This window comes from Pseudomonas sp. GW460-12-10-14-TSB1 (assembly GCF_017349775.1).
Lineage (GTDB): Bacteria > Pseudomonadota > Gammaproteobacteria > Pseudomonadales > Pseudomonadaceae > Aquipseudomonas > Aquipseudomonas piscium.
In genome coordinates, this window is sequence record NZ_JACNAC010000014.1 from 1 (window position 1) to 54,605 (window position 54,605).

General features: G+C 62.6%; 57 protein-coding genes and 2 tRNA genes. 16 read left to right on the forward strand and 43 right to left on the reverse strand.

Annotation, left to right across the window (positions count from 1 at the left end; all coding sequences use genetic code 11):
* Positions 1-243: 243 nt before the first annotated feature.
* The 8 genes from asnB to J4D52_RS11220 all read right to left on the reverse strand — a co-directional run bounded on the left by asnB (position 244) and on the right by J4D52_RS11220 (position 8,477).
* On the reverse strand, positions 244-2,076 hold the full coding sequence (gene asnB / locus J4D52_RS11185) for an asparagine synthase (glutamine-hydrolyzing) (RefSeq protein WP_063432984.1): 1,833 nt from the start codon (positions 2,074-2,076) through the stop codon (positions 244-246).
* A 111-nt stretch (positions 2,077-2,187) separates the two neighbouring features.
* Entirely contained in the window at positions 2,188-2,856 is a 669-nt protein-coding gene (gene phzG, locus J4D52_RS11190) for a phenazine biosynthesis FMN-dependent oxidase PhzG (RefSeq protein ID WP_036997989.1), read from the reverse strand.
* On the reverse strand, positions 2,853-3,689 hold the full coding sequence (locus J4D52_RS11195) for a PhzF family phenazine biosynthesis protein (RefSeq protein WP_025806284.1): 837 nt from the start codon (positions 3,687-3,689) through the stop codon (positions 2,853-2,855). Before J4D52_RS11195 ends, phzG begins: the two co-directional genes overlap by 4 nt.
* Positions 3,690-3,691: 2 nt before the next feature.
* Entirely contained in the window at positions 3,692-5,581 is a 1,890-nt protein-coding gene (locus J4D52_RS11200) for an anthranilate synthase family protein (RefSeq protein WP_371860270.1), read from the reverse strand.
* A gap of 20 nt (positions 5,582-5,601) precedes the next feature.
* Positions 5,602-6,225, reverse strand: coding sequence for an isochorismatase family protein (locus J4D52_RS11205; RefSeq protein WP_063432982.1), 624 nt, complete (start codon positions 6,223-6,225; stop codon positions 5,602-5,604).
* Between the two features lie 15 nt (positions 6,226-6,240).
* Positions 6,241-7,443 (reverse strand): 3-deoxy-7-phosphoheptulonate synthase, encoded by a 1,203-nt coding sequence (locus J4D52_RS11210; RefSeq protein WP_063432981.1) that lies wholly within the window; start codon positions 7,441-7,443, stop codon positions 6,241-6,243.
* A gap of 24 nt (positions 7,444-7,467) precedes the next feature.
* A complete protein-coding gene (locus J4D52_RS11215; RefSeq protein ID WP_025806279.1) occupies positions 7,468-7,959 on the reverse strand; it encodes a phenazine biosynthesis protein in 492 nt (163 codons plus the stop codon).
* 26 nt (positions 7,960-7,985) lie between these two features.
* Complete coding sequence (locus tag J4D52_RS11220; RefSeq protein ID WP_063432980.1) at positions 7,986-8,477, reverse strand: PhzA/PhzB family protein; 492 nt, start codon at positions 8,475-8,477, stop codon at positions 7,986-7,988.
* 433 nt (positions 8,478-8,910) lie between these two features.
* Between J4D52_RS11220 and J4D52_RS11225 the strand changes: the two genes are divergently transcribed.
* On the forward strand, positions 8,911-9,636 hold the full coding sequence (locus J4D52_RS11225) for an autoinducer binding domain-containing protein (RefSeq protein WP_025806277.1): 726 nt from the start codon (positions 8,911-8,913) through the stop codon (positions 9,634-9,636).
* Between the two features lie 48 nt (positions 9,637-9,684).
* Here the strand turns inward: J4D52_RS11225 and J4D52_RS11230 are convergent, their stop codons facing one another.
* On the reverse strand, positions 9,685-10,275 hold the full coding sequence (locus tag J4D52_RS11230) for an acyl-homoserine-lactone synthase (protein WP_102676011.1): 591 nt from the start codon (positions 10,273-10,275) through the stop codon (positions 9,685-9,687).
* A 355-nt stretch (positions 10,276-10,630) separates the two neighbouring features.
* Positions 10,631-10,707, reverse strand: a tRNA-Met gene (locus J4D52_RS11235).
* 346 nt (positions 10,708-11,053) lie between these two features.
* Between J4D52_RS11235 and J4D52_RS11240 the strand changes: the two genes are divergently transcribed.
* Positions 11,054-12,271, forward strand: coding sequence for an MFS transporter (locus J4D52_RS11240; RefSeq protein WP_025806275.1), 1,218 nt, complete (start codon positions 11,054-11,056; stop codon positions 12,269-12,271).
* 77 nt (positions 12,272-12,348) lie between these two features.
* Here the strand turns inward: J4D52_RS11240 and J4D52_RS11245 are convergent, their stop codons facing one another.
* The 3 genes from J4D52_RS11245 to J4D52_RS11255 form a co-directional block, all read right to left on the reverse strand.
* Complete coding sequence (locus tag J4D52_RS11245; protein WP_063432978.1) at positions 12,349-12,627, reverse strand: Rho-binding antiterminator; 279 nt, start codon at positions 12,625-12,627, stop codon at positions 12,349-12,351.
* The gene (locus tag J4D52_RS11250; RefSeq protein ID WP_063432977.1) at positions 12,624-12,920 is read right to left on the reverse strand and encodes a DUF2024 family protein; all 297 of its coding nucleotides are present in this window, start codon (positions 12,918-12,920) and stop codon (positions 12,624-12,626) included. Before J4D52_RS11250 ends, J4D52_RS11245 begins: the two co-directional genes overlap by 4 nt.
* Before the next feature lie 65 nt (positions 12,921-12,985).
* The gene (locus J4D52_RS11255) at positions 12,986-13,216 is read right to left on the reverse strand and encodes a hypothetical protein (protein WP_063432976.1); all 231 of its coding nucleotides are present in this window, start codon (positions 13,214-13,216) and stop codon (positions 12,986-12,988) included.
* 125 nt (positions 13,217-13,341) lie between these two features.
* Here J4D52_RS11255 and J4D52_RS11260 point away from each other — a divergent pair, with 125 nt between their 5' ends.
* The gene (locus J4D52_RS11260) at positions 13,342-13,902 is read left to right on the forward strand and encodes a MarR family winged helix-turn-helix transcriptional regulator (protein ID WP_025806270.1); all 561 of its coding nucleotides are present in this window, start codon (positions 13,342-13,344) and stop codon (positions 13,900-13,902) included.
* A gap of 4 nt (positions 13,903-13,906) precedes the next feature.
* Positions 13,907-14,623, forward strand: coding sequence for an MOSC domain-containing protein (locus tag J4D52_RS11265; RefSeq protein WP_025806269.1), 717 nt, complete (start codon positions 13,907-13,909; stop codon positions 14,621-14,623).
* 13 nt (positions 14,624-14,636) lie between these two features.
* Here the strand turns inward: J4D52_RS11265 and gspM are convergent, their stop codons facing one another.
* From gspM to J4D52_RS11380, 23 genes are all read right to left on the reverse strand, one after another.
* Entirely contained in the window at positions 14,637-15,107 is a 471-nt protein-coding gene (gene gspM / locus J4D52_RS11270; protein ID WP_063432974.1) for a type II secretion system protein GspM, read from the reverse strand.
* A gap of 3 nt (positions 15,108-15,110) precedes the next feature.
* On the reverse strand, positions 15,111-16,193 hold the full coding sequence (gspL, locus tag J4D52_RS11275; RefSeq protein WP_102676012.1) for a type II secretion system protein GspL: 1,083 nt from the start codon (positions 16,191-16,193) through the stop codon (positions 15,111-15,113).
* Between the two features lie 4 nt (positions 16,194-16,197).
* The gene (locus J4D52_RS11280) at positions 16,198-17,070 is read right to left on the reverse strand and encodes a type II secretion system protein GspK (RefSeq protein WP_102676013.1); all 873 of its coding nucleotides are present in this window, start codon (positions 17,068-17,070) and stop codon (positions 16,198-16,200) included.
* Complete coding sequence (gspJ, locus tag J4D52_RS11285; protein ID WP_102676014.1) at positions 17,063-17,665, reverse strand: type II secretion system minor pseudopilin GspJ; 603 nt, start codon at positions 17,663-17,665, stop codon at positions 17,063-17,065. The genes J4D52_RS11280 and gspJ overlap by 8 nt, the downstream gene beginning before the upstream one ends.
* On the reverse strand, positions 17,662-18,036 hold the full coding sequence (gspI, locus tag J4D52_RS11290; RefSeq protein ID WP_025806262.1) for a type II secretion system minor pseudopilin GspI: 375 nt from the start codon (positions 18,034-18,036) through the stop codon (positions 17,662-17,664). The genes gspJ and gspI overlap by 4 nt, the downstream gene beginning before the upstream one ends.
* On the reverse strand, positions 18,020-18,484 hold the full coding sequence (gspH, locus tag J4D52_RS11295; protein WP_102676015.1) for a type II secretion system minor pseudopilin GspH: 465 nt from the start codon (positions 18,482-18,484) through the stop codon (positions 18,020-18,022). The genes gspI and gspH overlap by 17 nt, the downstream gene beginning before the upstream one ends.
* A gap of 1 nt (position 18,485) precedes the next feature.
* The gene (gene gspG / locus J4D52_RS11300) at positions 18,486-18,920 is read right to left on the reverse strand and encodes a type II secretion system major pseudopilin GspG (RefSeq protein WP_009045575.1); all 435 of its coding nucleotides are present in this window, start codon (positions 18,918-18,920) and stop codon (positions 18,486-18,488) included.
* 12 nt (positions 18,921-18,932) lie between these two features.
* Positions 18,933-20,147 carry a type II secretion system inner membrane protein GspF gene (gspF, locus tag J4D52_RS11305; RefSeq protein ID WP_102676016.1) on the reverse strand — a complete coding sequence of 405 codons (1,215 nt, stop codon included), beginning with the start codon at positions 20,145-20,147 and terminating at the stop codon, positions 18,933-18,935.
* 2 nt (positions 20,148-20,149) lie between these two features.
* Complete coding sequence (gene gspE, locus J4D52_RS11310) at positions 20,150-21,634, reverse strand: type II secretion system ATPase GspE (RefSeq protein ID WP_063432967.1); 1,485 nt, start codon at positions 21,632-21,634, stop codon at positions 20,150-20,152.
* Positions 21,631-23,538 (reverse strand): type II secretion system secretin GspD, encoded by a 1,908-nt coding sequence (gene gspD, locus J4D52_RS11315; RefSeq protein ID WP_063432966.1) that lies wholly within the window; start codon positions 23,536-23,538, stop codon positions 21,631-21,633. Before gspD ends, gspE begins: the two co-directional genes overlap by 4 nt.
* Entirely contained in the window at positions 23,535-24,086 is a 552-nt protein-coding gene (locus J4D52_RS11320; RefSeq protein WP_063432965.1) for a type II secretion system protein N, read from the reverse strand. Before J4D52_RS11320 ends, gspD begins: the two co-directional genes overlap by 4 nt.
* Positions 24,083-24,604: a cytochrome b gene (locus tag J4D52_RS11325; protein WP_102676017.1), complete on the reverse strand. Its 522-nt coding sequence runs from the start codon at positions 24,602-24,604 to the stop codon at positions 24,083-24,085. The genes J4D52_RS11320 and J4D52_RS11325 overlap by 4 nt, the downstream gene beginning before the upstream one ends.
* Positions 24,605-24,667: 63 nt before the next feature.
* Positions 24,668-26,158 carry an N-acetylglucosamine-binding protein GbpA gene (gbpA, locus tag J4D52_RS11330; protein ID WP_063432963.1) on the reverse strand — a complete coding sequence of 497 codons (1,491 nt, stop codon included), beginning with the start codon at positions 26,156-26,158 and terminating at the stop codon, positions 24,668-24,670.
* A gap of 255 nt (positions 26,159-26,413) precedes the next feature.
* Complete coding sequence (locus J4D52_RS11335; RefSeq protein WP_063432962.1) at positions 26,414-30,010, reverse strand: ATP-binding protein; 3,597 nt, start codon at positions 30,008-30,010, stop codon at positions 26,414-26,416.
* A 4-nt stretch (positions 30,011-30,014) separates the two neighbouring features.
* Positions 30,015-30,641 (reverse strand): response regulator, encoded by a 627-nt coding sequence (locus tag J4D52_RS11340; RefSeq protein WP_025806250.1) that lies wholly within the window; start codon positions 30,639-30,641, stop codon positions 30,015-30,017.
* A gap of 311 nt (positions 30,642-30,952) precedes the next feature.
* The gene (gene ychF / locus J4D52_RS11345) at positions 30,953-32,053 is read right to left on the reverse strand and encodes a redox-regulated ATPase YchF (RefSeq protein WP_025806248.1); all 1,101 of its coding nucleotides are present in this window, start codon (positions 32,051-32,053) and stop codon (positions 30,953-30,955) included.
* A 22-nt stretch (positions 32,054-32,075) separates the two neighbouring features.
* Positions 32,076-32,660, reverse strand: coding sequence for an aminoacyl-tRNA hydrolase (gene pth / locus J4D52_RS11350; protein ID WP_009050793.1), 585 nt, complete (start codon positions 32,658-32,660; stop codon positions 32,076-32,078).
* 168 nt (positions 32,661-32,828) lie between these two features.
* The gene (locus J4D52_RS11355; RefSeq protein ID WP_053280849.1) at positions 32,829-33,428 is read right to left on the reverse strand and encodes a 50S ribosomal protein L25/general stress protein Ctc; all 600 of its coding nucleotides are present in this window, start codon (positions 33,426-33,428) and stop codon (positions 32,829-32,831) included.
* A 140-nt stretch (positions 33,429-33,568) separates the two neighbouring features.
* Positions 33,569-34,510 (reverse strand): ribose-phosphate pyrophosphokinase, encoded by a 942-nt coding sequence (locus tag J4D52_RS11360; RefSeq protein WP_003171603.1) that lies wholly within the window; start codon positions 34,508-34,510, stop codon positions 33,569-33,571.
* Positions 34,511-34,558: 48 nt separating this feature from the next.
* A tRNA-Gln gene (locus J4D52_RS11365) sits at positions 34,559-34,633 on the reverse strand.
* Positions 34,634-34,670: 37 nt separating this feature from the next.
* Positions 34,671-35,522 (reverse strand): 4-(cytidine 5'-diphospho)-2-C-methyl-D-erythritol kinase, encoded by an 852-nt coding sequence (gene ispE / locus J4D52_RS11370; protein ID WP_009050791.1) that lies wholly within the window; start codon positions 35,520-35,522, stop codon positions 34,671-34,673.
* Between the two features lie 2 nt (positions 35,523-35,524).
* Entirely contained in the window at positions 35,525-36,142 is a 618-nt protein-coding gene (gene lolB, locus J4D52_RS11375) for a lipoprotein insertase outer membrane protein LolB (protein WP_063432952.1), read from the reverse strand.
* A 4-nt stretch (positions 36,143-36,146) separates the two neighbouring features.
* Positions 36,147-37,871 (reverse strand): tetratricopeptide repeat protein, encoded by a 1,725-nt coding sequence (locus tag J4D52_RS11380; RefSeq protein ID WP_063432951.1) that lies wholly within the window; start codon positions 37,869-37,871, stop codon positions 36,147-36,149.
* A 181-nt stretch (positions 37,872-38,052) separates the two neighbouring features.
* On the opposite strand from J4D52_RS11380, the gene hemA reads away from it, so the two are divergent.
* From hemA to J4D52_RS11410, 6 genes are all read left to right on the forward strand, one after another.
* A complete protein-coding gene (gene hemA, locus J4D52_RS11385; RefSeq protein ID WP_009050788.1) occupies positions 38,053-39,339 on the forward strand; it encodes a glutamyl-tRNA reductase in 1,287 nt (428 codons plus the stop codon).
* Positions 39,336-40,418: a peptide chain release factor 1 gene (gene prfA, locus J4D52_RS11390; RefSeq protein ID WP_007928353.1), complete on the forward strand. Its 1,083-nt coding sequence runs from the start codon at positions 39,336-39,338 to the stop codon at positions 40,416-40,418. The genes hemA and prfA overlap by 4 nt, the downstream gene beginning before the upstream one ends.
* 6 nt (positions 40,419-40,424) lie before the next feature.
* The gene (gene prmC, locus J4D52_RS11395) at positions 40,425-41,255 is read left to right on the forward strand and encodes a peptide chain release factor N(5)-glutamine methyltransferase (RefSeq protein ID WP_063432950.1); all 831 of its coding nucleotides are present in this window, start codon (positions 40,425-40,427) and stop codon (positions 41,253-41,255) included.
* The gene (locus J4D52_RS11400; protein WP_063432949.1) at positions 41,249-42,004 is read left to right on the forward strand and encodes a molybdopterin-synthase adenylyltransferase MoeB; all 756 of its coding nucleotides are present in this window, start codon (positions 41,249-41,251) and stop codon (positions 42,002-42,004) included. Before prmC ends, J4D52_RS11400 begins: the two co-directional genes overlap by 7 nt.
* Positions 41,997-42,788 (forward strand): glutamate racemase, encoded by a 792-nt coding sequence (gene murI, locus J4D52_RS11405; RefSeq protein WP_025806240.1) that lies wholly within the window; start codon positions 41,997-41,999, stop codon positions 42,786-42,788. Before J4D52_RS11400 ends, murI begins: the two co-directional genes overlap by 8 nt.
* A 116-nt stretch (positions 42,789-42,904) precedes the next feature.
* A complete protein-coding gene (locus J4D52_RS11410) occupies positions 42,905-43,423 on the forward strand; it encodes an acyloxyacyl hydrolase (RefSeq protein ID WP_063432948.1) in 519 nt (172 codons plus the stop codon).
* Positions 43,424-43,430: 7 nt separating this feature from the next.
* On the opposite strand, the gene J4D52_RS11415 is transcribed toward J4D52_RS11410, so the two are convergent.
* The 4 genes from J4D52_RS11415 to J4D52_RS11430 all read right to left on the reverse strand — a co-directional run bounded on the left by J4D52_RS11415 (position 43,431) and on the right by J4D52_RS11430 (position 46,669).
* Positions 43,431-43,736 carry a YkgJ family cysteine cluster protein gene (locus tag J4D52_RS11415; RefSeq protein WP_023967381.1) on the reverse strand — a complete coding sequence of 102 codons (306 nt, stop codon included), beginning with the start codon at positions 43,734-43,736 and terminating at the stop codon, positions 43,431-43,433.
* 64 nt (positions 43,737-43,800) lie between these two features.
* The gene (phrB, locus tag J4D52_RS11420; protein WP_063432947.1) at positions 43,801-45,246 is read right to left on the reverse strand and encodes a deoxyribodipyrimidine photo-lyase; all 1,446 of its coding nucleotides are present in this window, start codon (positions 45,244-45,246) and stop codon (positions 43,801-43,803) included.
* The gene (locus J4D52_RS11425) at positions 45,237-45,386 is read right to left on the reverse strand and encodes a hypothetical protein (protein ID WP_155738302.1); all 150 of its coding nucleotides are present in this window, start codon (positions 45,384-45,386) and stop codon (positions 45,237-45,239) included. The genes phrB and J4D52_RS11425 overlap by 10 nt, the downstream gene beginning before the upstream one ends.
* A gap of 299 nt (positions 45,387-45,685) precedes the next feature.
* Positions 45,686-46,669 carry an NAD(P)/FAD-dependent oxidoreductase gene (locus J4D52_RS11430; RefSeq protein WP_063432946.1) on the reverse strand — a complete coding sequence of 328 codons (984 nt, stop codon included), beginning with the start codon at positions 46,667-46,669 and terminating at the stop codon, positions 45,686-45,688.
* Positions 46,670-46,861: 192 nt separating this feature from the next.
* Here J4D52_RS11430 and J4D52_RS11435 point away from each other — a divergent pair, with 192 nt between their 5' ends.
* On the forward strand, positions 46,862-47,764 hold the full coding sequence (locus J4D52_RS11435; protein WP_102676018.1) for a TIGR01777 family oxidoreductase: 903 nt from the start codon (positions 46,862-46,864) through the stop codon (positions 47,762-47,764).
* 13 nt (positions 47,765-47,777) lie between these two features.
* On the forward strand, positions 47,778-48,794 hold the full coding sequence (gene hemH, locus J4D52_RS11440) for a ferrochelatase (RefSeq protein WP_102676019.1): 1,017 nt from the start codon (positions 47,778-47,780) through the stop codon (positions 48,792-48,794).
* 89 nt (positions 48,795-48,883) lie between these two features.
* Here hemH and J4D52_RS11445 read toward each other — a convergent pair whose 3' ends face one another.
* A complete protein-coding gene (locus J4D52_RS11445; RefSeq protein WP_097305022.1) occupies positions 48,884-50,158 on the reverse strand; it encodes a uracil-xanthine permease family protein in 1,275 nt (424 codons plus the stop codon).
* A gap of 2 nt (positions 50,159-50,160) precedes the next feature.
* On the reverse strand, positions 50,161-50,799 hold the full coding sequence (gene upp / locus J4D52_RS11450) for a uracil phosphoribosyltransferase (protein WP_007928379.1): 639 nt from the start codon (positions 50,797-50,799) through the stop codon (positions 50,161-50,163).
* Between the two features lie 165 nt (positions 50,800-50,964).
* On the opposite strand from upp, the gene J4D52_RS11455 reads away from it, so the two are divergent.
* The 4 genes from J4D52_RS11455 to J4D52_RS11470 all read left to right on the forward strand — a co-directional run bounded on the left by J4D52_RS11455 (position 50,965) and on the right by J4D52_RS11470 (position 52,926).
* Positions 50,965-51,522, forward strand: coding sequence for a hypoxanthine-guanine phosphoribosyltransferase (locus tag J4D52_RS11455; RefSeq protein ID WP_102676020.1), 558 nt, complete (start codon positions 50,965-50,967; stop codon positions 51,520-51,522).
* Positions 51,523-51,525: 3 nt separating this feature from the next.
* Positions 51,526-51,999, forward strand: a complete 474-nt coding sequence (locus J4D52_RS11460; protein WP_025806231.1) for a WbuC family cupin fold metalloprotein — start codon at positions 51,526-51,528, stop codon at positions 51,997-51,999.
* A gap of 90 nt (positions 52,000-52,089) precedes the next feature.
* Positions 52,090-52,575: a hypothetical protein gene (locus tag J4D52_RS11465; protein ID WP_025806230.1), complete on the forward strand. Its 486-nt coding sequence runs from the start codon at positions 52,090-52,092 to the stop codon at positions 52,573-52,575.
* Between the two features lie 63 nt (positions 52,576-52,638).
* The gene (locus J4D52_RS11470) at positions 52,639-52,926 is read left to right on the forward strand and encodes a PA4642 family protein (protein ID WP_025806228.1); all 288 of its coding nucleotides are present in this window, start codon (positions 52,639-52,641) and stop codon (positions 52,924-52,926) included.
* 91 nt (positions 52,927-53,017) lie between these two features.
* Here J4D52_RS11470 and mqo read toward each other — a convergent pair whose 3' ends face one another.
* Complete coding sequence (gene mqo / locus J4D52_RS11475) at positions 53,018-54,529, reverse strand: malate dehydrogenase (quinone) (protein ID WP_025806227.1); 1,512 nt, start codon at positions 54,527-54,529, stop codon at positions 53,018-53,020.
* Positions 54,530-54,605: the final 76 nt, after the last annotated feature.

Here is a 54,605-nt window from a genome sequence, read left to right on the forward strand (position 1 = left end):
GACCGCTACAACTGAACGAGCCCGCCAAGGTGGCAGGACTCGAACAATAGGTTCTGCGACAAACCTGGCTCGATTCAGCCGAACCGAGAAAGGCGCGGCTGAATGAGCTTGAACAGTAAAAACCTGAAAAGCGGCAGATGATCCAACGCGTGGCGAATCAAGCTGGAAACACCCTGCCGGCCGTGGAAGCCACAGGCATGCCAGGTACCTGGCCGGGCCTGCCGTGGCTCCCTCAGGCTCGTATCAGAGCGAGATCTTGTGCAAGCGTAGCCAGGCATCCAGCGCCAGTGCTGTTTCCAGGCTGTGCCGGCTTATTTGCGTATTGAAGTAGCCCTCGGGCTGGCGCAGTTCCTCGGCCATATAGGCGTGGGAGACGATGCCGAACACCGGGTTCCCCGTGTCCTGCAGAAGCTGCCGGGCACTCTGGCGAAGGAAGCGTTCGTAGCCCAGGTCGGCCGAGGTCGGATAGGGACTTTTCCGGCGCTTGAGCACCGCCTCCGGTACGAAGTCGGCACAGGCCTGCTTGAGCAGCCACTTCTCCTCGCCATCCTTGCTCTTGATCGACCAAGGCACGTTATAGATGTACTCGACCAGTTCGTGATCGGTGAACGGCACACGTACCTCAAGGCTGTTGCACATGCTCAGGCGGTCCTTGCGATCCAGCAGCATCACCATCCAGCGTTTCAGGTGCATGTGGCAAAGCTCGCGCATCCGGCGCTCGTGCGGGCTGTCTTGTGCCAGGTGTTCGACCTGCAGCAGCGCATCGTCGTAGCTCGCCTGTTGGTACTGGGCGAGATCGCATTGGCGGTTGAAGTCGGCATTGATAAAACCGGCCGGCAACTTCACCCGCGACGACCATGGAAAGGACGCGGAGGCTATGACCTTGGGGTCACGGAACCAGCCATAGCCACCGAAGACCTCATCGGCGCCTTCCCCCGAGATGGCCACCGTGGAGTGCTTGCGAATTTCCCTGAACAACAGGTTCAGCGAGGTATCCATGTCGCCGAAGGTGAAAGGCAGTTCCCTGGCGCGGAACACCTCCTCGCGCGCCAGGTCGGAGACCAGTTCCTCGTTGTCGATGAGGACGGTCTGGTGCCGGCTACCGATGAACTCCGCGGCCAACAGGGCAAAGGGCTGGTCCTGGTCGGGACGCAGGTCGTCGCTCTTGAACTGCTCGGCCTGGCCAGTGAAGTCCACCGAAAAGGAATTGATATTCCCGCCGGTCTTCGCCTTCACAATACGTTGCGCGATAGCCGTGAGGGTGGTGGAGTCGAGTCCGCCGGACAGCAGCGAGCACACGGGAACGTCGGCATGCAACTGCGAACCCAACGCGTGGGTGACCAGCTCGCGGGTCTGTTGCACGGTCGTCTGCAGGTCGTGCTGGTGCTCCTGACGGCGTACCTTCCAGTAGCTCTGGATCTTCATCTGCCCATTGGGGCGCCAGGACAGGAAGTGGCCGGGAAGCAGCTCCATCAGGTTCCTGAAAGGCGTCTGGGCGGTTCCCTTCGACAGCGTGAGCACGTCGACCAACCCCGTCACCTCCAGCCCCGTAGTGAACTCCGGGTGAGCCAGGATGGCCTTGGTCTCCGAGCCGAAGAGCAGCCCTTCACGATGGCGGGCATAGAACAGCGGCTTGATCCCAAGGCGGTCGCGTACCAGGAGCAGGTGGCCGTCGCGTCCGTCGAACAGGGCGAAGGCGAACATGCCTGTCAGGTGATCACAGCAACGCTCGCCCCATTCCAGGTAGGCATGCAGCACCACCTCGGTATCGCTGCGAGTCTGAAACACATGCCCCGCCTGCCGTAGCTGGTCGCGCAATGCGTCGTGGTTGTAGACCTCCCCTGTGTAGACCAGCGAGACCTCCTGGCCGTCCGCAAAGCGATAGACCATCGGCTGGGTACCGCCGCTCAGGTCGATGACCGCCAGCCGCCGATGCCCCAGAAGGGCGTGGCGATGTTTCCATATGCCTTCGGCATCAGGCCCGCGAAGTGCGAGGGTATTGGTCATCGCGCGAATCGCGGGGTCTTCCCCTTCGAGCCTGCGCGTATAGTCTACCCATCCTGTGAGACCGCACATTTAGTAACTCCTGTAATTAGTCATTGAGCCGCGCCAGGTTTGTCTTTGGTGAGTCATGTCACCTTGGCTGACTCGTCAGCGCGGCAGATCTCGTGCAAAAACCTGCGTTATTCAGGGTTGCAGACGCCGCACCTTCCAGCCCGTATCGCTGCGGTCATAGCGCAAGCGTTCATGCAGGCGCTCCTGGCCGTTACCCCAGAATTCCAACGATTCAAGCCGCAGCTCAAACACGCAATAACCCTCGGGACGCGGCAGCGGGCCTTGAACCTCGGTCAGTTCCCTGGCGGCGTCGCGCATGGCCTGAACATCCTTGAGCTCTTCACTCTGGCGAGACACCGATGACATCGGATGTGTGGCATAAGGGCGCTTCAACCAGGCCTCATCAGCCTTGGCATCCGACAAGCGCACGGCCTGGCCATTGAGGATGATTTGCTGACTGGTTTCGCGCCAATACAGCACACCCGAGGCCCATGGGTTTTGCAGCAGTTCGCGGCCTTTCTGGCTTCCGGCATGGGTGGCAAACACCACGCCACGCTCGCTGATCTCACTGATCACCACGATGCGCGTCGAAGGCCGGCCCTGGCTGTCAGCCGTGGCCAGCGCCAGCGCGCGAGGTTCGCGGATGCCCACGCGGCGTGCGCGTTCGAGCCAGTTGTGCAGCACGCTCATGGGGTCGGCAGGCAGCGTCTGGTACTCGGGGAACGGCGCATCCAGGGTGCCGGTCAGGGATTCCGACATGCCTTTACCCAACAGCGGTTTGCCTTGTACTGAACTGTTCATAGAACGATGGTCCCCCGTCCGAAGGTGACGCCATTGCCTGATACTTCGACCCGCGTCAGTTGATCGGCGCGGCCCTCGGCCCTGGCGAACATCAATGAAGGGCGGCCGATTTCCACGCCCTGAAGAATCTCGATCTGCTGGCCGAACTCGATCTGGCCATGACGCGCCAGATGAATCGCCAAGGGCCCGGCAGCGGAGCCCGTGGCCGCATCCTCGACCACCCCATAGGCCGGTGAGAACATCCGGCTGCGCCAACGCCGTCCCGCGCCGGCAAAACAGTTGATGGCCATGTCGTGGAAGCTGGACAGGGCACGATGGTCGGGATGCAGGGCCGACAACGCGGCGATGCTCGGCAGGCCGACAAACACATGACGTGGGCCGTTGTGATAGATCTCGATGGGAAAGGTCGAGTCGCTGATGCCCAGGGCCTTGAGCAATTCGACGTCGCGCCCCAGGGCCGTCCAGGTCGGTATCGGCTGGTCCATGCTGGCGGCGACGACGCTGCCGTTCTGGCGCTCCAGCTCAAAGGCGATGGTGCCCATCTGGGTTTCCAGGAACAGCCGGTGATTGTCGGTGTGCGCGCCCAGGGCAATGGCCGTGCCCAGCAACGGGTGCCCGGCGAAGGGCAGTTCGTTGACCGGGGTGAAGATCCGGATCAGCGCATCGCCGCAGTTACGTGGCTTGAGCACGAAGGTGGTTTCCGACAGGTTCATCTCCCGGGCGATGCGTTGCATTTGCGTGGCCGACAAGTCATCGGCGTCAAAGAACACCGCGACCGGATTGCCTTCCAGCGGGGCGCTGGCAAAGGCGTCGATAATGACGTAATGGTGCATGGTTATCTCCCGGCGGCCGAAGCGTTGCTCTCGACAGCTGTGTGGATGAGGGCGTGCCGCATCAGGTCGGCGATGATGCGCGGACCTTCCTGGGTCAGCAGCGACTCTGCATGGAACTGCATGGAGGCAAACGACGGTCCGCGCAGGGCATGCACTTCGCCGGTCTCGCTGTCGCGGCTGATTTCGACGGTGCCGATGCCGTCGATGTCCAGGCGGTCACTCGCACTCCGGGCGGCGAAGGTGTTGTAGAAACCCACCCGTTCGGCGTTGCCGAACAGGTCGATCTGTTTTTGCACGCCCTGGTTGGGAATGTCTCTGCGCTGCAGTTCCAGGCCCAGGCACAAGCTCAGTACCTGATGGCTCAGGCACACCGCAAGGAACGGCCGCTGCTGGCTGAGCAAGGAACGGATGGCCACGTGCAGATGGTTGATTTTCGGCAGTTGGACTTCGCTCGGGTTGCCGGGGCCGGGGCCCATGATGACCAGGTCGTAGCCGTCAAAGCTGTATTCGTCGCTGAAGCTGCACACCGTCACCACCAGGCCCAGGGCCCGCAGTTGCTTGGCGATCATCGAGGTGAAGGTGTCTTCGGCGTCGACGATCAGCACCTGGCGCCCACTGAAGTCGTCCTGGGTCTGCTGCCGCTGCTGGCTGTCCATCAACCAGAAGTCCGAGACATAGGCATTGCGGCTGGCCAATGCGGCACGCACTTGCAGGTGGTTGCCGAAGCGCGAGGGCATCTGGTTTTTCAGGGCGCTGATCAGGCCTGTGGCCTTGGCCCGGCTTTCGGCAGCCTCGGTCATGGGGTCGGAATGGCGCACGATGGTCGAGCCCACGCTGATCCGCACCTCGCCGCTGTTATCGATGTCGGCGGTGCGAATCAGGATCGCCGAGTCCAAGGAACGCCCGCCCTTGCCATCGCTGCCGATCAGCGCGGCCATGCCGCTGTAGTAGGCGCGGCCTTGCGGCTCATAGCGCTGGATGACCCGGCAGGCGCTTTCCAGCGGGCTGCCGGTGACGGTAGGAGCGAACAGGGTTTCGCGCAGGATTTCCCGTACATCGCGACGGGTCTTGCCTTCGATGAAGTACTCGGTGTGGGCCAGGTGCGCCATTTCCTTGAGGTAAGGGCCGAGGACGTGGCCGCCGTCGTCACAAATGCGCGCCATCATTTTCAGCTCTTCATCCACCACCATGTAGAGCTCGTCGGCCTCCTTGCGATCGGCCAAAAAGTCCATGACTTCGGTCAGGTTCGGGCCGGCGGGCGGATAGCGGTAAGTGCCGCTGATGGGGTTCATCACCGCGAGCCCATCCTTGACGCTGATGTGGCGCTCGGGGGACGCACCCACGAAGGTACGGCTGCCGGTGTGGATGATGAACGTCCAGTAGGCGCCTTTCTCCCGTTCCAGCAGATGGCGAAAGAACGACAGCGCACTGGCCGGGCCGTACTCGCTGATCTCGGCCAGGAAGGTGCGCTTGATGACGAAGTTGGCGCCTTCCCCGGAGCCGATTTCGTTGGCGATCACCTGGCTGACGATCTCGGCGTAGCTCGCGTCGCTGAGGTCGAAGCGTTCGCTGTTCAACTCGATCGGCACGTTGGGCAGCAACCCCAGCACCCGTTCGATGCTGATGGATTGCTGCTCGGTGATGTTCATCGCCAGCAGCGGCGACTGATCGTCCACCGCCTCGAAACCGCGTTCGGCAATCTGGCGGTAGGGGATCAGCGCCAGTACATCCAGGCGAGGCGCGCCGATCGAGGTGGCAGGCAAGTCGATATCGGCCAGGACCTGGGGTTCCGACATTTCGCCGATCAGCACATCCAGCAGGCCGGGCCCGCTGGATTCCGGGCGGTACAACAGGGCAAACGGCTCGGGAACCGGTTGCAGGATGCGTTCCATGAGACGGGCTGCGGCTTGGTTCATAGCACCACCTCGTCGGTGGTGATGACCATGGCGCAACGGCTGGCGGCGTATTCGATGGCCATCCAGTGGTGCTCCTTGCTGAAGTCGGCGATAGCGTCGGCAACGAGGAAGGGCTGGATATCGTTGGAGTAGGCATCCACGGTGGAAATCAGTACCCCGACATGGGCGTACACCCCGCACAGGATCAACTGATCGCGGTCGTTGGCGCGCATGCGTTCCAGCAGGTCGGAGTTGAAGAACGCGCTGTAGCGCCACTTGGTCAGCAGCCAGTCACTGGGCTTGGGCGTCAGGGCGTCGACCACCTCGCGGTCGGTGGCGCTAGCCTTCATGCCTGGGCCCCAGAAGTCCTTGAGCAGCCCGCGTTGCTCCTCGCTCATGCTGCCAGGCTGGGCGGTGTAGGCCACCGGAACGCCGTTGTCGGCAGCCCACTGGCGAATGCGCGCGGCATTGCTCACCACTTGTTCACGCAAAGCGTCGGGCAAGGGCCGCAGGAAGTAGCGCTGCATATCATGCACCAGCAGCACGGCACGCTCGGGGTCGATGCTCCATTGCGCGAGGTTGATGGGCAGGTCGCGGGAAGTAGGCAGGGCGTAAGGGACTATCGATGGAATGCCGGTCATGGCGACAAACTCCAGTCAAAAGGAGGCAAGGGTTGAGGAGGGCTGGTTTTTCCAGGCCATCACCGCAGTAATGGCTTGCCAGGGGTTCAGGCGCGGGTCGCACAGGCTTTTGTAGCGGCTGGCGACCTGATTCAGGCCGGCGGCATCGGAAGCGCACTCGCTGACGTCGTCAGGGGTGGTTTCCAGGTGCAGGCCGGCGGCCACGCCACCGGCTGAGGTCACGGCATGCCTGAAGGCGGTGATTTCCTCGGTGATGGCCTGCACCATGCGGGTCTTGTTGCCGCAGGGCGCAACGATGGTGTTGCCGTGCATCGGGTCGCTCAGCCAGATGATCTTGTGGCCGGCCTGGCGCACCGCTTCAACCAGCGGAGGCAGGCGATCGGCGACCTTGTGGGCGCCCATGCGGGCAATCAGGGTCAGCCGGCCGGGTTCGCGCTTGGAGTCCAGGCGTTCACACAGGCTCAGCAACTGGTCCCGGGTGATGTCCGGGCCGACCTTGCACGCCACCGGATTGAGCACTTCGCTGAGCAGCGCCACGTGAGCGCCCGTTAACTGACGGGTACGCTCGCCGATCCACGGCCAGTGGGTAGAACCGAGAAATACCCGGCCCTGTTCGTCCTGGCGCAGTTGTGGCAGTTCGTAGTCGAGTACCAGCATTTCGTGGCTGGTCCAGGCCGGTGAACCTATGAGTTGCTCCTGGCCTGCCGACGCTTTCCAGCCCAGGTGCTGCATGATGTCCCGCGCGGCGCTATAGCCTCGAACCAGGCGTTGCGCATCGTGCTGGCGATGGCCGCAGACGGCCTCGCGGCCGTTGACCATGTCGCCGCGATACACCGGCAATTCAACATCGCCAATGCGTTCGTTGTTGTTGGAACGGGGCTTGGCAAACTGCCCGGCAATCCGTCCCACCCGTACCACCGGTTGCTGGGTCACGAGTCGGAACGCACCGGCCAGGATGTCCAGCACCGCCGCTTTGCGGGCCACATGGTCGGGCGTGCTTTCATCCATGTCCTCGGCGCAGTCACCGGACTGGATGATCATCGCTTCGCCGGCCGCTACACGAGCCAAGGTGGCGCGCAGCACCAGGATGTCCTCTACCCGAATCAATGAGGCGCTGTCCCTGAGGTAGGCCTGCGCGTCATGCAATTGTGAGGGCTCGCTCCATTGAGGCTGCTGGAACGCTTCACAACTTAATACCCGTTTCAGTAAGTCTTCCATGATGCGATCACTCTCACGAGAGAATTAAGTTGGGATGCCTTCGCGTTTGATTTGCGGTACTGGAATACCCAGGGCGCGCAGTTGTTGAAAGACGTTCATAAACTCGCGATTGCGTTTTACTTTGCCGTCTTCCAGCTCGAAGGAGTGCAGGAAATGGTTCTCGTAATAGCCTTCCGGATAGCCGGGAAAGAGAATCTTGCCGTGGCCATCGCACTCGACCCAGAAATGGTTAGGATCATCGGTTTCAAATACTTTGACGTTGTACCACTCCCAGTCCGGGAAGCACTTGAGTGACCAAACAGCATGTTCGGCCAACTTGGCTTTGCCACTGATTACAATCGGCGCGCCGGTGTCGGTGGTCCATAAGCCGCCTGTACCATCTTCGGTAAATAGTTCATGACGGCGCAGGCGGTCCTGGCCTTTGGTACGCATATATTGCTCGACCGTGGCGCGGTTCTTGCGGCGAAGTTCAGTTGTGTCGCTAGCGGTTAGTTGTTGCGCTGCGCTATTAGGCATGCTCAATCTCCAATGAATAAGGGGGCTTATGAGGCGGGGATACCTTCACGCTTGATTTTTGGAACAGGGATGCCCAAGGCGCGAAGTTGTTGGAAGGGGTTCATGAATTCACGGTTCTGCGTGATCTTGCCGTCGTCCAGTTCGAAAGAATGGATGTAATGATTTTCGCAATAACCTTCGGGGTAACCGGGAACCAGAGTCTTGCCGCGACCGTCGCTTTCCACCCAGAAGTGGTTGGGATTATCGGTTTCAAATACCCGGACGTTGTGCCATTGCCAGTCTGGAAAGCATTTCTCCAGCCATTCGCCGAGGGCGGCCAGTTTCGAGTGGCCTTTGAACACAAGGGGTTCACCGGTTTCGGTGTTCCAGGAGCCGCCACTGCCATCCTGAGTGAACAATTCATGACGACGCAGGCGATCTTTGCCGTTAGTGCGCATGTACTGTTCGACGGTGGCCCGATTTTTTTGGCGAAGTTCAAGATGATCATTAAAGCTGCTAGGGGAAAGCGAAGCAGGCATGGCGGCATCCTCCTTAGTTGGGCTGGTATTTTTTGAAAGTAAATGGTTAGTTAATTTGGTGCGGGTAGATAATTTACAGTTTTTAACTATTGTTCCTTCGTGGCGGTGCTGAACGGGTGTTGTTTATACACCTGCATTTCTTGGGGCTGGAACTACCAGATCTTGTAGTGATTAGGGCGTGAACGAGCTGGCTGCAGTCACACCGGGTGAACTGTTGCATTATTGTGAAGAGGCAGGTTCATTCGTCGGCTGGGAGGCACTAATGGCTTACTAACATCGTCAGGATGCAATGTCCTATGGCTAGTTAGTTGGGGCGGATGCAGGAAATCTAGTGCGAGTACGAAGCGGTCTATGACTCTGTGGTTTTGCTTGTTGACAGGGGTTCAGGTTGGTCTAGTCTAACGGCCTGTTTTCAACTTTAGTGGTGCTCAAAATGGAGTTAGGGCAGCAGTTGGGATGGGATTCGTACTTTTATAATATCTTTGCGCGAACCATGGACATGCAGGAGTTTACGGCTGTCACATTGAGGGTCTTGCGCGAACTACGGTTTGATTTCTTTGCCTACGGCATGTGCAGCGTGACCCCGTTCATGCGGCCCAGGACTTGTATGTACGGCAATTATCCCGAGGACTGGGTGCAGCGATATCAGGCGGCTAACTACGCGGTGATCGACCCCACGGTGAAGCACAGCAAAGTCTCGTCGGCCCCCATTTTGTGGAGCAATGAGTTGTTCCGGGGTTGCCCGGACCTGTGGTCTGAAGCCAACGACTCGAACTTATGCCATGGCCTGGCACAACCCTCGTTCAACGCCCAGGGGCGAGTCGGGATGTTAAGCCTGGCACGCAAGGACAACCCCATCAGTCTTCAGGAGTTTGAAGCCTTGAAGCTGATGACCAAGGCGTTTGCGGCAGCGATCCACGAGAAAATTTCCGAGCTGGAGAGCGACGTGCGTGTCTTCAATACGGATGTGGAGTTCAGTGGGAGGGAATGTGATGTGCTGCGCTGGACGGCCGACGGCAAGACCTCGGAGGAAATCGGCGTGATCATGGGGGTGTGCACCGATACTGTGAATTACCATCACCGCAACATCCAACGCAAAATCGGCGCCAGTAACCGCGTGCAGGCAGTGTCTTACGCAGTTGCGATGGGCTATATCTGAGGGGCATTTACTATCTCCGAGTCGACCAGAAGGACGACTCGGCCTGTATCAAGCTATCTCTTTCAATAATGTGTCGGACATGAAGGCTGACGGTGCGGCTGCGCCGCGGTGATGTTCACGGTGAGCCGAGAGCTTGATGGCGAGGATCTTCTCATTCTGGTGCACCGTGACCGGGCCCAGTCGTTCGTAGTGGACGCCGTTGATTTTGTAATAGCGCTCCATGGTGCTGTTGACGATCCCGACGATGGCATCTGCGCCCGCCAGGCTGGCCGTCTTCAGGCTTCTCCAGAACAACGGCATCGCCAATTGCGGTTCGCGGGTGGTGAAACGAGTCATTTCCCAGATGGCTGGATGCTTGGGCGGCGCCCCGGCGCAGGTATGGCCGAACACCCCTTCAAGCAGGTTGGGGAAGGTGGTGGGAATCAGGCGGGCGCAGCCAACGATGGCGCAGTCTTCATTGAACGCCAGGAGGTAGCGGGCGTGTTCGGTGTCGTATTGATCCCATTCACAACCTGGCTGGCTCGGATGGGCTGGTAGCCGCCATCCGAGTTTCTCGACGAATTGTTCGTGCCGAAAACGGCCGAGCATGAGTTTCAACTCGTCGCTCATTCCGCTCAGTGTGTGCTCTTCCATGTGCATCGCTGGGGTTTCCTTAGGGAGGGAGTGCAGTTTTATAGAGGACTTGTACAGGCTTGGCACCTGCAAGATCTGGTAGGTGCATCGGTGGAATCGAGGTGAAGCCATTCGTTGGGGGCTTTGCCGAAGCTAGCGGTGGCGACAGTGACATCGATCCAGCCGTCGGCTTTGAAGGCGACAGTTTGGTCCAGGCAGTCGTAGAGAATGGCGGGTGCACTCATGGGGCAGGGGGGCGGCGTTTTGGGCTTGCATCCCCTCGGTTCAATTATTTGGCGAGGATAGGGAGATACAGGGAGGGAAGGTGGAGAGATAGCCAGAAACAACAAAGCCCGCACAAGGCGGGCTTTGTTGAGGTACTTGGTGGCTACACAGGGACTTGAACCCCGGACCCCAGCATTATGAATGCTATGCTCTAACCAACTGAGCTATGTAGCCAAGTGGCGCGCATTATTCGCGTAGAACGGTAAGGCGTCAAGCGCTTTTTATAAAAAAATTATCTACGCTATCAACCGTTTATCAAAATCCCTCCTGTAGCCGCCAGTGCATCCTGCGATTGCGCGTGCAGCGGCCGTGACCCCTGACCTGTGTTTTAGTCGCTACGCCGTATTGGCCGGTTTGTATCGGCCGTGCCGCTGAACGCAGGCTTCGATGTTTTGTTGTGCTACGCATCAAGCGAAATATTCAAGTCGTTAGCAAGCTAAGGGGATAGCCGCGGCGCACCGAAAAATGGCACATTGGCCAACCCTGCAACTGCGCATCCATCTGCTGTACGGAAACTCTCATGGCTCTCAGCAACCTTCAGTCCGCCTCTGTAGCGACTCCCGCGGCCTCTCAAAGCAGCCCCCTGGTGCTGCGCATCATTGGCGCGGTGGCGCTGGCGCATTTGATCAACGACCTGATCCAGGCGGTGCTGCCGGCGATCTACCCGATGCTCAAGGCCAGCTACGGCCTGACCTTCACCCAGGTCGGCCTGATTACCCTGACCTTCCAGCTCACGGCCTCGCTGCTGCAGCCGTGGGTCGGTTATTACACCGACCGCCATCCCAAGCCGTATTTGCTGCCGGTGGGCATGATCTGCACCCTGATCGGCATCCTGATGATGTCCCAGGTCGGCAGCTTTGCCTTGATCCTGCTGGCGGCGGGGCTGATCGGCGTCGGTTCCTCGACCTTCCACCCGGAAGCCTCGCGGGTGGCGCGGCTGGCCTCCGGCGGACGTTTCGGCCTGGCGCAATCGACCTTCCAGGTCGGCGGCAACGCCGGCACGGCCTTCGGCCCGCTGCTGGCGGCGGCGATCATCATTCCTTTCGGCCAGGGCAATGTGGCCTGGATGGGCCTGTTCGCGGTGTTCGCCCTGGGGCTGCTCTACGCCATCAGCCGCTGGTATGCCAGTCACCTCAAGCTGTTCAAGCTCAAGCAGGGCCAGGCGGCGACCCACGGGCTGTCCAAGGGGCGGGTGCTCAGCGCCCTGGTGGTGCTGGGGCTGCTGGTGTTCTCCAAGTATTTCTACATGGCCAGTCTCACCAGCTACTTCACCTTCTACCTGATCGAGAAGTTCGACCTGTCGGTGGCCAGCTCGCAGCTGCACCTGTTCCTCTTCCTCGGCGCGGTGGCGGCCGGGACCTTCTTCGGCGGGCCGATCGGCGACAAGATCGGGCGCAAGGCGGTGATCTGGTTCTCGATCCTCGGCGTGGCGCCGTTCACCTTGCTGCTGCCCCATGTCGACCTGTTCTGGACCAGCGTGCTCAGCGTGGTGATCGGCTTCATCCTGGCGTCGGCGTTCTCGGCCATCGTGGTCTACGCCCAGGAGCTGGTGCCGGGCAACGTCGGCATGATCGCCGGGGTGTTCTTCGGCCTGATGTTCGGTTTCGGCGGGATCGGCGCGGCGCTGCTGGGTCACCTGGCGGACATCCACGGCATCGAGTACGTGTACTTCCTGTGCTCGTTCCTGCCGCTGTTCGGCCTGCTGGCGATCTTCCTGCCGCGGACCAAAAAAGCCTGAGGATATGCCTTGAACGAAAGGGCGCCGACAGTGATGTCGGCGCTTTTTTTTTGCCCTTGACCAAGGCCCTTGCTGCGTCAGATCGAGCAGTGTTGCCCGGCCAGGACGATGCGGCCGAAACTGCGCTTGGCGTCCAGCGGGGTGATTGCCAGCAACTGGTCGAGGCGTATTTCGAGCGGACCTTCGGCACCCTCCAGGCAGAAGAATTCTTCGCCGCTGGCACTGGTGCGGGTGGTCTTGCCGAGCGCCTCGAACTGGCTGCCATCGACCCGTTCCACCAGCAGCCGGTAGCCATGCATGCAGGCGATTTCCAGGTAGTCGTGCAGGTCGCAGTCCAGCGGTTTATAGGCGTTCATCCGCTCACCTCCAGGCCGGTCGCCTCGAAGCCTGCGGTCGCGAAACCTTGCAGCGGGATGATGAAATAACCTTGGCGAGCGATGCCTTGCCGCACCCGTGGATCGCCGATCTGGTTGTGGCAGAAGCGGCATTCGTTCTGCGAGATATCGCTTTCCCGCACGCCCAGGCTGTCCAGCCAGGCAAAAGCGTATTGCCGGGCCAGGGCGGCGTCATGGGTTTCGGTCAGCACGTCGAAGTGCAGGTAGTGGCCTGCGCGGGTGCGCACATGGGTGTCGAAGACTTTCACGTTCATGGCGGTTTCATCCGTCGAGAAAAGAGGGCGCCAGCGCCTCGTCGGGAGTGCGCTGGCGAGCGGATCTACTTGAGGTCGGCCAGGGACGCGCCGAAGTTCAGGTGCAGGACCTTGTCCGCGACCACCAGGGCCGGCACCGACTTGACGCCGGCGGCTTCGGCCTCGGCGATCCGCGCGGGTGCCTGGCCGAGGTGGACGATTTCCACTTTGATTTGCGGGTCCAGCAGTTCCAGCAGGGTCTGTTCCGTCTCGACGCAAACCGGGCAGCCAGCGTGGTAGTAACGAGCGTGTGTCATGGGGTGAGCCTCCAATAAAGGTATCGGATCGATACTGTATTTAGATTTTCACTGCCTTTGCCCTTTGTCAATATAGTTTTTATTCGATACTATTTATCGCAAGTATTGATCCGGGAAATGCCCCTGTGCTGTTCGATTTGCTTGAGAGGCTTACCAGCCTGACCCGCGTCTGGTTTCGCGAGCACCCGCTGCTGGCGGATATCCAGCCGATCCAGTTGAGCGCGCTGCTGTACCTGGCGCGCTGCAACGGCTACTCCAATACACCGCTGGCGGTGGCCGATTACCTGGGCCTGACCAAGGGCACGGTGTCGCAGTCGCTCAAGGCGCTGGAAGCCAAGGGCCTGATCAGCAAAAGCCAGGACGCCCGGGACAAACGCAGCGTGCACCTGCTGCTGACCGAGCAGGCCAAGACCCTGCTGGCGGCGGTGATGCCGCCGGCGTTCCTCGATAGCGCCGCGCAGCGCATGGGCGGGCAGGCCAAGGAGCTGGAGCACTTGCTCGGCGAATTGCTGCGCAATGTGCAGCGCACCCAGGACGTGCCGAGCTTCGGCCTGTGCAAGACCTGCCGCTTTCACCAACAGGTCGCGGGCGGACCTTTCTGTGGCCTGACCGAAGAGCCGCTGGCGCCTGCCGACATTGAGTTGATCTGCCGGGAACATCAGTTCGCCGATGAAACCATGGAGTAAGGTAATGACCCCTGAGCGTATAACCCTCGATGCCTTGTTGACCGGCCGCGCCGTGGCCTACAGCCGCCCGGGGTCCATGAGCGCGATCGCCAAGACCCCGCGCACCGGCAGTCTGCAGGTGGGCCCGGTCGGCCTGCTGGAAGACGAGCAGGGCGACCTGCGGGTGCATGGCGGCACGGAAAAAGCCATTCATCACTACCCCCGCGAGCATTACGCCGCCTGGGCCGCCGAGTTGGGGCCGCACGCGTTGCTGGAACAGCCGGGCGCCTTTGGCGAGAACTTCAGCAGCCACGGCTGGACCGAGCAGAACGTCTGCCTGGGCGATCGTGTCCGGGTCGGCAGCGTGTTGCTGGAGGTGTCCCAGGGCCGCATGCCGTGCTGGAAACTCAATGACCGCTTTGCCGTGAAAGACATGTCGCTGCGGGTCCAGCAGAGTGGGCGCACCGGCTGGTATTACCGGGTACTGGAAGCGGGCAGCCTGAGCGCCGGGGATGTGTTGCAGCAGGTCGAGCGCCCCTTCGAGCAGTGGCCGCTGTCGCGCTTGAGCGCGGTGCTGTTTTCCCGCGAGGTGGCGCTGGAGGAGATTCGTCTGTGCCTGGAGCTGCCGCTGGTGCCGTCGTGGCGGCGGACCCTGGAGCGCCGGGTCGAGCAGGTGGCGGTCGAGGATTGGGCCCCGCGCCTGCAGGGCACTGTGCCTGCCGATGAGGAGCCCGCTCGCTGAGCGGCGGGCGCGATCAGTTCGACTCCAAGGTCAGGCGCGCCTGGACCAGGGCCTGAGGGTCGACTTCCAACTGCAGCGACACCAGGTTGACGCCCTGGTTTTCCACGTCGTCCAGCCAGGTCAGCAGGTCTTGCAGCGCGCCGCCCAGGTTGAGATTGAGGCGTCCGGCCTCTTCGCTGTCCATGCGTTCGATGCTCAGGTTGGCCGCGGCCGTGCTGGCGGTGATCAGGCCGGCCAGGGTGCGGCTGTTGGCCTGCGGGCCGCGAGCGTTGCTGGACGAAGGCAGCTTGAGCAGATCGGTTTGCAACTGCAGGGCCTCCTGGTACTGCTGTTCAGCCTGCTGCAGGGCCTGGCGCTGAGGGCTCCAGAGCAAGGTCCAGAACAGCGTCACGGCCAGGAACAGGCTGAGCAGCTTCAGGGCCAGGCGATCGCGGGCCGGTAGCTGCTGCCAGCGGTTCGAGTAACGATTGAAAAGGGTGGTCATGGCTTAGTCCGTGATTTTCAGGCGGGCGCTGACCCCGTCGGGAGCGAGCACGGCCGAGTCGGCCTGGACGTTCGCGCCCTGCTGCGCGAGGGCTTCGCGCAGGCGTTCGAGGGTGGAGAAATCCGGCGCGTTGACTTGCAGGGTCCAGCCTTGCGCCTGTTGGTAGTCCAGCCGGCGGATCCGCGTATCGCCGCCGTCGCTGTTGCTCCATTGGCTGGCCAGGCTGTCGAGCCGGCGCGCCAGGCTTTGTTGTGGCTGGCCGGCCTGCTGGGCACGGGCCTGGACCTGACGGGCGAGGTCGATCACCCGCGGCTCGTCGGGGAAACGCTGGCGCCAGAGTTCCAGGCTGGCCTCGGTCACCTCGGCGGTCTTGTGTTGCAGCAGCCAGCGATGGCCCAGGTCCTGTGCCACTTGAGCGTCGCAGGCAATGACCAGGATCGCCAGCAGCGCCCGCCATGGTGTGCGCGACGGGCTGCGCAGGGCGAAGGCGCCCTGGCGCAGATCGATGGCCTGCGTGCTGCCCCGGGCCAATAGCGGCCAGGGCGTTTCCTCGCTGCGTTGCAGGTTGTCGGGCAGCAGTGGGGCCAGCTCTTCGAGGGCCTGGTCGTCGAGCGCCAGGCGTTGCTGGCAGGCCCCGCCGATCAGCCAGCGCTCGTGGCAACGCAGGGCCAGTGCCTGGCTGTCTGGTAGGCAGTCGGCATCGACATGAATGCGCTCGGCCGTCAGGCCATGGCGGGCCAGCCGTTCCAATAGTTGCTCCAGCCACTGCCGTTGCAGGACGAACAGGCGGCAGTGCCGACGCGCCTGCAATGGCCCGCGGGCCAGGTGCAACTGCTCGGGGTCGTCCAGCAGCCGTTCTTCCAGCACCGAATGGATGGCTTGCTGCAGCCAGCGGCCACTGCGCGGCGGTACGTCGAAGCGGTGATGGCTGGCGATTTCGGCTGGCAGCAGCAGGGTCAGGCGCCGGCCGGCCAGCACTGCCGCCTGCTGCAGCGTACCGTGCACCGGCTCGCCGTCGGTTTGCCACCAGGTGACGGGCGCGTCGTCGTCCGCATTCACTGTGGTGAGGTAAAGCCAGGCTTGCATGGGATTACTCCGGAAAACGGGAAGGGGCGGCGAGGGTGCGTTGCAGTACGCTGACCTGGCCGTCCGGCTCGATGCGCAGGCGGCTGATCAGGCGCAATTGACGGTCGCCCAGTTCGACATCCAGCACCGCCTGGAAATACCGGCTGCTGACATCGAGCCCCTGGCTGTTGATCTCGTGCTGTTTCAGCGCGGGGGCGTCGAGAAACTCCTGCACCGTCTTGTAGCCATCGGCGGGGCGCGCCTGCACCAGGGCGACGGCCTGGGCCAGGTCGAGCTTGCCCAGGCTGGCCAATTGTTCGGCCGGGGCGGTGTTGAGGTTCAGGGCCCCCGGCGTGGTTCTGACCCAGGGGCGCAGGCGCTCCATGACCGCTGTGTCGACGCCTTCCAGGCGCATCAGCTCGCTGCTGTCGTTCCAGGCCAGCGGCTTGCCGTCGAAACCACGGACCGGCGGCAGGTGCGTGGGATCGTGGGGCGGCAGGCCGAGCACCTGCAACAGGCGTTGATAACGCAGGCGACTGATCCGGTCGTTGGGCGTGCGCAGGGTGCCGAGGTTGAAGCGCGCACTGAGGTCCTGCAGCTGGATGCGGATACGCCCGCCGTCGATGTCGAACAGCGGTGTGTTTTGCGCCCAGCGCTGGCCCAGGTGCACGCGCTTGGGCTCCGGTTCATCGCGCCAGTCATCGCGCAGTTGGCCGCGGGCCCAGGCTTCGCCACTGAGCGCCAGTTGCCACAGTTGCTGCTGCAGCAGCTGGTTGGAACTGCCGATCAGGCTCAGGCGCTGGCGAGCCAGCATGTCACTGACGATCAGGGTCGCCAGGGAGGTGATCAACAGCACGCTGATCAGCGCGATGCCCCGTTGTCTACAGGCCTTAACCATGGTCCAGCCCCTTGAAGCCCGGCAGCAGGATCACCCGCCGCAGGCCGGGATAACCGGGGGCGTCGAGCTCCAGTTCAATGGCCTGGGGCAGGCTCAATGGCGCCTGGCCGACGGGCCAGTTGGAGTGGGCCTTGCCCTGGTCGTCGATGTAGCGCAGGCGTTCGAGCCGGACGCCATCGAGCAGCAGCTGTTGCACGGCAGTGCCGGACAGGTCGGGGCCGTCCACCGGGCTGCGGTATTCGCGCAGCCATTGGTCGTCGTTCCAGCGATAGGTGACCAGCAGCAGGTCGTTGCGCGCCTGCTGCAAGGGATTGCTCCAGCCGCCTCGTACCAGCTGGATGCGCCCGGGCTCGCCGATCAGTGCCTGGCGCGCCGAACTGCCGTTGACCGGGTAGGCGATGGCCTGGGTCAGGTCACGCTCGAAGATACCCACCGCACGCTGCAGGCGCCGCAGTTGCAGTTCGTGCTGATGAATCCGCTGGTCGGTATGGATCATGCGTTCGAGCAACTGATAGCAGGCCAGGCCGAGCAGGCTGAACAGGGCCATGGCGATCAGCACTTCGAGCAGGGTGAAGCCCTGCTGCCGGCGTTTCATGGGCGGGCCTCCAGGTAGCCCGCCAGGCGCGCGCGTTGCCGCGGCATAGGCGCGTCGGTGGAGACTTCGAGCAGGATCTTGAGCAAGCGCGGGTCGGGCGCCGCGGCGGTTTCGCTGGTCAGCAGCCAATCGCGCCCGGCGAAGCGGATCGGTTCCTGGCGCTGGCTCTGGGGCTGGCGCATGCCGGCGCGCAGCTCGTTCAGGCGGTTGTCCGCCAGCCATTGCGCGAGAGTGCGTTCGCTGAGGCCACCGTTGTTGCCGATCAGGTGTTCGGTGGCGCTGTAGAGCGACAGCGACAGCACGGCGAAAATGGCCAGGGCGACCATCACTTCCAGCAGGGTGAAGCCCGCCTGTTCATTGCACCGGGGCAAGGCGCACCTCCTCGACTCCATCGCTGGACAGCGACAGCAGCGGCTGCTGGCGGTATTCCAGCAGCAGGCTGAAGGGCGAGATCTGGTCGTTGGCCAGTACCCAGAGTTGCGGCTCCTTGCCCTGAGGTCGTGGATCCTTCAGGTTCAGGCGCAACTCGCCTGGCAGCCGGTGCTCCTTGAAGCGCTTGTCCGCCTGCCACTGGCCGCCGCGGTCGAGGCTCAGCACTGTGTAGTGGTCCGGCGCCAGGCGCAGGCCGTGGTTGAGGTTGTTCAGCACCGCGTCTTCACGCAGCAAGCCAATGAGGTTCTGCAGGCGCTCGGCCTCGCGCCGGGCCTTCTGCCCGCCCGAGTCGCTCTGGACCAGCCCGACCATGCCGGCCAGCAAGCCGATGATCACCATGACCACCAGCAGCTCCAGCAGGGTGAAACCCGCCATTGGCTTGCGCACTTCAAGGCTCCCAGTTGCCGATGTCGGCATTGGTCCCGTCGCCGCCGTTGCGGCCGTCGGCACCGAAGGAATACAGGTCGTAGGCCGAGCCTTCGCGACCCGGGGCGAGGAACTGATATGGGTTGCCCCAGGGGTCCTTGGGCAGGCGCTTGAGGTAGCCGTCGGGGTTCCAGTTGAGTGCTGCCGGCATGCCCGCCGGTTTTTTCACCAGGGCTTCCAGGCCCTGCTGGGTCGAGGGGTAGTGGTGGTTGTCGAGCTTGTAGATTTCCAGGGCCGTGGCCACGGCCTTGATGTCGCTGCGGGCGGCGGTGACCTTGGCCTGGTCCGGACGGCTCATGATCTGCGGGACCACCAGGGCGGCCAGGACACCGAGAATCACCACGACCACCATGATCTCGATCAGGGTGAAGCCGCGTTGGCGGGAAGGGTTGCGCATGTTGTGTGCTCTTCAGGTGATGAGTTGGTTGAGGTTGAGAATGGGCATCAGGATCGCCAGGACGATGACCAGCACGCTGGCGCCCATGAACACCAGCATTGCCGGCTCGAACAGCCCGACCAGCATGGCGATACCGTTGGACAGCTGGGTCTGCTGCTGGTGGGCGGCGCGTTCGAGCATGCTGTCCAGTTCCCCCGAGCGTTCGCCGCTGGCGATCATGTACAGCATCATCGGCGGGAAATCGCCGCTCTGTTCCAGGGCCCGGGTCAGTCCGCTACCTTCGCGCACGGCACGCGCCACGTCTTTCATACGAGTACGAATCTGCTGGTTGGCGACCACCTCGGCGGAAATCTCCAGGGCATCCACCAGCGGCACGCCGCTGCGTCCGAGAATCGCCAGGGTGCTGACAAAACGGGTGCTGTTGCTGGCCTGGATCACCCGCCCGATCACCGGCAAGCGCAGTTGGACCTGGTGCCAACGCATGGCCAGGGCGGGCTTGCGCAGGGCTACGCGCAGGCCGGCGGCGAGGCTGCCGAGTATCAGCAACAGGACCAGGCCGTAGTCCCGGGCGAAGTCGCTGGTGGCGATCAGGCCGCGGGTCAGCACCGGCAGTTGCTGGCCACTGTCGATGAACACCTTGACCACATCCGGCACCACGAAACTGAGCAGAAAACCGACGATGCCGAAGGCCGCCAACAGTAGGATGCTCGGGTACAGCATGGCCAGTTGCAGCTGCTGGCGGGCGGCATGCCGGGCCTCGGTGTAGTCGGCCAGCTGCATCAGGACCTGGGCCAGGTGGCCGGCGCGTTCGCCGGCGGCCACCGTGGCCCGGTACATCGAGGCGAAGGCGCGCGGGTATTCGCCCATGGCCCGCGCCAGGTCATGGCCTTCCAGCACTCGCGCACGGATCGCCAGCATCATGCTCTGCTGCGCGCGCTTGCTGCATTGCGCGGCGACGGCGGCCAGCACTTCTTCCAGCGGCAGCGAGGCCTGGACCAGGGTCGCCAGCTGGCGGGTCAGCAAGGCCAGTTGCGCCGGACTGAGGCGTTGGTTGCTGGTCAGCGCGGCGCCGGAGCGGTCCTTTTGCCCGCGGGCCGGCTTGACCTGCAGGGCGATCAGATTGCGTTCGCGCAGCAGCTGGCGGACCTGCCGCGCGCTGTCGGCTTCCTGCACGCCGCGGGTCTTGCGCCCGGCGTTGCACATCGCGAGGTATTCGTAGGCGGCCACGGTCAGTGCTCCCGAGTTACGCGTAGCAGTTCTTCGACGCTGGTGACGCCTTGCAGCACCTTGTCCCGGCCGTCGGCGAACAGGCTGTGGGCATGCTGGCGCGCGTAGTGGGTCAAGGCGGCCTCGCCAGCCCCTTCGTGGATCAGCTGGCGCAGCGGTTCGTCGAACAGCACCAGTTCGTAGATGCCCTGGCGGCCGCGATAGCCGCTGTTCTGGCAGGCTGGGCAGCCGACCGGGTGATAGAGCACCGGCGCCTGTTGCGGGTCGAGGTTCAGCTGGTGGCAGGCCGCGGCATCGGCGGGCGCAGCGTTTTTGCAATCGTTGCAGAGCACCCGCACCAGGCGCTGGGCGACCACGCCGAGCAGCGAGGTGCAGAGCAGGAAGGGTTCGATGCCCATGTCCAGCAGGCGGGTGACGGCGCCGATGGCGCTGTTGGTGTGCAGGGTGGACAGCACCAGGTGGCCGGTGAGGGAGGCTTGCACGGCGATGTCGGCGGTTTCCCGGTCGCGGATCTCGCCGACCATGACCACGTCCGGGTCCTGGCGCAGGATGGCGCGCAGGCCGCGGGCGAAGGTCATGTCGACCTTGGTGTTGACCTGGGTCTGGCCGATGCCGGCCAGGTGGTATTCCACCGGATCTTCGATGGTCAGGATGTTGCGGGTCTGGTTGTTCAGGCTGCTGAGCCCGGCATAGAGCGTGGTGGTCTTGCCGGAGCCGGTGGGGCCGGTGACCAGCAGGATGCCGTGGGGGCGCAGCAGGGCGTCTTCGAGCTTGCCGCGGATCGCCTCGGCCATGCCCAGTCGGCCCAGGTTCAGGCGCCCGGCCTGCTTGTCGAGCAGGCGCATCACCACCCGCTCGCCGTAGGCCGAAGGCAGGGTGGAGACCCGCACATCCACTTCATGGCCGCCGATGCGCAGGGCGATGCGACCGTCCTGGGGGATGCGCTTTTCGGCAATATCGAGCTTGGACATGACCTTGATCCGCGACACCAGCAGGCCCGCCAATTCCCGGCGCGGGCGCAGCACTTCGCGCAGCAGGCCGTCGACCCGCAGGCGCACGGACAGGTGCTGCTCGAAGGTTTCCAGGTGGATATCCGACGCTTTGACCTTGACCGCCTCGCCGAGGATCGCGTTGATCAGGCGAATGATCGGCGCATCGTCTTCCTGCTCCAGCAGGTCGGTGATCTGCGGCAGTTGTTCGGCCAGGCTGGCCAGGTCGTCCTGGCCGGCGATCTGGTCGCCCAGGCCCTCGGCCATCTGCATGGCGTCGTCGCGGCCGTCGCGATACTGCTCGGCCAACCGCTCGGCGAAACCCTCGGTGTCGAGTATCCGGTGGCCCAGCAGCGGGCCATGGCAGCGGCGGATCTCGGCGAGGATTTCCACCGGCGTGTCGGCCCGGCAGTAAAGCTGCAGGCCGCTGTCCCGGGGCTCCAGCAGGACGCCATGGCGCTTGGCGAAGCCAAAGGGCAGGCGCGCGACCGGGCTCATCGGCGTGGCTCTCTGGCGCGCATGTCGATGGTCCCATCCTGCGGCGCGGCATCGAACAGTTGGCGCGAGTCGGCGGGCAGGGCCAGGCCGCTACGGCTGTCACCGTTGGCGCGCAGCTTGCGCAGGTCGTTGTACTTGCGCTCGCTGACGTTGACGGCATCGGCGCTGCCCCGCACCAGGGTCGGCCGCAGGAAGACCATCAGGTTGGTCTTTTCGGTGACGTCCTTGGTGCTGCTGAACAGCCGGCCGAGCCAGGGAATGCTGCCCAGCACCGGGACCTTGCTGACCTGGGTCTTGACGTTGTCCTTGATCAGGCCGCCGAGCACGATGATCTGGCCGTCGTCGGCGAGGATGGTGCTTTTCACCGAGCGCTTGTTGGTGATCACGTCGCTGGTGGTGATGCCCGGCGGGGCGCTGGCCAGCTCCGAGCTTTCCTGTTCGACCTTCAGGCGCAGGGTGTTGCCCTCGTTGATGTGCGGCGTCACCTTGAGGGTCACGCCGACGTCCTGGCGTTCCACGGTGGTGAAGGGGTTGCTGGCGCCGGCAGTGTCGGTGGTGTACGAGCCGGTCTGGAACGGCACGTTCTGGCCGACGAGGATTTCCGCCGCTTCGTTGTCCAGGGTCAGCAGGCTCGGGGTGGACAGCAGGTTGTTCTTCGAGTCGCTGGACAGGGCAGTGACCAACGCGCCGAAATTGCTGGTGCCGATGCCGATGATGGCGCCGTCCGGCAGGGTGATGCTCTTGTCCTTGTCTTTGCCCTGGCTCAGCAGGGTGCCGATCGACAGGCCGGTGCCGCTGAAATTGGTGCCGCCGGCGACATTGCCGGCGCGCGCCGCCCATTGCACGCCAAGGGCTTCGTTGATGTCGCCGCTGACCTCGACAATGGCCGCTTCCACCAGGACCTGGGCCCGTGGCTGGTCCAGCTGGGTGATGACTTTATTGAGCATGCTCAGTTGCGCCGGGTCGGCCATCAGCACCAGGGCGTTCTGGCTTTCGTCGGCGCTCACCAGTATCGAGCTGCCGCCGCCCTTGCCTTCGCCGCCACCGCGATTGCTGTCTTCCAGGCGCTTGCCGATGCCGTTGAGCAGTTTCGACAGCTGCTTGGCATCGCTGTGGTGCAGGCGCACCACCCGCGCGCTGTCGTTGGCATTGCTCGGCACGTCGATGGCCCTGACCAGTTCGGCCATGCGCTGGCGGGCCTGGGCGGAGCCGGCGAGGATCACCCGGTTGCTGCGGGCGTCGCCCACGGCCTTGGCGTCGCTAGGGCCGTTGCCGGTCTGGCTGATGCTTTCGTTCAGGGTGCGGGCCACATCGCTGGCCCAGGCGTGCTTGAGGGCCACGGTGCTGAACGAGCGGTTGCCGGCCTGGTCCAGTTCGCTGACCACCTGGCGGATGCGCTCGACGTTGCTGGCGCTGTCGGACACCACCAGGGCATTGGAGCTGGCCGAGGGCGCGACATAGGCGTCGTCGCTCACCAGCGGGCGCACCACCCCGGAGATTTCCGCGGCGTTGGCGTTGCGCAGGTCCAGGACCCGGGTCACGAACTCATCGCCGGATTGCTCGCTGGATTTGGTCTTGGCTTCCACCGCCGGCATGATCAGCACCCGGTCGCCCTGGTCCAGGGCGACGAAACCCTGGCTGCGCAGCACGCTGAGGAACAGCGAATAGATACCGTCCTTGTCCAGGGCATTGGACGATTGCACGCTGACCTTGCCTTGCAGCCGGGCATCGACCACCAGGGTCTTGCCGGTGATTTCCCCGACCTCGCTGGCCAGGTCGCGCAGTTCGGCGTCCTTCATGTTCAGCGTCCACAGGCGCTGGGTGGTGAGGGCCGCGCTACCGGGCAGGGCATTCAGCAGGAGGCCGAGGCTGAGCACGGCGCCTGCAATCTTGGACAGTTTCATGGTGTGTTCTCTATCGCTTGCAGAAGGGCCGTGGCTTTTTGCTCGGCGACCGCCGGCGGGGTTGTCTGGGGGCTGAGCAGGCGCATCTGGCGCCCGGGCAACAGCAGGTTCTGTTCACGGCCGTTACGCACTACCACCACCTGATCGGCGCTGACGCTCTTGAGCAGCGTGCCGTCGGGCAGGCGTTCGCCCGGGGAGTAGAAGGCCCGGCTGTCGGCGTACTGGATCAGGGCCCTGGATTGCTCGGGCTGGTTGCCCAGCAGGCTGGCGAGCAGGACCAGCGGCAGGCTGGCTTGCGCGCTGTCGAATTCGACCGGCACGGCACCGAAGACCCGGGCGATATTGCGGTCGTCCAGGGGCGCGGGCAGCAGCTTTTCGGCGCTGGCGCTCGGCACCGCGGCCGGCACCGGCTGGCCCGCCAGCACTTGCCGGTAGGTCCAGCTGTCGAGGCCGAGCCAGGTCAGCCACAGGCCGAGGGCGACCAGGCTGGCGGGGAGCAGGTAGCGTTGGCCGGAGCCGCGCGGGCGCCATGAGAGCAGCGTTTTCATGGGCGTTTGGGCAGCATGCGTCTGAGCACGCCATGCCCGCGCAATTGATGGAGGATCACCGCGGCGATATGGCCGGTCACCAGCAGGGCCAGGACCATGCAGCTGTAGTGGTGAAGCTCTTCGAAAAAGGTGATGGCCGCCGGGGCCTGCAAGGGTTGCGGGAGCTGCAGGCCGAACAGGTCGATCGGGCGCGACATCATCAGCACGCCGCTGAGCAGCACGGTGCCGAGGGTGACCAGCAATGCGCTGTGCCCGGCATGCACCAGGCGGCGTTCACCCGCGCTCTGATGGGCGGGAGCCGGTGGAGCGGGATGGCGCACAAGGTAGAACAGCCGCAGGACAAACAGCGGCACCAGCAGGGTGGTCAGCGAGACGTTGATAAAGGCGATCGCCTGTTGGACCGAGCATGGCGGCTGCAACAGCGCGCTGGCATAGCCGCTGATCGTGGCCCACAGGACAACGGCGGCGAACAGCCAGTGCAGCAGCCTGCGCGGTCTTGAGTAGTGAGGGTGATTCATGTCGATTCCCAAGGTCCGCAACGCGGTGCCGAGGCACCACGCTGCGGTTGGTCAGGTTATGGATTACTTGCGAATCCAGGCGTCCTTCCAGTTGCTGCCAACGCCCGGCTCGTACTGAGTGGCGCCAGCGTTCCACTGGATGCAGTAGCCGCTGTAAGGGAATGGCTTGCACTCATAGACGTTGCCGTTCTTGGCCAGGACCTTGGTGCCGGCCTTGTAGCCGGTCAGGCCTTTGGGGAAGACGAAGTCGTAGTCACCGCCGCCCACTTCCTCGGCTTTCAGGGTGATGCGCTGGCTTTGTTGCAGCTGCTCGCCTTTTTCCGGCTTGGCCACGACCACCACGTCATAGTCGCCTTCGCTGACATTGCGCAGCGGGATGGAGAAGTGGGGGGTGTTGTTGCCGGCTTCCGCCTGCTGGTGAGCGATGCTTTCACCTTTGCTGTTGAACACGGTGGAGGCGATGGTGTACTTGCCGCCCTGGGCAATGGCGTTGAAGTGTAGGTCGGTGGCGTTGTCCTTCAAGGTGTACTCGGCCTGCAGGCCGGAAAGCTTCAGCTCGCCAGGAATGCTCGGCTGCTCTTTCTGGATTTCCACGCGTACCACGTCGCTGTTGTTCTTGGCGTACATGGTGTTCTTGCCGTAGTTGGGCACGACTTCGTTATTGGCGTTGAGCTCGCCCATCACGTAGCCGGCATTGGCCTTGTTGACCTGCTGCGCCAACAGGTACGGCCAGGTGTTGGCCTGGGCCTGCTCAGTGGTCTCGATGCTCAGGCGGGTCTGGCGGTTCTGCTGTTCGCCGGCGTTGGTGAACACACGGGTGCTGACCTTGTCGCCGACACGCAGCTGTTCAGGCTGCACCGCGCCGAGGATCTTCCAGTCAGGAATCGGCGCGCCATCGTTGTCGATGTTGACGTCGATGGCCTGATAGAAGGTGGCGGCGGTGTCGGCGATTTTCCAGGTCGCCAGGATCACGTGGTAACCGCTGCGATCGGCAGGAATGTTGACCTTGTGCTTGGTCCTGCCACCGGCTGGCGGACGCGCGCCGTTCGCTTTTTCATCGAGCAGCGGGGTCATCTCGAAGGAGTCGCGGGTCAGCGGCTGGTTCGGGTTCCAGTCTTTCTTGGTGATATAGAACTGGTAGTAGGCGCTGGCGTGACCGGCGGAGTAGTACCAGGTGAATTCATTCATGCCCGGCTTGATTGTGGTTTTCTGCCAGCGGGTCGCCGTCTGCTCGTTGAGCTGGGAGAAGCTGGTGATGCCGCCCGCCGGGATGGTGCCGTTCGCCGGGCCGCATTTGGTGAAGTCGCCCGAGCAGTAATCCTTGGGGTAGTGATGCTGGACCGATGGCGAGTACTCGACACTTTGCGGCTCGTAAGTGACGGGGCCGCAATCGCGGTTGAGGTTGCCGCCATTCGCGGAGCACATGAAGGCCCGGGACTTCGGACTTTCGATGTAACCGTGGGCGAAGGCTTGTTGGCTGGCCAGCGAAGCCAGGCCGAGGGTGATGGCCAGCGGCAGCTTGCGCATGGCGGTGGCGCGGTTGTTATGAAGCATCGAATCACCTTGATTTAAGTATATGAAGTGGACTTCCTTGAGGTCTTCGATGCCGGCCGCTGCATGACACGGCCAGGGTTGCCCGTGGCTGGCAGTGCCCGGTAACGAAGGGCTCCTAGGATGCCGAGCAGGCTTGCGGGCTTGTATGAGACGAGTACGAAAGGCGGGAGGAGGGAGTGGAACAAGATGTTTCAGGGCGCGGGCCTGGGCGTCGCCCAGGGCCGGGATATGTTGCGCAGGGTTGCCCGGAACGGGTCAGCCGTGGCGTTCGATGTCGCGCAGCATGCGTTCGATGACGGCCAGCACGGCTTCGCGTTGGTCGTCCAGATTCTGCGCACCCTGGCGGGCCGCGAGTTGCAGGTCGAGGCAGGCCCGCATCAACGCTGGCGAGTCGACCGTGCAAGCCAGCCCGCTGACCCGGTGGACCCACTGTTCGAGGAAGTCCGGCGTGTCGGGCAGCGGGGCGCTCAGCAGCTCGCGCTCCTGTTCCAGATTCCGGCGCAGCTCCTGGAACAGCCGTTCCTTGAGCTGCGGATCGTTCTGGAAACCCTCCAGGTAGGCCAGGTCGAACGAGGCGGCAGCCTCTTCGTCAGGCGCTGGGGCGAGGGGAGGCGTGAGGGAGGCTTTGAGGGATGGATTGGATGGCCCGAGCGCTTTCAGCCCGCCGATTATTTCCCGCAGGCGTTCGAGGACAATGGGCTTGACCATCAGGTCGTCCATGCCGGCCGCCTGGCAACGCTGCTTTTCATCGGCCAGGGCCCGGGCGGTGTAGCCGATGATCGGCAGCCTTGGCAGGCCGCGCGCCTGTTCCGCGGCCCGGACGTTGCGGGTGAGGGCGTAGCCGTCCATTTCCGGCATGTTGCAGTCGGTGATCAGCACATCGAAGTCGCCCTGTTCCCAGGCCTGCAGGGCCGCCTTGCCGCTGCTGACGTAGGTGCCTCGATGGCCGAGCCTGAGCAGTTGCTGTTCGAGCACCAGGCCGTTGGTGGAGACGTCGTCGACGATCAGCACATTCAGCGCGGTGACCGCCACAGGGCCTTGAACGGCCTGCGGCGCTTCGTCCTCGACGACGGGTTGCCAGGGCAGGAGCAGTTCGAAGCTGATCCGGCAACCCTGGCCTGGCGCACTGTCGAGCCGGATATTGCCACCCATGAGTTCGACCAACTGTTTGCAGATGCTCAGGCCCAGGCCGGAGCCGCCGTGCTGATGGGCGATCTCGGCATAGGCTTGCTGGTAAGGCGCGAAAATCTGCGGCTGGAGTTCCTCGGCGATGCCGATACCGGTGTCGTTGACCTGGAATATCAGCCGGCTCTGGCGCGGGGCCGAGTCGAGTTCCCGGACCTTCAGTTCGACCTGGCCATGAGCGGTGAACTTCAGGGCGTTGGACAGCAGGTTATGGAGGATTTGCGTCAGGCGCATGGCGTCCACCTGATATCGACGCCGCGGGGCCAGGTTGTGTTCCAGCTTCAACTCCAAGTGTTTTTCCCGGGCCTGGATGGCGAACAGCTTAAGGCAGTTCTCCAGCAGTTGGTCGAGAGCGGTGGGGCTGGGTGCCAGTTCCATCTGCCCGGTCTCGACCTTGTCCAGATCGAGAATGTTGCCGATCAGGTCGATCATCGATTGCGCCGACTGCTGGGCGATGCTCAGGTTCTGCGAGGGCGCGGACGAGCCGCTGGTTTCCAGCTCCAGCAGGCCGACCATGGCGTTCAGCGGGGTGCGCAGCTCATGGCTCATGGTCGCGAGGAACTGGCTTTTCGCCGCGCTGGCGTCGAGCGCCTGTTGCTGGGCTTCGAGCAGTTTGTTTTCCAGGTGCTTGCGCACGCTGATATCGATCCAGCCCCCCAGCAGACCCTGCTGTTTACCGAGCGCGGTGTAGAAGGGCACCAGCCATTGGTAGATATGGTGGGTCTGGCCGCTGACCTCGATCACGCTGTCGAGGAACTGCGACTGGCGGTTATCCAGCAGCCGTTGGTGCTGTTCCTCCAGCTCCCGGGCCAGCGCGGGCGGGCTTATGCCTTGCTCCTGGGGCGTGGTGCCGCGGATCTCGTCCAGGGATTGGCCGAAGAACTGCTCATAGGCGTGGTTGCAGGTGCTCAGGCGCCCCTGCAGGTCACGTACGTAAAGGGGAATGGGCAAGCCGTTGAGCAGGGCGAACTGGAAGGCCAGTTGGTCCTTGAGCTGATTCTGCGCGGCGCGCCGCTTGCGGATCTGAATCCGCAGGCGCCAGTTCCAGTGCAAGGACAGCAACACCAGCACCAGGACCAGTGCAGCGGTCTGCCACACCCAGCTCGGCAGATAGTCCCAGAGCGAGCCCTTGGTCGCGGGCCGCGCCAGAACGCTGATGCGGTCCTGGTTGCCGTCCGAGTTCTTCAACGAGTACAGGAGCTTGTTGAGGATGCTCAGGAGTTCGGGGTGCTTGGCCGAGACGGCGAACACCAGGGGGTCGGGTTGGGCCTGGAACTGCTTGCCGACGCGCAGCCCCGGATTGGTCATTTGCCGGGCATCGGCGGCGCTGTTCAGCATGGCGTCGACCATGCCCTGTTCCACCAGTTGCACGGCCTGATCGTAATTGTCGGTGAGCACCAGTTCGATCGTCGGATAGCGGTTCGCCAGCAGTGACTGCAGCGGGTGCCCGGCCTGGAGTGCCAGGCGCCTGCCGCCCAGGGCCGCCAGTGAGCTGGGGGAACTGGCGCCCTTGCGGGTAACGAAGGCCCAGTATTCGGTGCCAAAGCCATCGCTGAACAGCAGGCTTTTTTGCAGGGCCGGGGTCGCCGCCAGGGACAGGGCGATCTGGGCTTCGTCGTTTTCCAGGCGGCGCTGGTCGATTTCCGGCGACTGGCTGTCGATGATGTTCAGTTGCAGCTGATAGTCGTCGGCCAGGCTGCGCAGCACATTGAATGCCAGCCCGGCCCATTGGCCGTCGGCCTTGCGGTACAGGTAATTGGGGATTTGGCGGGCAATCAGGTTCAGCGACGGAAGGCGCTTGAGCCAGCCGTCTTCCGCGCTATTGAGGGCGAAGGAGTCGGTCGGCGCGAACAGCCAGGGCGAGCGTTCCCAGTGCTGCAATATCTCTTGCTTGCGCTCCCGGGTAACCGTCTTCAGCGAGGCGTTGATCAGGGTGACCAGATTCTCTTCATGCCCCCGCGCGGCGAAGCTGAAGCCCATGGCCGGCAGGTCGGCGACGTACTTGTTCTGCAGCTTGAGGTTGGCCAGGCTGCGCATGTAGAAATTGCTGCGCAGTTGATCGCCGATCAGCGCGTCGGCCTCGCCGTCGGCCAGGCGTTGCAGGCCTTCGACAATGCTTTTGATCACAATCAGTTCGGCCTTGGGGTAGGCCTTGGCGACCGTTTCGGCCTGTACATAGTAGGCCGGGACCAGCACGCGTTTGCCCGCCAGATCCGGGGGCAAGTCCTTGTCGGCGATGCGGCCGACGATGATCGGCTCGTTGTCCAGGTAGGGCAGGCTGTAGATGAAGCCGGGTTGCTTCCTTTCGTACTCGGTGGCGCGGGGCATCAGGTCGATGGCCCCGCTGGTCAGCGCGGCGATGGCGGTGTCCACCGTAGGGTAGGGCACGCGCTGGATCGGCAGTTCGAGAAACTGGCTGATGTGTTCCAGGTAGTCGTTGGTGATCTGGTTGAGGACAATGTTGCCGCGAGGCTCGGGTCGCTCGTTGGAGGCGCTCACTTCGGCGACCCGTAGCGGGCGCGGGGGCAGTGTCTGACGCAGGGCCATCAGCGTGGCCAGGGACAGCGGCGCAGGCTCAGGCTCGGTGGCGCCCAGGGAAGCAACGCTGGTCAGCATGAGCGTGATCCAGAGGGTCAGACGCGACAGGCCTGCTAGAGGGTTAGGCATAGTCTCAGGCCAGCCCGACTTCCTGGATGTACAGGTACAGGCTGGCATTGTTATCCAGCCCCAGTTTGCGCATGGCGCTGCTTTTCTGGCTGCTGATGGTCTGTTTGGAACGGTTGAGGTGCAGGGCTATTTCATTGACCGAAAGCCCGGCGCCGTACAGGCGCAAGACCTCGACTTCGCGCGGGGACAGTTGCTCGACCTCGGTCACGGGTTGGCCGGGGTTGAGCAGATGCCGGATGGACGGGGATATGAAGGGCTTGGCCTGGCTGGCGCGAACCGCCATCTGCAGGTCGCCTTGTACCCCGCGCTTGCTGATCAGCCCCTGGACGCCGAGCTTGAGGATCGAGGCCAGCAGCGCCGGGTTGTTGAGCATGGTGACCACTATGACCGCGATGGCCGGATAACGACGGCGCAAGTGCTCGATCAGGCGGATGCCGTCGGCCTGTTGACTGTGGGGCATCATCAGGTCGGTGATGACCAGGTCACAGGGCTGCTCGGCCAACAGCTGGAAAAGCCCTTCGACATCCTGGGCCTCGCCGACGATCTGCAACGTGCTGTCATCGCTGAGCGAAGCTCGGATGCCGATCAGTGTCAGCAGGTGATCATCGACGACGATAACTTTCTTTTGCATCTGTGGCGGGTCCCTGTCCGTGCGTAGCGTGAGCGAGTGCATAGAGTTAAGCAGAACGCATGCAAGTATCTGCCTGTGTCAGAGGGATGCAGGGTACTCCTGTCGCGTGGCGCGATGAAGTGTCCGTGGCGCTCAGGCAAAACAGGCGTTGGCCAGACGGCGGGCATGGGGCTTCCGCGGAGAGGGGATGTCCGGAGAACATTGGTAATTAGGGGGGAGTAAGGGGGGGCGTAGCAGCCAGCAGGGCCGGGAGCCCTATCGGCGAGCCCGTGGCTTGAGTTTCAAGCCACGGGGTATTTCGCAAAGTCAGGTCAGACGTTGAAGCGGAAGTGCATCACGTCGCCGTCCTTGACGATGTAGTCCTTGCCTTCCAGGCGCCATTTGCCGGCTTCCTTGGCACCGGCTTCACCCTTGAACTGGATGAAGTCGTTGTAGGCAATCACTTCGGCGCGGATAAAGCCTTTCTCGAAGTCGGTGTGGATCACGGCAGCGGCTTGCGGTGCGGTGGCACCGACGCGGACGGTCCAGGCGCGCACTTCCTTGACGCCGGCGGTGAAGTAGGTCTGCAGGTGCAGCATTTCGTAGCCGGCGCGGATCACGCGGTTCAGGCCAGGTTCTTCGAGACCCAGGGCTTCGAGGAACATGTCTTTCTCTTCGCCGTCTTCAAGTTCGGCGATTTCCGCTTCGATCTTGTTGCAGACCGGCACCACCACGGCGCCTTCTTCTTCGGCGATCGCCTTGACCACGTCAAGGTGCGGGTTGTTTTCGAAACCGTCTTCAGCAACGTTGGCGATGTACATGACCGGCTTGGTGGTCAGCAGGTGGAAGCCTTTGATCACCAGCTTCTCTTCGGCGCTCATGTTCTTCATCAGGCTGCGCGCTGGCTTGCCTTCGGTGAAGTGAGCGATCAGTTGCTCGAGCAGGGCCTTCTGCGCCACGGCGTCCTTGTCACCGCCCTTGGCGTTGCGCGCGACTTTCTGCAGTTGCTTTTCGCAGCTGTCGAGGTCGGCGAAGATCAGTTCCAGGTCGATGATCTCGATGTCGCGTTTCGGGTCGACGCTGTTGGACACGTGGATCACGTTGTCGTCTTCGAAGCAGCGGACCACGTGGGCGATGGCATCGGTTTCGCGGATGTTGGCCAGGAACTTGTTACCCAGGCCTTCACCTTTCGAGGCGCCCGCCACCAGGCCGGCGATGTCGACGAACTCCATGGTGGTCGGCAGCACGCGCTCGGGCACCACGATGGCGGCCAGGGCGTCCAGACGCGGATCCGGCATCGGCACGATGCCGCTGTTCGGCTCGATGGTGCAGAAGGGGAAGTTCTCGGCCGCGATACCGGATTTGGTCAGGGCGTTGAACAGGGTGGACTTGCCGACGTTAGGCAGGCCGACGATGCCGCAGTTGAATCCCATGGTGTTTCCCCTCGGATAAGAGTCAGGCCTTCTGGCTGTGCAGGTTTTTCATCGCACGGTTCCATTCACCGGCGAAGATATCCGGCAGCACGCCGAGGGCAAAATCGATGCTGGCATCGAGCTTTTCCTGTTCGGCGCGTGGCGCGCGACCCAGGACAAAGTTCGAGACCATGCTGGCGACGCCTGGGTGGCCGATGCCAAGCCGCAAGCGGTGAAAGGTGTTCTGGTTGCCCAGTTGCGCGATGATGTCGCGCAACCCGTTGTGCCCGCCATGCCCGCCGCCCTGTTTGAGCTTGGCGACGCCGGGTGGCAGGTCGAGTTCGTCATGCGCCACCAGGATTTCTTCGGGCTTGATGCGGAAGAAACCGGCCAATGCCGCCACGGCCTGGCCGCTGCGGTTCATGTAGGTGGTGGGTATCAGCAGACGAATGTCCTGACCCTGGTGCGAAAAGCGCCCGGTCAGGCCGAAATATTTGCGATCGGCCACAAGGTTGACGCCTTGTTTCTCGGCGATGCGCTCAACAAAAAGGGCCCCTGCGTTATGCCGGGTCTGTTCGTATTCGGCGCCTGGATTACCCAGGCCAACGATCAGTTTGATGGCAGTCACGATAGGGGCCCTTCCTTGGAGTTGTGGATAACATCGCCGCGACGGGAGTGTGCGGCGAAAGTGGACGACAAGTGCTCATTTACCATTATGTAAACTCCGCGTTCCCGCCCGCTTTCTCGCTACGTTCCAGTCCGCGATGTTTCCGGTAACTCCGGCAAGCAGAGTGAATTACTCTGCAGCGCCTTCTGCAGCTTCTGGAGCAACACGTGGAGCGTGAACGTTGGCAACAGCCAGGTCGTTACCGTGAGCCAGAGCAACGAACTCAACGCCTTTAGGGGCCTTGATGTTCGACAGGTGAACGATGGTGCCGATTTCAGCGTCAGCCAGGTCGACTTCGATGAACTCAGGCAGGTCTTTCGGCAGGCAGGACACTTCGATTTCAGCAACAACGTGCGAAATCTCGCCGCCTTTCTTGACCGGAGCAGCTTCGTTGATGAAGTGCACTGGAACGATAGCGGTCAGTTTCTGACCAGCAACAACGCGTACGAAGTCAGCGTGCATCACGTGGCCTTTGGCCGGGTGACGTTGCAGCGCCTTGATCACGACGTTTTGCTTGGTGCCGCCAACGTTCAGCTCGATGATGTGGCTGTAAGCCGCTTCGTTTTCGAGCAGTTTGGCAACTTCTTTGGCCAGCATGCTGATGGATTCAGGGGCTTTGTCGCCACCGTAAACTACAGCTGGAACCAGGCTTGCGAGACGACGCAGGCGGCGGCTCGCACCTTTCCCCAGGTCGGAACGCAGTTCAGCATTCAGAGTAAAATCGTTCATGTTGTATCTCCAAAATAACCACACTCGCCCCAGCGTTTGCGACCAGCGCTAAAGGCGATATGGGCAAAAAAGCCCCGCCCCAACAGGAATGCTGGGGCGGGGCGCTTTTCGTCATCGAGATGTAAGGCTAGGGCAGGGCCTTAGCGGAACATCGCGCTGATCGATTCTTCGTTGCTGATACGGCGAACCGCTTCGGCAACAACCGGTGCGATATCCAGTTGACGGATACGCGCACAGGCTTGTGCTGCAGCGGACAGCGGGATGGTGTTGGTCACCACCAGCTCGTCCAGCACGGAATTTTCAATGTTCTCGATTGCTCGACCCGACAGCACAGGGTGTGTGCAGTAGGCAAAGACCTTGGCAGCGCCATGCTCTTTCAGGGCCTTGGCCGCGTGGCACAGGGTGCCGGCGGTATCGACCATGTCGTCAACCAGAATGCAGGTACGGCCTTCAACGTCACCGATGATATGCATCACTTCAGAGTGATTGGCTTTCTCACGGCGCTTGTCGATGATCCCGAGATCCACGCCCAGGGATTTGGCAACGGCACGTGCACGCACGACGCCACCAATGTCCGGGGAGACGATCATCAGGTTTTCGAAACGTTGGTCTTCGATGTCATCCACCAGAACCGGGGAGCCGTAGATGTTATCTACCGGAATATCGAAGAAGCCCTGAATCTGGTCAGCATGCAGATCAACCGTGAGAACACGGTCGATGCCGACTACGGTAAGCATGTCAGCCACGACTTTCGCGCTGATAGCCACACGTGCGGAACGCGGACGGCGATCCTGACGGGCATAACCAAAGTAAGGAATTACAGCAGTGATTCGAGTCGCTGAGGAGCGGCGGAAGGCATCAGCCATCACGACGAGTTCCATCAGGTTATCGTTGGTCGGAGCGCAAGTCGGCTGAATAATGAAGACGTCTTTACCGCGGACATTTTCATTGATCTCAGCGGTAATTTCGCCGTCGGAAAACTTACCGACAGAGATGTCACCGAGAGGGATATGCAGCTGACGTACGACACGCCGAGCCAGATCGGGGTTAGCGTTCCCCGTAAAGACCATCATCTTGGACACGCGCAGTACCTGAAGGCTGAGGGTATACCTGGATGAGTATAAGGAAAATGGCAGGGGCGGCTGGATTCGAACCAACGCATGGCAGGATCAAAACCTGCTGCCTTACCGCTTGGCGACGCCCCTGTATCTGTTGCATCAAGTGCCTGGCACTTGGTTCCTTTTAGAGCAGACTTTGCAGCTTGCGATGCAACATCGAAACGTTGCTTCCTTTTGCTACAAACCCTGTAAGGGTCTCTGTAAGAAGGGCCGAGACTTTATCAGCTTCAGCTTTGCTTGGGAAGCCCCCAAACACACAACTTCCAGTTCCGGTCAGTTTTGCTTCGGTAAATTTACCTAGCAAATTCAATGCGTTACGTACATCTGGATAACGCCTTGCAACCACCGGCAAGCAGTCATTTCTGCTGTTTCCCTTGGGAACGGGGCGCACTTTAATGGGCGGAGTGTCACGTGTCAACAGCGGATCTGAAAAAATTTCTGCTGTACTTACAGAGACTTGCGGCACCAGCACGAGATACCAGGGCTCCTCGGGGTCTACCGGGGTGAGTTTTTCTCCCACGCCCTCGGCGAAAGCCGCATGCCCGCGCACGAAAACCGGCACGTCGGCGCCCAGGGAAAGGCCCAGCGCGGCCAGGCGATCTTCGTCCCAGCCCAGTTGCCAGAGGTGATTCAGGCCCAGCAGGGTGGTCGCCGCATTGGAGCTGCCGCCACCGATGCCGCCGCCCATGGGCAGGACTTTCTCGATCCAGATATCGATGCCCAGTGGGCAAGCGGACTGTTCCTGAAGCTGTTTGGCCGCCCGCACGATCAGATTGCTGTCGTGGGGGACGCCGGCGAACTCCGTATGCAGGCGAATGACGCCGTCATCGCGCACGGCGAAGGTGATTTCATCGCCGTAATCGAGAAACTGAAAGATCGTCTGCAGTTCGTGATAGCCGTCTTCCCGGCGACCGAGGATGTGCAGCATCAGATTGAGTTTTGCCGGGGAGGGCAGGGTCAGTCGTGGTGCGTTCATGCTTACTGCCCCAGCTTGCGTGGTTGCCATTCCTTGATCACCAGCGTGACGTCAAGGTCGCGGCCATGCAGCTTGATCCGCTCGGGCAGCCAGTAACCGCTCTGTTGTGCATAACTCAGGTACTCGACCTGCCAGTCGTCCTGTTCGAGATTAGACAGGCGACTGTCACCATCCAGGGTCAGGCGGCTCTTGCTGTCGGGGGCGGGCAGCCCACGAACCCACCAGGCCAGATGGGAGACCGGCAGGTTCCAGCCCAGTTGTTCTTCGAGCAGGGCTTCCGGGGTCGGCGCCTCATAACGTCCCTGGTTGGCGACTTCCAGCGCCACCTGGCCGGGACGACCGGTCAGGCGGGCAGCGCCACGGCCCAGCGGGCCGGACAGGCGGATATCGTAGTAGTCCTGGCGCTGTAGCCAGAACAGCGTGCCGCTGCCCGAATCCTTGGGCGCACGAATGCCGATCTTGCCGTTGATCTGCCAACCGTCGAGGCCGGTCAGCTGCTGTTTGTGTTCGCGCCATAGCGCGGGGCTGCCGTGACCCTCGACGGATTCACGGGTACCGAAACCCGAACAGCCGGCGAGCAGAGCGATAAAGCTGAAAACGATAAGGTGGCGCAAAAACATAGTCTTAAAGGGTCTCTGATCCGGTCAGGCGCTTGATGGTGCTGCGCAGGATAGGGCTGTCGGGCTGGTCCTTGAGGAACTTGCTCCAGATCTGCCTGGCTTCGCGTTGCTTGCCATTGGCCCAGAGCACTTCGCCCAGGTGCGCGGCGACTTCCTGGTCGGGGAAGCGTTCCAGCGCCTGGCGCAGTAAGCGTTCGGCTTCCGCGAGGTTGCCCAGGCGATAGTTCACCCAGCCCAGGCTATCGAGCACCGCCGGATCGTCCGGGGTCAACTGATGGGCCTGTTCGATCAGGGCTTTGGCTTCGGCGTAGCGGGTCGTGCGATCCGACAGGGTGTAGCCGAGGGCGTTCAGTGCCATGGCGTTGTCCGGCTCACGCTTGATGATCAGGCGCAGGTCCTTTTCCATCTGGGCCAGGTCATTGCGCTTCTCGGCCTGCATCGCACGGGTGTAGAGCAGGTTCACGTCGTCCGGGTATTGCTTCAGGGCTTGCTGGAGAATCTTCCAGGCCTTGTCGCCCTGTTTGTTGGCGGACAGGGTTTCGGCTTCGATCAGGTACAGCTGGATGGCGTAGTCCGGCTGGGTGTCGCGGGCCGCGGCCAGGCGTTTCTCGGCTTCGGCGGTACGGCCGTTGTTCATCAGGATGTCGGCCTGACGCAATTGTGCTGGCAGGTAGTCGTTGCCTGGGCCGACCTGGCCGTATTCCAGCAGCGCACCCTGTGGATCGTTGAGTTCTTCGGCGATGCGGCCCAGGTTCAGGTGCGCCGAGTCGACATGGCTTTCCCGGGCGATCAGGTCTTCCAGGTAACCCTTGGCTTCTTCCCAGTCCTTGGCTTCCAGGCAGACCAGTGCCAGGGAGTAACGCAGTTCGTCGTCTTCCGGATACTGCTGGACCAGGCTGGAGAACTGGGCCTTGGCATCGTCCATGCGATCCTGTTCGACCAGCATGCGCGCGTAAGTCAGGCGCAGGCGCTTGTCGTCCGGATACTTGCGAATGCTTTTTTCCAGCAGCGGCAGGGCTTCGTCGGCGCGGTTGAGGCTCTGCAGCAGGCGGGCGCGCAGGAGGATCGGCGCGATTTCGCCTTCTTCCGGCGGGTTCTGCTCCAGCAGCTTCAGGGCTTCGCGGCTATCGCCATCCTGTTGCAGCAGCAGCGCCTTGCCGAAGACCAGTTGGCCGTTGTTCGGGTGTTTTTGCAGCAAGCGGTCGAAGCTCTTCATCAGACCGTTGCGGGTGTCCTGGTCGGTGTCGGCGGCCGACAGCGCGAGGAAGTCGAAGTGGGTATCGCCCTTGCCCTGCAGGACTTTCTCCATATAGACCATGGATTCGTCGTAACGCCCGGTGCGGGCCAGCTGAATGGCGGCGGCGCGCTGGGCTTCCAGGTCGTCCGGGGCGTTTTTCGCCCAGATCAGCGCCGTGTCCAGCGCGGCCTGGTCGGCGCCCAGGTATTCGGCGATGCGGAACGCCCGCTCGGAGATGCCCGGGTCCTGGGTGTTGATGGCCTGGGTGACATAGTTGTCCAGGGCAATGTCGAAACGATTGCGTTGGCCAGCCAGTTCCGCGCTCAGCAGGCTGAAGATCGTGTCTTCGCTGAACGAGGAGTAAACCTTGGGCTTTTCAGGAGCCGGTGTGCTGTCTTCGACCGGCGGTGTAGCGTCCGGTGAAACGGGTGCCAAGGCCTGGCAGCCGCTGAGGAAGACAAAAGCGAGGAGCAACGCGGAAGATCTATTCATATAGGAAGAGGACGACTAACCTGCGGTCGGATCATCATGACACAAGCCTTCGGCCAAACATAACCGAGACTCAGCGGATGCCTTACAGAGGCAGTCTATTGGGACAATAGTCGGCAGTGGTTGTTCTGAATCTTTCGAAGTAGGACAATTGTCGGCTTCTCGACATCATCAGCGACCTTGAATGGCCTTCCTCGCACTCGGTATTAACCACAAGACTGCTTCAGTAGACGTCCGCGAGCGCGTGGCCTTTACCCCTGAGCAGTTGGTTGAGGCCTTGCAGCAGCTCTGCCGCCTCACCGACAGCCGCGAAGCTGCGATCCTCTCCACCTGCAATCGCAGTGAGCTTTATATAGAACAGGATCACCTTTCGGCGGATGTCGTGCTGCGCTGGCTGGCCGAGTACCACCATCTGAGCCTCGAAGACCTGCGCGCCAGTGCCTATGTGCACGAAGACGATGCGGCCGTTCGTCACATGATGCGTGTCGCCTCGGGGCTGGATTCGCTGGTGCTGGGCGAACCGCAGATCCTCGGGCAGATGAAATCCGCCTACGCCGTGGCGCGTGAGGCCGGAACCATCGGTCCGCTGCTGGGACGGCTGTTCCAGGCCACCTTCAGCGCCGCCAAGCAGGTTCGCACCGATACCGCCATCGGCGAAAACCCGGTTTCCGTGGCCTTTGCCGCGGTGAGCCTGGCGAAACAGATTTTCAGCGATCTGCAGCGCAGCCAGGCGCTGCTGATCGGCGCCGGCGAGACCATTACCCTGGTCGCCCGCCACCTGCATGACCTGGGGGTCAAGCGCATCGTGGTCGCCAACCGCACCCTGGAGCGCGCCAGTACCCTGGCCGAACAGTTTGGAGCCCATGCCGTGCTGTTGTCGGATATTCCTCAGGAGCTGGTGCACAGCGACATCGTCATCAGTTCTACCGCCAGCCAGTTGCCGATCCTCGGCAAGGGGGCGGTGGAAAGTGCGCTGAAGCTGCGCAAGCACAAGCCGATCTTCATGGTGGACATCGCCGTTCCCCGGGATATCGAGCCAGAAGTCGGCGAGTTGGACGACGTTTACCTCTATACCGTCGACGATCTCCACGAAGTGGTCGCCGAAAACCTCAAGAGCCGTCAAGGCGCGGCACAGGCGGCGGAAGAGCTGGTGAACATCGGCGCCGAGGACTTCATGGTGCGCCTGCGTGAGCTGGCTGCGGTGGATGTGCTCAAGGCGTATCGTCAGCAGAGCGAGCGCCTGCGCGACGAAGAACTGCAAAAGGCCCAGCGCATGCTGGCCAACGGCAGCAGCGCCGAAGACGTCCTGATGCAACTGGCTCGCGGCCTGACCAACAAATTGCTGCATGCGCCCAGCGTCCAGTTGAAAAAACTGACCGCTGAAGGCCGCCTGGATGCGCTGGCCATGGCCCAGGAACTCTTTGCCCTCGGTGAGGGCGCTTCGGACTCTTCGGATAAAAAACCGCAATGAAAGCGTCACTGCTCAATAAGCTGGATGTCCTCCAGGACCGTTTCGAGGAACTGACCGCGTTGCTTGGCGACGGCGAAGTCATTTCCGATCAGGCCAAGTTCCGCGCCTATTCCAAGGAGTACGCCGAAGTCGAGCCGATCGTCGAGACCTATAAACAGGTGCTCAAGGTCCAGGCCGACCTCGAGGGCGCCCAGGCGCTGCTCAAGGACAGCGATCCGGACATGCGCGAAATGGCAGTGGAAGAAGTCCGCGAGGCCAAGGAACAGCTGGTCGAGCTGGAAAGCACCCTGCAACGCATGCTGCTGCCCAAGGACCCCAACGACGGGCGCAACGTGTTCCTGGAAATCCGCGCCGGCACCGGTGGCGACGAGGCGGCGATCTTCTCCGGCGACCTGTTCCGCATGTATTCGCGTTATGCCGAGCGGCGTGGCTGGCGGCTGGAGATCCTCTCGGAAAACGAGGGCGAGCACGGCGGCTATAAGGAAGTCATTGCCCGGGTCGAAGGCGAGAACGTCTACGGCAAGCTGAAATTCGAATCTGGCGCCCACCGCGTACAGCGGGTGCCGGCCACCGAGTCCCAGGGCCGTATCCATACCTCAGCCTGCACCGTGGCAGTATTGCCCGAGCCGGACGAGCAGGAAGCCATCGAGATCAACCCGGCGGACCTGCGGATCGACACCTACCGCTCCTCCGGTGCCGGTGGCCAGCACGTCAACAAGACCGACTCGGCGATCCGCATCACCCACATCCCGTCGGGAATCGTGGTCGAGTGCCAGGAAGAGCGTTCCCAGCACAAGAACCGGGCGCGGGCCATGTCCTGGCTGTCGGCCAAGCTCAACGACCAGCAGACCAGCGCCGCAGCCAATGCGATTGCCAGCGAACGCAAGCTGCTGGTGGGTTCGGGCGACCGCTCCGAGCGCATCCGCACCTACAACTTTCCCCAGGGCCGGGTGACCGATCACCGCGTCAACCTGACCCTCTATTCCCTCGATGAAATCCTCGCCGGTGGCGTCGAGGCCGTGATCGAACCGCTTCTGGCCGAATACCAAGCCGATCAACTTGCGGCACTGGGCGAGTAAACACAAATGACCATTATCGCCAGCCTGCTGCGCGCCGCCCAATTGCCCGATTCGCCCACGGCCCGTCTGGATGCCGAGTTGCTGCTGGCCGCTGCCTTGGGCAAGCCGCGCAGCTTCCTGCACACCTGGCCCGAGCGGATCGTGCCCAGCGAAGCGGCATTGACCTTCGCCAGTTACCTGCAGCGGCGCCGCTCCGGCGAGCCGGTGGCCTATATCCTTGGCCAGCAGGGGTTCTGGAAGCTCGACCTGGAAGTGGCGCCCCACACCCTGATTCCGCGTCCCGACACCGAATTATTGGTGGAAGCGGCACTGGAACTGCTGCCTGCCACCCCGGCCAAGGTGCTCGACCTGGGCACCGGCAGCGGCGCCATCGCCCTGGCCCTGGCCAGCGAGCGCCCGGCGTGGCGGGTCACCGCGGTCGACCGGGTGCTGGAAGCCGTGGCCCTGGCCGAACGCAACCGCCAACGCCTGCAACTGGACAATGTCAGGGTACTGAGCAGCCATTGGTTCAGCGCCCTGCAAGGCGAGCGTTATCAGCTGATCATCAGCAACCCGCCCTATATCGCTGACGCAGACCCGCACCTGGCGGCTGGCGATGTGCGTTTCGAGCCGGAGAGCGCGCTGGTCGCGGGCAAGGACGGGCTGGACGATCTGCGCTTGATCATTGCCCAGGCGCCAGGGCACCTCGAGACCGGCGGCTGGTTGATGCTGGAGCATGGCTACGACCAGGCGCCGGAGGTGCGTGACCTGTTACTCAGCCAAGGGTTTGCCGAGGTCCACAGCCGTGTCGACCTGGGCGGTCATGAGCGCATCAGCTTAGGAAGCCTGCCGTGCTGAACGATCAGGAGTTGTTGCGCTACAGCCGGCAGATTCTGTTGCAGCACGTCGACATCGACGGCCAGTTGCGACTCAAGGCCAGCCGCGTATTGATCGTCGGCCTGGGCGGCCTGGGCGCTCCGGTGGCCTTGTACCTGGCCGCTGCGGGCGTTGGCGAGCTGCACCTGGCCGACTTCGATACGGTCGACCTGACCAACCTGCAACGCCAGATCATCCACGACACCGACAGCGTTGGCCTGAGCAAGGTCGATTCGGCGATGCGTCGCTTGTCCGCGATCAATCCCGAGATCCAGCTGGTGCCCCATCACGCCGCGCTGGATGCCGACTCCCTGGCGGCCGCGGTCACGGCGGTGGACCTGGTGCTCGATTGCACCGACAACTTCTCGACCCGTGAGGCGGTGAACGCCGCTTGTGTCGCCGCCGGTAAGCCGCTGGTCAGTGGCGCTGCGATTCGCCTGGAAGGGCAGCTGTCGGTGTTCGACCCACGCCGCCCCGAGAGCCCGTGCTACCACTGTTTATATGGGCACGGCAGCGAAGCCGAACTGACGTGTAGCGAAGCTGGTGTGGTCGGGCCGCTAGTAGGGTTGGTGGGCAGCCTGCAGGCCCTCGAGGCCTTGAAGCTGCTGGTGGGATTCGGCGAGCCGCTGGTGGGCCGCCTGTTGTTGATCGATGCCCTGGGCACGCGCTTTCGCGAACTGCGGGTCAAGCGCGACCCGGGCTGCAGCGTCTGTGGGGCCCCACATGCGTGAGGCGCCGATCGGTGTCTTCGATTCCGGCGTCGGCGGCTTGTCGGTGCTGGCGGAAATCCAGCAGCGCCTGCCCCACGAGTCGCTGCTGTATGTAGCCGATTGCGGCAACATTCCCTATGGCGAGAAAACCCCCGAATTCATCCGCCAGCGTTGCAGCCTGGTCGCCGGGTTTTTCCGCGAGCAGGGCGCCAAGGCGCTGGTGCTGGCCTGCAACACCGCGACCGTGGCCGGTGTCGCCGACCTGCGTCGGGACTACCCGGACTGGCCCATCGTCGGCATGGAGCCCGCGGTCAAGCCGGCTGCCGCCGCCACCCGCAGCGGCGTGGTCGGCGTGCTGGCCACCACCGGCACCTTGCAGAGCGCCAAGTTCGCTGCCTTGCTCGATCGTTTCGCCACCGACATCAAGGTCATTACCCGGCCATGCCCGGGCCTGGTGGAACGGATCGAAGCCGGGGATCTGCACAGCCCCGCGTTGCGCCAACTGCTGCAGGGGTATGTCGAGCCGCTGCTGGCGGCCGGCTGCGACACCATCATCCTCGGCTGCACCCACTATCCGTTTCTCAAGCCATTGCTCAAGTCGATGATCCCCGAGGACATCAGCCTGATCGATACCGGGGCCGCGGTTGCCCGCCAGCTGGAGCGCCTGCTCGGCGAGCGCGAGCTGTTGGCCGCGGGGCCGGCACGCCAGACTCAGTTCTGGACCAGTGGCGATCCGTATCACTTCAGACATATTCTGCCGCTGCTCTGGAAAGAGGCGGGAGCGGTGCAAAGCTTCGCTCTATAAAAGAATCACGCAGAAACGGCGATTTGCGCTGAACTTCCGTTGCAGCGCGGATTTCTACTAACGTGTGTGTGACATCTGTACAACACCATACAAATCGTTTGAAAAGGATGTTCCTGATGAGACGAATGTTTTGTTTGGCTGCGCTTGCGGCCGCGCTGTTGGGGCAAAGTTTTTCGGCACAGGCGGCTGGCGTCGAGTTTTCGGTGGGGCAGACCAGTGATTCGACTCAGGCCTATCGCTTGGGCATGCAATTCGATTGGGACAAAAGCTGGTTGCAAAGCGATGTCGGTCGCCTGACTGGCTACTGGAGCGGCGCCTATACCTTCTGGGATGGCGACGAGAAGTCCAGCAACCACAGCCTGTCGTTCTCCCCGGTGCTGGTGTACGAATTTGCCGGGCAGAACATCAAGCCTTACATCGAGGCGGGGATCGGCGTGGCGGTATTCGCCAACACCGAGGTGGAGGACAACAAGCTCGGTTCGGCGTTCCAGTTCGAGGACCGCTTCGGTTTCGGCCTGCGTTTCAACGGCGGGCATGAAGTCGGTATCCGTGCCACGCACTATTCCAACGCTGGTATCACGACGCCCAACGACGGTGTAGAGAGCTACTCGCTGCATTACACCATGCCGTTGTAAGGCCCTTTCAGCGATACGCCGTGGCGATGCCGCGGCGTTCGTTGAGGCAGTCCACTTCCCCCATCTCGAACTCCCGGCAGATCAGCGGCCGTTGTTCGTAGATGCTGCACAGCATGCTGTTGCGATCCAGCGCGGCACACCAGCCATCATCCAGCCGCAGCATGACTTCGCCACCCCAATCGTCGGTGTCGATAAAACGCTCGGGCACCCCGGTTTCGGTGATCAGCATCACTTCCAGTTGGCAGCAGCAGGCCGCGCAGCTTGAGCAGGTGACCGCCGTTTCGGCGATCTGGGTGACAGGAATAGTGGTCATAGGCGCGCAGTGTAAGGCAGTGGCCGCAGGCTGTGTGAAACCACTGACGGACGCCTGCCGCCCCTTATTCCCGATACCTCTCGGCAACCAGCCGCGGCGGCAGGTTCTTGAAAGCCGCCAGGGCGCGCTCGCGGGACATCGACAGATCGACCATCGGCGGCGGGTAACCGGCCACGCCGAACAGGCCGCCCATGGCGGCCGGGTTGTGGATATCTTTTTCATTCAGCCCCGCCAGCTCCGGCAGCCAGCGCTTGATGAAAGTCCCTTGGCTGTCGAACCTTTGCGACTGGCTCAAGGGGTTGAAGATCCGGAAGTAGGGTGCCGAATCGGTGCCGGTGGATGAACTCCACTGCCAGCCACCATTGTTCGCCGCCAGGTCGCCGTCGATCAGGTGGCGCATGAAAAAACGTTCGCCCAGGCGCCAGTCGATCAGCAGGTTCTTGGTCAGGAACATGGCCACGATCATCCGCAGGCGGTTGTGCATCCAGCCGGTTTCCAGCAACTGGCGCATGGCGGCGTCGATGATCGGCAGGCCGGTGCGGGCCTGCTGCCAGGCCGCCAGCTCATCGGGGGCATCGCGCCAGGCCACGGCTTCGGTTTCCGGGCGGAAGGCCCGGTGCCGGGACACCCGCGGGTAGCCCACCAGGATATGTTTGTAGAACTCGCGCCAGAGCAGTTCGTTGATCCAGGTGACGGCGCCGGGGCTGCCGCTGGCGAACTCGCCCCGGTTGTTTTGCAGGGCCGCGTGCAGGCATTGGCGTGGCGACAGCACGCCAGCGGTGAGGTAGGGCGAAAGCTGGCTGGTGCCGGGCTTGGCCGGGAAGTCGCGTTCTGCCTGGTAGTGGTCGAGCTGCGCCTCGGCAAAATGCGCCAGGCGTTGTTGCGCCACGTTTTCGCCAGCTGGCCAGAGTGCTTGCAGGTGCGGGTCGGGTGTGGAGAAACCCTCGACCTGCCGGGGCACCGCATCGGCCTTTATCTTCAGCGTGGCTTGCATCCTGGGTGCCGCCAGCTGTGGCGGCAGGGTGCTGTGCAGTCGGTTGTAGCAGACCTTGCGAAACTGGCTGAAGACCTGGAAGTAGCCGCCGCTCCTGGTCAGTACGCTGCCGGGACGGAACAGCAACTGGTCGAGGTAACTGTGGAAACTCACGCCCTGGCCCTTCAGCAGGTTGGCCACCGCCGTATCGCGGCGGCTTTCGTGAATGCCGTATTCCTCGTTGACGTGCAGCGCCTCGATGGCCAGCTCCCGGCACAGTTGCAGCAGCACCTGGGGCGCCAGCTCCCAGCTCGGCGCTTCGCGGATCAACAGCGGGATGTTCAGCCGGGCCAGGTCGCCGCTCAACTGCTCCAGGTTGCGCAGCCAGAAGTCGACCTTGCACGGCGCATCGTCATGCGCTTGCCATTGCCGTGGGCTCAGCAGGTATACGGCCACAGTCGGCCCGCGCTGGGTCGCGGCGCTCAACGCGGTGTTGTCATGCAGACGCAGGTCGCTGCGTAGCCAGATCAGTTGCATGGGGATTCCTGCATTAGCAGGATCAGTGGCACCACCAGCGGCACCATACCGGGACGGTACTGGCGTGATTCAGGCGCATCCAGCAGGCAGGTGCTGATGGTGATTCTCGGTTTGTCGGCCTGGGTCGAACTGTCGGGCATGTGGAGGGCTCTGGGATTTCATGTACGAAAATATGGTTTTGTACAACTTTGCCTCATCATAGGATCAAAGGTGTGCAAGTTAAATATTTTGTACAGATTTGTGCTGTGGGGCTTTTCGGGCCATTTCCTACTCATCTAGCGGTCGCTGGGCTATGCCAATTCGACTGCCGACTGGCCACGCATAAGCGCGCGTTTTTATCGCGGAACAGTCCGATGAGCAGAAGTGTGTTTCAGGTTTGGGCGGAGAAGGCAGGCTGCTGTCCATTGCGACAGCAGCAAAGTTACGCGGGGTGATGCGCTTACAGGTTTTCGTGCAACCGGCGGGCGGCCTCTTGCCCGCTGAGCCAGGCCCCTTCGACACGACCGGACAGGCACCAGTCGCCGCACACATAGAGTCCCAGGTCGACATCCGCCAGGGCTCCCCATTCATGGCTGCTGGCCGGGCGGGCGTAGAGCCAGCGGTGGGCGAGGCTGAAGCTTGGCGCAGGCATGGCGCTGTGCAGCAGTTCGGCGAAAGCGCCGTGCAATTGTTCGATCACCGCCTCTTTCGGCAGGTCGATGTGCTGGCGGCTCCAGCTGCTGCTGGCGTGCAGGACCCAGGTGTCGAGGCTGTTGTCGCGTCCTGGTTTGCTGCGGTTGCGGGCCAGCCAGTCCAGTGGGCTGTCCTGTACGAAGCAGCCTTCCACTGGGGTTTCCAGCGCAGTCTCGAATGCCAGGGCGACAGCCCAGGTCGGGTCCATTTTCACCCCGGCGGCGGCACTCGCCAGTTTCGGTGCGGCGGCCAGCAGGGCGGTGGCCTGGGGAGCCGGTGTGGCGATGATCACATGGCTGAACGGGCCGTGGGTGAAACCTTCGGCATCCTGCAGGTGCCAATGCTGTTCACCGCGGTAGACCTCGGTGATGCGGCAGGCGAAATGCGCCTCCGTATCGCCCAGCAAGCCACGGGTGATGGCACTCATGCGTGGGGTACCGACCCAGCGGGTCTGTTCGTCTGGCGACGGGGTGAGCTGGCCGCCATGGAAGTTGTACAGCTGCGGTGCCCATTCGGCGGCCCAGCCATTGGCTTGCCAGCGCTGGACTTCGGTGACGAAGCGCCGGTCGCGAGCAGTGAAATATTGAGCGCCCATGTCCAGCGCGCCGGCGTCGCTGCGTTTGCTGGACATACGCCCGCCGCTGCCGCGGCTCTTGTCGAAGAGTTGCACGACATGCCCGGCGTCTCTCAGTGCCTGGGTGGCGGAGAGTCCGGCGATGCCGGTACCGATGATTGCGATGGGTACGGTCATAGGGGCCTCGTTTACCTTTCTGTGCAGACGCCGTTGTTAAAGCTGTACGATTTTGTTTTTTGGTATAACTTTCGGCGTTATCGGTTTTACAGGGTGTCCTATTGTTAAACACAGAGCCTGCCCGATTGAAAAGATCCCTGCATATAAAAATAGACTAGTGATCCGGGTAAAACGCCACGCGAGGAAGATGTCATGCACATATTGCTGACCGGCGGTACTGGTTTGATGGGACGTCAGCTCTGCCGTCACTGGCTGACCCAGGGCCATCAGTTGACCGTATGGAGTCGTCGGCCTGCCGAGGTGCCCAAACTGTGTGGCGCCCAGGTCCGCGGCATCGCCCGCCTGGACGAACTCGCAGAGGAGCCGGTCGACGCCATCATCAACCTGGCGGGAGCACCGATCGCCGATCGGCCCTGGACCCACAAACGCAAGGCGCTGCTCTGGAGCAGCCGCATTACCCTGACGGAAAAGCTGCTGGCCTGGCTGGAAAGCCGGGGGCAGAAACCCGGGTTGTTGATCTCCGGGTCGGCTGTGGGCTGGTATGGCGATGGCGGGGAGCGCGAGCTGAACGAGGACTCGCCCCCAGTCAGTGAGGATTTCGCCAGCCAGTTATGCATCGCCTGGGAGGAGACCGCGCAACGTGCAGAGGCCATGGGCGTGCGTGTGGTGCTGATTCGCACGGGCCTGGTGCTGGCGGCCGAGGGCGGCTTTTTGTCGCGCTTGCTGCTGCCCTTCAAACTGGCCCTGGGCGGGCCGATCGGCAACGGGCGGCAATGGATGCCGTGGATTCATATCAAGGATCAAATCGCCCTGATTGATTTTCTTCTGCACCGCAGTGATGCCAGCGGTCCTTATAATGCCTGCGCGCCCAAGCCGGTGCGCAATCGCGAGTTCGCCAAGACCCTGGGCAGCGTCTTGCACCGGCCGGCCATAGTGCCGGTGCCAGCCTTTGTCTTGCGCGTCGGCCTGGGGGAGTTGTCGTTGTTGTTGCTGGGTGGCCAGCGCGCGGTCCCTGCGCGGTTGCAGGCCGCCGGATTCACTTTCCAGTTCACTGATTTGCGCGCGGCCCTGGACGACTTGTCCAGCCGCCTCTGAAATAGGATGTTGCATGACCGATCACGCGTTGCTCCTGGTCAACCTGGGTTCGCCGGCCTCCACCTCGGTGGCGGATGTGCGCAGCTACCTCAATCAATTCCTGATGGACCCTTACGTGATCGATCTGCCGTGGCCGGTCCGGCGGCTGCTGGTGTCGCTGATCCTGATCAAGCGTCCGCAGCAATCGGCCCATGCCTACGCCTCTATCTGGTGGGAGCAGGGTTCGCCGCTGGTGGTGCTCAGCCGCCGTCTGCAGGAAACCATGACCCGTGAGTGGAAGCACGGCCCGGTGGAACTGGCGATGCGCTATGGCGAGCCGTCCATCGAGTCGGCGTTGCTGCGTCTGGTGGCCCAGGGGCAGAAGAGGATCACCCTGGCGCCGCTCTATCCACAGTTCGCTGACAGCACCGTGACCACGGTGGTGGAAGAAGCCCGGCGGGTGATTCGGGACAAGAAGCTGGATGTGCAGCTTTCGGTGCTGCAGCCGTTTTACGATCAGCCGGAGTACCTCGACGCGCTCGTGGCCAGTGCCAGGCCGCACCTGCAACAGGATTTCGATCATCTGCTGCTGAGCTTCCATGGCTTGCCCGAGCGGCACCTGGAAAAGCTCAATCCCGGCCACAGCCTGGAAGGCGATTGCTGCCGCGACGCGACCCCCGAGGTGGCCGCCACCTGTTATCGCGGCCAGTGCCTGAACACGGCCCGGGTATTTGCCGAGCGCATGGGGCTGCCGGATGGCAAGTGGTCGGTGTCGTTTCAGTCCCGTCTGGGGCGTGCCAAATGGATCGAACCCTACACCGAGGCACGCCTGGATGAGCTGGCCCGGCAGGGGGTGAAGAAGATCCTGGTGATGTGCCCGGCGTTCGTCGCCGACTGCATCGAGACCCTGGAAGAGATCGGCGATCGCGGTCGCGAGCAGTTCCGCGAAGCAGGAGGGGAGGAGTTGGTGCTGGTGCCGTGTCTGAACGACGACCCGCAATGGGCCAAGGCATTGAACGCCTTGTGCGAGCGCGCGCCTTTGGCGTTGTAAAAGCATCGCGGGCAAGCCTCGCTCCTACTGACAACACCGTCTGTAGGAGCGAGGCTTGCCCGCGATAGGTTTCCGGCTGACGCAGATCCTCAGATCAGCGGCTCGTCAGCCTTCTTGTTCTTCCAGCCATCGTTGCCCGGCAAGATCAGGTTCAGCGCAATCGCGACGATGGCGCACAGGGCGATCCCTTTCAGGCCGAAGTCGTCCGGACCGGTACCGGTACCGATCAATACCCCGCCAATCCCGAACACCAGGGTCACCGAAACGATCACCAGGTTGCGGGCTTCGCCCAGGTCGATCTTGTGACGGATCAGGGTGTTCATGCCCACCGCCGCGATCGAACCGAACAACAGGCAGAGAATCCCGCCCATCACCGGAACCGGAATGCTTTGCAGCAGCGCACCGAACTTGCCGATGAACGCCAGGCTGATGGCGAAGATCGCCGCCCAGGTCATGATTTTCGGGTTGTAGTTCTTGGTCAGCATTACCGCGCCGGTCACTTCGGCGTAGGTGGTATTGGGCGGACCGCCGAACAGGCCGGCCGCGGTGGTGGCGATGCCGTCACCGAACAGGGTGCGATGCAGGCCAGGCTTCTTCAGGTAGTCGCGACCGGTCACGCTGCCGACCGCGATCACCCCGCCGATGTGCTCGATGGCGGGAGCCAGGGCCACAGGGACGATGAACAGGATCGCCTGCCAGTTGAACTCCGGCGCGGTGAAGTGCGGCAGGGCCAGCCAGGGCGCCGCAGCGATCTTCGCGGTATCGACCACACCGAAGTAGAACGACAGGGCAAAGCCCACCAGAACGCCGGAGATGATCGGCACCAGGCGGAAGATGCCTTTGCCGAACACCGCGACGATCAGGGTGGTCAGCAGCGCCGGCATCGAGATCATCATTGCCGTCTGGTAATGGATCAGCTCGGTGCCGTCGCCGGCCTTGCCCATCGCCATGTTGGCGGCGATCGGCGCCATGGCCAGGCCGATGGAAATGATCACCGGACCGATCACCACCGGCGGCAGCAGCCGGTCGATGAAACCGGTGCCCTTGATCTTCACCGCCAGGCCCAGGAAGGTATAAACGAAACCGGCCGCCATCACGCCGCCCATGGTCGCGGCCAGGCCGAACTGGCCCTTGGCGAGAATGATCGGGGTGATGAAGGCAAAGCTGGAGGCCAGGAATACCGGCACCTGGCGCCCGGTCACGAGCTGGAACAACAGAGTCCCGAGACCCGCCGTGAACAGCGCCACGTTGGGGTCGAGACCGGTAATCAGCGGCATCAACACCAACGCGCCAAAGGCCACGAAGAGCATCTGCGCGCCAGACAGCACCTGGCGCCAGAGCGGATCGTTGAACTCATCCTGCATGCTCAGGCGTCCTTCTGCTTGGTGCCGAAGATCTTGTCGCCGGCATCGCCCAGGCCCGGGATGATGTAGCCGTGCTCGTTGAGTTTCTGATCGATGGAAGCGGTGTAGATGGTCACGTCCGGGTGAGCTTTCTCGACGGCTTCTATGCCTTCGGGGGCGGCGACCAGCACCATGGCGCGGATGTCCTTGCAGCCAGCCTTTTTCAACAGGTCGATGGTCGCGACCATGGAGCTGCCGGTGGCGAGCATCGGGTCGATGATCATGGCCAGGCGTTCGTCGATTTCCGGAACCAGTTTTTCCAGGTAGGTGTGCGCCTGCAGGGTTTCCTCGTTGCGGGCCACGCCCACGGCGCTGACCTTGGCGCCCGGGATCAGGCTGAGCACGCCTTCGAGCATGCCGATACCGGCGCGCAGGATAGGCACCACGGTAATCTTCTTGCCGGCGATCTTCTCGACCTGGACAGGGCCGCACCAGCCCGGAATCTCATAGGATTCGAGCGGCAGGTCTTTGGTGGCTTCGTACGTCAGCAGGGCACCGACTTCCTGAGCGAGCTCCCGGAAGTTCTTCGTGCTAATGTCGGCGCGGCGCATAAGGCCAAGTTTGTGTCGGATCAGCGGATGGCGGATCTCACGGATGGGCATAGGGAAAGGCTCCGGCGGCGGGCAAAAAAACCGGCCTAGATTAATCTATCCGAGGGTGTTGTCCTATAGACATCTAAGTACGTTAGTCCAGAAACGCTTGATCTGACCGGGCCGGATGCGTACCTTTGCCCGCTTTTCCGAAACTGCCACCCCCTGGAGAGCGCCATGTCCGCTGATCTCGAGCATATCCGTCTAATCATGCGCGAGGCTGACTGCCTGTACACCGAAGCTGAGGTCGAGGCGGCCATCGCCCGAGTCGGTGCACAAATCAATGAACAACTGGCGGAGCGCAATCCGGTGGTTTTCTGCGTGATGAACGGTGGCCTGATCTTCTCCGGCAAGCTGCTGACCCATCTTAAATTCCCGCTGGAAGCTTCCTACCTGCACGCCACCCGCTATCGCAACGAAACCAGCGGCGGCGAGCTGTTCTGGAAATCCAAGCCGGAAGTGTCCTTCATCGACCGTGACGTGCTGATCATCGACGACATCCTCGACGAAGGTCATACCCTGGGCGCGATCATCGACTTCTGCAAACACGCTGGCGCCCGTGCGGTGCACACTGCCGTGCTGATCGACAAGGACCACGACCGCAAGGCCCGTCCCGACCTGAAAGCCGACTACGTTGGCCTGCCATGCGTGGACCGCTACATCTTCGGTTACGGCATGGACTACAAGGGTTACTGGCGTAACGCTGCCGGCATCTTTGCCGTCAAAGGCATGTAACTCATGAGCCAGCCGAGCTTTCTGGATCAGTCGCTGTTTGCCGAACTGGTCGAAAAGGCCTCGGCCAGCCCCCGTGGTCGCCACCACCACAACTTCCACCAGATGCAAGAGCCTTGTCACCGCATGGCAGTGGGGCTGCAGCCATCCACCTACATCCCGCCCCATCGCCACCTGAGTGACGACAAGGCCGAGACTTTGCTGGTGCTCAAGGGGCGCCTGGGCCTGCTGATTTTCGACGACGCTGGTCAGGTGCTGGACAAACGTGTGCTGCAGGCGGGTGGTGATTGCATGGGCGTCGACCTACCGTTCGGCGTCTACCACGGCCTGGTGGTGCTTGAGCCCGATAGCCTGATGTTCGAGTGCAAGGCCGGACCTTATCGTCCGGTCGGCGAGGGTGAATTGGCCGCTTGGGCGCCCCGCGAGGGTGAGCCGGGCGTGGCCGAATACCAGGCCTGGATGCGCGCCCAGTTCGACTGAGCGCCATCCTCGCGCTTGAGCTGTAGCCGCGCCTGCAAAAAACTGCGCTGACCCATGCTAGAGTGCCAGGCCTTGTGTCCGGAGCCTGTCATGAGCCTTTTGATTCGCAGTTGCGCGGCCTTTCTTCTGATCCTGAGCCTGCCCCTGGCTGCTGCCCCGGCGCCCATGCACGGGCAGTTCCTGCCGCCCGATGACCTGACCCTGCGTGATGCCGCCCCCGAGCAGCAACAGCTGCTGCAGGTCACCGAGTACTCGGTGGTCATCGGCAGCCAGCGCCAGTCCAACCAGCAACCGATCCCGGTCACCTCGCCGCTGTTGATCCGCCTCAAGGGCAAGCCGCTGAACAAGGGCGCGACCATCAGCCAGGTGCTGGTGAACTTCGACGGCGAGAGCAAAAGCCTGAAAAAGCCGCAGTTCGACGACAAGAGCAAGACCCTCACCCTGTTCTACCCGCTGGCCCAGTATCGGGTGGTGATGGACCTGTTGCGCAACGACACGGTGTATTGCCAGTTTCTCAGCTACGCCAACGGCCACATCTGGGCCGATCTGCACACCGGCGCGGTACGCTCGCGTTGAGGCCTGACGCGGCCTGGGGGTAAACTGCCTGCCCCGTGAAATGTCTGCGAGCTGGAGTCGGCAATGCGTAAAGATAAGAAACAAGTGATTGGTGACGAGATCGGCGATGTGCAGATCAAACTGTTCCTCGATTTCGAGCCGGCCGACGCCACTTCGCCGTCCCTGCACAAGCTGATCAAGGCCTATCGCGGCCTGCGTATCGACGATTTCGAGCGTTTCCTGGCGTTCTTCGTCGAGGCTGGCTACGACCTGGACGGCAAGGACGAACACGGCAAGGACTTCGTGGCCCTGATCCAGGACCAGCGCAACGCCGCCGACTACATCGAGCTGATCGAAAAAGCTCGCGGCTGAAAATGCGCCGCCCTGGCTGTGGCTGTCTTTAAAACAGCCATAAAAAACGCCCCGTTCTCCAAGAGAGCGGGGCGTTTTTCATGAGAGCGGCTTAAGCGTAGCTTTCGGCTTCGCTGCTCTGCTCGACCAGCTCCAGGCTGACGTTGTTCTCGTTGTTGATCTTGCGGTACAGCGCGGCGTCGGTTTCCAGGGCCTTTTCACGGGCCGGGAAGATTTCCTTGAGCTTGCTGGCCCACTCGCCAGCCGCCTTGGCCGGGAAGCAGCGTTCGATCAGTTCCAGCATGATCGAGACGGTCACCGAAGCGCCCGGCGAAGCGCCGAGCAGTGCGGCGAGGGAGCCGTCCTTGGCCGCGACCAGCTCGGTGCCGAACTGCAGCACGCCACCTTTCTTCGGGTCTTTCTTGATGATCTGCACCCGCTGGCCGGCCACTTCCAGGCGCCAGTCTTCGGCTTTGGCTTCAGGGTAGAAGCGACGCAGGGATTCCAGGCGCTGCTCCATGGACTGCATCACTTCGCTGACCAGGTACTTGGTCAGGTCCATGTTGTTTTTGGCCACGGCCAGCATCGGGCCGATGTTGCCGGCGCGAACCGACATCGGCAGGTCCATGAAGGAACCGTGCTTGAGGAACTTGGTGGTGAAGCCGGCGTAGGGTCCGAACAGCAGGGACTTCTTGCCATCGACCACGCGGGTGTCCAGGTGCGGCACGGACATCGGTGGCGAACCGACCGCGGCCTGGCTGTAGACCTTGGCCTGGTGGTGCTTGACCACTTCCGGGTTGTCGCAACGCAGCCACTGGCCGCTGATCGGGAAGCCGCCGAAGCCTTTGCTTTCCTCGATGCCCGAAGCCTGCAACAGCGGCAGCGCCGCGCCGCCAGCGCCGAGGAACACGAACTTGGCGTCGACTTCACGGCTGTTGCCGCTGTTGACGTCCTTGATGCTGACGGTCCAGCCGTTGTCCTTGTTGCGTTTCAGACCGGTCACGCGCTTGCAGTACTTGACCTGGGCATCGGGTGCGCTGGTCAGGTGCTTGAGCAACTGGTTGGTCAGGGCGCCGAAGTTGACGTCGGTGCCGTTGATCACGCGGGTGGCGGCGATGGTTTCGTCAGCCGGGCGCCCCGGCATCATCAGCGGCATCCACTCGGCCATCTTGGCCTTGTCTTCGGTGTATTCCATGTCCGCGAAAGCGTGGTGCTTGCTCAGCACTTCATAGCGTTTCTTCAGGAAGGACACACCGCTGTCGCCCTGGACGAAGCTCAGGTGCGGCACCGGGCTGATAAAGGACTTGGACGAGCCGAAGGTGCCTTTCTTGGTCAGGTAGGACCAGAACTGCTTCGACACCTCGAACTGGGTGTTGATGTGCACGGCTTTCTTGATATCGACGGAACCGTCGGCGGCCTGTGGCGTGTAGTTCAGCTCACAGAGGCCGGCGTGGCCGGTACCGGCGTTGTTCCACGGGTTGGAACTCTCCGCGGCACCCGAATCCATCAGCTCGACGACTTCCAGCTTGATCGCGGGGTCGAGCTCTTTGAGCAGTACAGCGAGGGTGGCACTCATGATGCCGGCCCCAACCAATACGACGTCTACTGCTTCGTTATGCGCCATTAACGCGTCTCCAAAATCTGCAGCACCAAATTGACGGCATAGCTGCCAGGAGTAGGGGGGCGGTTCACGTTATGCC

What these genes read in the sequence shown, in the direction of transcription:
- J4D52_RS11195 (WP_025806284.1), bottom strand. Translation starts at nt 3,689, where the DNA reads ATGCACCATTACGTCATTATCGACGCCTTTGCCAGCGCCCCGCTGGAA.
- gspD (WP_063432966.1), bottom strand. Translation starts at nt 23,538, where the DNA reads ATGAAACTGTCCAAGATTGCAGGCGCCGTGCTCAGCCTCGGCCTCCTG.
- J4D52_RS11230 (WP_102676011.1), bottom strand. Translation starts at nt 10,275, where the DNA reads ATGCACATGGAAGAGCACACACTGAGCGGAATGAGCGACGAGTTGAAA.
- J4D52_RS11355 (WP_053280849.1), bottom strand. Translation starts at nt 33,428, where the DNA reads ATGAACGATTTTACTCTGAATGCTGAACTGCGTTCCGACCTGGGGAAA.
- J4D52_RS11250 (WP_063432977.1), bottom strand. Translation starts at nt 12,920, where the DNA reads ATGAACGTGAAAGTCTTCGACACCCATGTGCGCACCCGCGCAGGCCAC.
- J4D52_RS11220 (WP_063432980.1), bottom strand. Translation starts at nt 8,477, where the DNA reads ATGCCTGCTTCGCTTTCCCCTAGCAGCTTTAATGATCATCTTGAACTT.
- J4D52_RS11320 (WP_063432965.1), bottom strand. Translation starts at nt 24,086, where the DNA reads ATGAAAACGCTGCTCTCATGGCGCCCGCGCGGCTCCGGCCAACGCTAC.
- J4D52_RS11455 (WP_102676020.1), top strand. Translation starts at nt 50,965, where the DNA reads ATGTCCGCTGATCTCGAGCATATCCGTCTAATCATGCGCGAGGCTGAC.
- J4D52_RS11325 (WP_102676017.1), bottom strand. Translation starts at nt 24,604, where the DNA reads ATGAATCACCCTCACTACTCAAGACCGCGCAGGCTGCTGCACTGGCTG.
- J4D52_RS11215 (WP_025806279.1), bottom strand. Translation starts at nt 7,959, where the DNA reads ATGCCTAATAGCGCAGCGCAACAACTAACCGCTAGCGACACAACTGAA.
- J4D52_RS11225 (WP_025806277.1), top strand. Translation starts at nt 8,911, where the DNA reads ATGGAGTTAGGGCAGCAGTTGGGATGGGATTCGTACTTTTATAATATC.
- J4D52_RS11280 (WP_102676013.1), bottom strand. Translation starts at nt 17,070, where the DNA reads ATGGTTAAGGCCTGTAGACAACGGGGCATCGCGCTGATCAGCGTGCTG.
- J4D52_RS11380 (WP_063432951.1), bottom strand. Translation starts at nt 37,871, where the DNA reads ATGAATAGATCTTCCGCGTTGCTCCTCGCTTTTGTCTTCCTCAGCGGC.
- J4D52_RS11210 (WP_063432981.1), bottom strand. Translation starts at nt 7,443, where the DNA reads ATGGAAGACTTACTGAAACGGGTATTAAGTTGTGAAGCGTTCCAGCAG.
- gspE (WP_063432967.1), bottom strand. Translation starts at nt 21,634, where the DNA reads ATGAGCCCGGTCGCGCGCCTGCCCTTTGGCTTCGCCAAGCGCCATGGC.
- gspJ (WP_102676014.1), bottom strand. Translation starts at nt 17,665, where the DNA reads ATGAAACGCCGGCAGCAGGGCTTCACCCTGCTCGAAGTGCTGATCGCC.
- lolB (WP_063432952.1), bottom strand. Translation starts at nt 36,142, where the DNA reads ATGTTTTTGCGCCACCTTATCGTTTTCAGCTTTATCGCTCTGCTCGCC.
- J4D52_RS11430 (WP_063432946.1), bottom strand. Translation starts at nt 46,669, where the DNA reads ATGACCGTACCCATCGCAATCATCGGTACCGGCATCGCCGGACTCTCC.
- J4D52_RS11340 (WP_025806250.1), bottom strand. Translation starts at nt 30,641, where the DNA reads ATGCAAAAGAAAGTTATCGTCGTCGATGATCACCTGCTGACACTGATC.
- prmC (WP_063432950.1), top strand. Translation starts at nt 40,425, where the DNA reads ATGACCATTATCGCCAGCCTGCTGCGCGCCGCCCAATTGCCCGATTCG.
- J4D52_RS11255 (WP_063432976.1), bottom strand. Translation starts at nt 13,216, where the DNA reads ATGACACACGCTCGTTACTACCACGCTGGCTGCCCGGTTTGCGTCGAG.
- murI (WP_025806240.1), top strand. Translation starts at nt 41,997, where the DNA reads ATGCGTGAGGCGCCGATCGGTGTCTTCGATTCCGGCGTCGGCGGCTTG.
- hemA (WP_009050788.1), top strand. Translation starts at nt 38,053, where the DNA reads ATGGCCTTCCTCGCACTCGGTATTAACCACAAGACTGCTTCAGTAGAC.
- J4D52_RS11265 (WP_025806269.1), top strand. Translation starts at nt 13,907, where the DNA reads ATGACCCCTGAGCGTATAACCCTCGATGCCTTGTTGACCGGCCGCGCC.
- gspG (WP_009045575.1), bottom strand. Translation starts at nt 18,920, where the DNA reads ATGCGCAACCCTTCCCGCCAACGCGGCTTCACCCTGATCGAGATCATG.
- asnB (WP_063432984.1), bottom strand. Translation starts at nt 2,076, where the DNA reads ATGTGCGGTCTCACAGGATGGGTAGACTATACGCGCAGGCTCGAAGGG.
- gspL (WP_102676012.1), bottom strand. Translation starts at nt 16,193, where the DNA reads ATGCAAGCCTGGCTTTACCTCACCACAGTGAATGCGGACGACGACGCG.
- mqo (WP_025806227.1), bottom strand. Translation starts at nt 54,529, where the DNA reads ATGGCGCATAACGAAGCAGTAGACGTCGTATTGGTTGGGGCCGGCATC.
- ispE (WP_009050791.1), bottom strand. Translation starts at nt 35,522, where the DNA reads ATGAACGCACCACGACTGACCCTGCCCTCCCCGGCAAAACTCAATCTG.
- J4D52_RS11435 (WP_102676018.1), top strand. Translation starts at nt 46,862, where the DNA reads ATGCACATATTGCTGACCGGCGGTACTGGTTTGATGGGACGTCAGCTC.
- upp (WP_007928379.1), bottom strand. Translation starts at nt 50,799, where the DNA reads ATGCCCATCCGTGAGATCCGCCATCCGCTGATCCGACACAAACTTGGC.
- J4D52_RS11240 (WP_025806275.1), top strand. Translation starts at nt 11,054, where the DNA reads ATGGCTCTCAGCAACCTTCAGTCCGCCTCTGTAGCGACTCCCGCGGCC.
- J4D52_RS11425 (WP_155738302.1), bottom strand. Translation starts at nt 45,386, where the DNA reads ATGCCCGACAGTTCGACCCAGGCCGACAAACCGAGAATCACCATCAGC.
- J4D52_RS11200 (WP_371860270.1), bottom strand. Translation starts at nt 5,581, where the DNA reads ATGGAACGCATCCTGCAACCGGTTCCCGAGCCGTTTGCCCTGTTGTAC.
- prfA (WP_007928353.1), top strand. Translation starts at nt 39,336, where the DNA reads ATGAAAGCGTCACTGCTCAATAAGCTGGATGTCCTCCAGGACCGTTTC.
- gspM (WP_063432974.1), bottom strand. Translation starts at nt 15,107, where the DNA reads ATGACCACCCTTTTCAATCGTTACTCGAACCGCTGGCAGCAGCTACCG.
- ychF (WP_025806248.1), bottom strand. Translation starts at nt 32,053, where the DNA reads ATGGGATTCAACTGCGGCATCGTCGGCCTGCCTAACGTCGGCAAGTCC.
- J4D52_RS11245 (WP_063432978.1), bottom strand. Translation starts at nt 12,627, where the DNA reads ATGAACGCCTATAAACCGCTGGACTGCGACCTGCACGACTACCTGGAA.
- J4D52_RS11445 (WP_097305022.1), bottom strand. Translation starts at nt 50,158, where the DNA reads ATGCAGGATGAGTTCAACGATCCGCTCTGGCGCCAGGTGCTGTCTGGC.
- hemH (WP_102676019.1), top strand. Translation starts at nt 47,778, where the DNA reads ATGACCGATCACGCGTTGCTCCTGGTCAACCTGGGTTCGCCGGCCTCC.
- J4D52_RS11470 (WP_025806228.1), top strand. Translation starts at nt 52,639, where the DNA reads ATGCGTAAAGATAAGAAACAAGTGATTGGTGACGAGATCGGCGATGTG.
- gbpA (WP_063432963.1), bottom strand. Translation starts at nt 26,158, where the DNA reads ATGCTTCATAACAACCGCGCCACCGCCATGCGCAAGCTGCCGCTGGCC.
- J4D52_RS11465 (WP_025806230.1), top strand. Translation starts at nt 52,090, where the DNA reads ATGAGCCTTTTGATTCGCAGTTGCGCGGCCTTTCTTCTGATCCTGAGC.
- phzG (WP_036997989.1), bottom strand. Translation starts at nt 2,856, where the DNA reads ATGAACAGTTCAGTACAAGGCAAACCGCTGTTGGGTAAAGGCATGTCG.
- J4D52_RS11205 (WP_063432982.1), bottom strand. Translation starts at nt 6,225, where the DNA reads ATGACCGGCATTCCATCGATAGTCCCTTACGCCCTGCCTACTTCCCGC.
- J4D52_RS11415 (WP_023967381.1), bottom strand. Translation starts at nt 43,736, where the DNA reads ATGACCACTATTCCTGTCACCCAGATCGCCGAAACGGCGGTCACCTGC.
- J4D52_RS11410 (WP_063432948.1), top strand. Translation starts at nt 42,905, where the DNA reads ATGAGACGAATGTTTTGTTTGGCTGCGCTTGCGGCCGCGCTGTTGGGG.
- phrB (WP_063432947.1), bottom strand. Translation starts at nt 45,246, where the DNA reads ATGCAACTGATCTGGCTACGCAGCGACCTGCGTCTGCATGACAACACC.
- J4D52_RS11460 (WP_025806231.1), top strand. Translation starts at nt 51,526, where the DNA reads ATGAGCCAGCCGAGCTTTCTGGATCAGTCGCTGTTTGCCGAACTGGTC.
- J4D52_RS11335 (WP_063432962.1), bottom strand. Translation starts at nt 30,010, where the DNA reads ATGCCTAACCCTCTAGCAGGCCTGTCGCGTCTGACCCTCTGGATCACG.